Raw genomic sequence first — 57,671 nt, forward strand, 5'->3', positions numbered from 1 at the left:
AACCCCGTCCTCCCCACGCACGTGGGGGTGAGCCGCAGCGCACCTGGCGCTGCTACAAGATGCTGCCGTCCTCCCCACGCACGTGGGGGTGAGCCGTCCCGGCCCATTGCGCACGGGCCGGGACTCCAGTCCTCCCCACGCACGTGGGGGTGAGCCCTCCCCGCGCCACCGCTCGCCCCGGTCATCCCCGTCCTCCCCACGCACGTGGGGGTGAGCCGGAGCCTCGGCGGCGATCTCGGCGCCGGCCATAGTCCTCCCCACGCACGTGGGGGTGAGCCGAGGGACGCCGACAACGACGCCACCTTCATTCCGTCCTCCCCACGCACGTGGGGGTGAGCCGGTGTTCCAGATGCTGGAGCAGGCGCACCGCGAGTCCTCCCCCCGCACGTGGGGGTGAGCCGCGCCACGTGCAGCGGGCGTACTCGGCGTCGTGGTCCTCCCCACGCACGTGGGGGTGAGCCGGTGACGTCCATCAAGGGCGACACCCACGCCAAGTCCTCCCCACGCACGTGGGGGTGAGCCTCTCACACGCGAGATCGAGGTCTTGGACAAGATGTCCTCCCCACGCACGTGGGGGTGAGCTGGCCACCGCGTGCAGGTGATGGACTTCGCCAACGTCCTCCCCACGCACGTGGGGGTGAGCCGCCAGACGTTAACCCCGCAAACCGATATGACACGTCCTCCCCACGCACGTGGGGGTGAGCCGCTCGCCAACGCGGGCATGCCGCTGGCTCAGCGGTCCTCCCCACGCACGTGGGGGTGAGCCGGGCGTCGTGTCCGCGACCGGCGTTGCCGGGTCGTCCTCCCCACGCACGTGGGGGTGAGCCGATGCGGTTCGGTGGAGGGGACGTCGATAAGCCGTCCTCCCCACGCACGTGGGGGTGAGCCGCAGATCATGAACCTGAGCTCGGGCCAACAGACGTCCTCCCCACGCGCGTGGGGGTGAGCCGTTCGCCGACGCCGAGGACGCCCGGCTACGCCTGTCCTCCCCACGCACGTGGGGGTGAGCCAGCGATCCGTCCCCGCGCGCTGCGCAGCCAAACGCACGTGGGGGTGAGCCGAGGCGGAAGCCAGTCAGACCTACGCGTTGTTGGTCCTCCCCACGCACGTGGGGGTGAGCCGCTTTACCGCATCACGCACGTTGCCACCGACTAGTCCTCCCCACGCACGTGGGGGTGAGCCGCTTCCCGGCAACGCGCTACCTCTCTCCGCGGCGTCCTCCCCACGCACGTGGGGGTGAGCCGCCGCGGCCCGGATCCAGTCCGCTGCGGCGAGGGTCCTCCCCACGCACGTGGGGGTGAGCCGATGCAGGTTCCTCCCGCGCTCGCGCTGATCAGTCCTCCCCACGCACGTGGGGGTGAGCCGCGCACGCGGCCCCCGATCATGTTCGGATCAAAGTCCTCCCCACGCTTGTGGGGGTGAGCCGTCATCGGGTACCGAGCTATGGAACAGGTCGGCGTCCTCCCCACGCACGTGGGGGTGAGCCGAGGAGTGCGGCGCTCGTGGTGGCCAGGTCGGAGTCCTCCCCACGCACGTGGGGGTGAGCCGTACGCGAGGGCCTCCATCCCGGTGCGTGCTCTGTCCTCCCCACGCACGTGGGGGTGAGCCACCCCGATTCCACCGCGGGCATTGTCGACGACACGTGAAAAAAACTGGCTCTGGATCACTTTCCGTGCCAGGGCCACTGAGCGTCACCAGAACCGCGATCATGAACGGTCGTGGCTGACGATCTTCTCCATGACCTCTGGCTCCACCACATCGACGATGTCGCGCTCGACACCGTCACCACCACCGACAACCGCCTGACCATCCGCGCCACGACCACCAGCGCTCAGGCGGCCTGCCCCAGATGCGGGACCGTCTCAGCCCGGCTGCACAGTCACTACGTGCGCCGACTCGACGACCATGCCGTGAGCGGGCGGCGCGTCGTGATCGAGTTACGGGTGCGCCGGTTCCGCTGCGGCGAACCTCCCTGTTCACAGGCCACGTTCGTCGAGCAGATCGCAGGGCTGACGTTCCGGCACGGACGGCGCAGCGAGCATCTGCAAGCCTCACTGCGGCAGGTCGCGCTGATGCCGGCCGGCCGGGCCGGCTCCCGCCTTACCGAAGGCTTTGCCATCCCGGTCAGCCGATCGACGCTGCTGCGCCTGATACGCGCCCTGCCCGAAACGGCACCGGGACCACCGCGGGTGCTGGGGATCGACGAGTTCGCCCTGCGAAAGGGCCACGTCTACGGCACGATCCTGGTCGATGTCGAGACCCGCCGCCCGGTCGATCTGCTGCCCGACCGCACTGTCGAGACCGTGCGGTCCTGGCTGGCCGACCACCCCGGCGTCGAGGTGATCTGCCGCGACCGTTCAGCGTCCTATGCCGAAGCCGCTCGGCTCGGTGCTCCCGGCGCCATCCACGTCGCCGACCGGTTCCAGTGCGCCATGAGGCGCCTGGCTGTATCCCCAGCTCAGCTGGGAGGAACTGGAGGGAGGTTTCTGGGTTCGATGGCTTACCTGGATCCGAAAGGTGAAGGGGACAAGAGCATGCCATTGAAGCGGCGGCCGTGCTTAGGCGTTGGAGACGGCGCGTCGTGGAACCCGCGTGATATGGCGAAAGCTGGATTGCCTGAACCCCAATCCCCAGTGATGGAAGGTCGCATCCGTCGGAAATCGACGCCCGAAGCCGACGCCGTGCTCTGCTCTGGCTTTGTGGAATGGCCAGGGCAACCTCCGGGCGCGGGCGATGCCCAGTGAGGGCATTGAAGGGGATGAGTGGGACGCCTACGTCACGCTGTTGTACGGCCAGGACGAACATGGGATCGCCTACGGGACGCGAGTCCTATGGCGACGGAGGCCCCGTAGTAGTCGGCGGAGTCACGCCCGCCCGAGGAGTCCGGGAGAGCCGGAATCAGGGCGAAGGGGGCCAGGTGATCGGACACCTCAGAGCTGGGAGGTATGCGTAATGCAGAGTGCCGAAACGGTGCTGGGTGTCCTGCGTGAACGCGGCAGGCGCGGTCTGCCGTTGAACGAGTTATATCGGCAGTTGTTCAACCCGCAGTTGTATCTGCTGGCCTACGGGCGCATCTACGCCAACAAGGGGGCGATGACGCCCGGGGCCACCAGGGAGACCGTGGACGGGATGTCACTCCGTAAGATCGACGAGATCACCGAGGCGCTGCGCCATGAGCGGTATCGATGGAGCCCGGTCAAGCGGGTCCACATCCTGAAGAAGAACGGGAAGACCAGGCCGCTGGGCCTGCCCCCGTGGTCGGACAAACTGGTCGGCGAGGTGGTACGGCTGCTGTTGGACGCCTACTACGAGCCGACCTTCTCCGAACGGTCCCACGGTTTCCGTCCCGGCCGGGGGTGCCACACCGCACTACGTGAGGTGGCCAAGACCTGGACCGGGACGACCTGGTTCATCGAGGGAGACGTCGCCGACTGCTTTGGGAGCTTCGATCACAAGATCATGCTCTCGACGCTGGCGGAGAAGATCCACGATGGCCGGTTCCTGCGGCTGATGCGGAACATGCTGACGGCCGGATACCTGGAGGACTGGGTCTGGAACGCGACGCTCAGCGGGGTCCCGCAGGGCGGCGTCGTTTCGCCGATCTTGTCGAACATCTATCTGCACCGGCTGGACGACTTCGTCGAGACGGTCCTCATCCCGGAATACACCCGAGGGCGGATCCGCAAGCAGGACACCACCTACGCACGGGTGCGCGCCGCCCGAGATCGGGCACACCGGCGTGGTGACCGCGCTACTGCGCGGGAACTGCGTCGGCAGGTGCGTGGCATGCCCAGCGTGGATCCCCGAGATCCCGGCTACCGGCGGCTGCGCTACGTCCGGTACTGCGACGACACCCTGCTCGGGTTCACCGGACCCAAGGCCGAAGCTGAGGAGATCAAACAGCGCCTGGCGGCGTTTCTGCGCGACGAACTCGCGCTGGAACTGTCCCAGGACAAGACGCTGATCACGCACGCCCGCACCCAGGCGGCGCGTTTCCTCGGCTACGAGATCACCGTGCTTCACAACGACCGGAAGGTCACCGGCGGCAAGCGCAGCGCCAACGGCACTGTCAGCCTCCGGGTGCCAGGATCGGTGATCAAGGCCAGGAAACGCCTCTACACCACGCGCGGAAAACCCGCGCGCCGGCCGCGGCTGCTCAACGAGGACGACCACACCATCGTGAGCACTTACGGGGCCGAGTGGAGAGGCATCGCCCAGTACTACCTGCTGGCCGGGAACCTGCGTAGCCTGTTCCCGCTGCTCTGGGTCATGGAGACCTCGATGCTGATGAGCCTGGCCAACAAGCACCGCTCGTCGGTGACGAGGATGGCCCGCAAGTACGCGGCCGTCATCGATACCCCGCACGGGCCGCGCAAGTGCTTCGAGGCCAGGATCGAACGCACCGGCAGGAAGCCGCTGGTCGCACGGTTCGGAGGAATTCCGCTACGGCGCAACCTGGACACGGTCATCACCGACCGTGTTCTGGTCCCCGGCATCATTCGTCATAAGGAGCTGGTCACCCGGCTTCTGGCGAACCGGTGCGAGATCTGCAAGGACGACGACGGCATCACGATGCACCACGTCCGACGCCTCGCCGACCTCCACCGGCCGGGACGGCCGCAAACCGCGTGGGCGGAACTCATGGCCAGGCAACGGCGCAAGACCCTCGTGGTCTGCCGGAGCTGCCACGACACCATCCACAACGGGACATCGCCGCAGCTCACGCAGTATTCACTGGAGAGCCCGCCGCGGTGAAAGCCGCACATCGGGTTCGGGCCGGAGGCCACTGGAAAAGGACCCGCGCTCCGCGCGGGCACCTCGCCAGTGGCCTACCGGTGCCCTCTGGCACAGCCTGGGGCAAGCGGTGGAGAAGACGGTCATCGCCCACCGCCCCGCTCTGCGCGAGCCCGAACCCGACGCGGCCTTGGAGGAGGAGGCGTCATCATCGGAGCAGACCGTGGCCGACCAGATCATCGACATGCCGACGCCGCCCCTGGTGCCCGATGGGTTTCGCGACGTCTACGGTCGCGAGCGTCGGCTGGTCGTCCGGCATCGGGAGCGATACGCGGCAGTGCAGACGCTGCTCGCCGAAGGATGCTCGCGGGCGGAGATCGGCCGCCGCCTCGGCTTGGCGCCCGACACCGTCCGGCGCTTCGCCCGCGCCACCGGCATCGAACAGGTGCTGGCCAAGGCCACCAACCGGGCCGGCACCCTCGACCCGTTCAAGGCCTACCTCAATCAGCGCTGGCGCGAGGGGATCGAGAATGCCGCCGCCCTGCACGCCGAGCTTCAGATCCGAGGTTGGCAGGGTGACGTCCAAGTCGTCCGCCGATACCTCCGCCAGTTTCGTACCGCGGACGGTCGCGCCCGGAAGGCCGGGCCTTCACCGCGCACCGCGGCCCCGGCGGCGTCGCCTCCGCCGAAACCCCGCATGGTCGTCCGCTGGATCATGACTCAGCCCGACCGTTTGACCGGTGACGAAACCAAACTCCTGGCCCGGATCCTGGGCCGCAGCCCGGAACTGGCCGCCACCACCGCCCACGTCCGCGCCTTCGCCGTCATGATGTCCAAACGCCAAGGCCGGCACCTCGCCGAGTGGCTCAGCGGCGTTCGTGCCGATCCGCTCCCGCCCTGCATTCCTTCGCCTGCGGTCTGCAACGCGATCACGATGCCGTCCTGGCCGGTCTGACCCTCCCCTACAGCAGTGGCCCCGTCGAGGGACGAATCTGCAAGATCAAGCACCTCAAGCGGATCATGTTCGGTCGGGCAAACTTCGACCTGCTGAGGAAAATGTGCCTGCTGAACTGAACTTCGCGATCACCGTCCGTCACGGCATCCCGGAGATTGATCCAGAGCCCAAAAACGAGATCGTTCACAAGGACCTGCCCGCCGGAGGCCGCCCGATGCTGATCGCGGTCACCACACGCCGGCTGAAATGCGACAACGCCGCATGCCGCAGACGCACCTTCACCGAGCCGATCGACCCGCCGGCCGGGCGGCACGCCCGCACCACCGCACCGCTGCGGCGCATGCTGGAGCTGCTTTCCCTCGCCGTGGCCGGGCGGGCCGCCTCCCGGCTGGCCGGCATGCTCGGCATCCCCGTCTGCCGAGACACGCTCATCCGGCTCATCCGGGCGCTGCCCGACCCGGTCACCGAGCCGGTGACCGTGCTCGGGATCGACGAGTGGGCCAAGCGCAAGGGACACAGCCATGCCACCCTGCTGGTCGACATGGCCACCAGGCGGCCCATCGACGTGCTGGACGGCTGCGGCACCGCCACCGTCACCGCCTGGCTCCGCCGGCATCCCGGGATCGAGGTCATCTGCCGGGACAGGGCCGGCGCCTTCGCCGAGGCCGCAGGCGCCGGAGCACCGCAGGCAACCCAGGTGGCCGATCGGTGGCATTTGTGGAACAACCTGTGCCGGGCGGTGGAGAAGGTCGTCCGCGCTCACCGCGCCGACCTGCGCGAACCACTCAATCCGGGCGAGGTGGTCCGCCCTTTGCCGACCGGCGCTCCGCCCGCTGCGGCTCCGTCTGGAGAACCCGGCCCGATCACGGCAGCCCGGACCAGGGAACGCCATGCCGCCGTCCACGAACCGACCCGCCGGGGGATGACCGTCGCCGCCATCGCTCAGCGACTCGGCTTGGATCGCAAGACCATCCGCAAGTATCGTGACGCCGCCACGGCCGAAGAGCTCGTCAACGGCCGCCGCAGCCGCAGCCGCGCCTTCGAGCACTATGTCTCCTACCTGCACCGGCGCGTCGTTCACGACGGGGAGGCGAATGCCGCCCGGCTGTTCGCGGAGCTGCAGGCCCACGGGTTTGGCGGGAGCCGCCGCACCGTCCGCCGCTACCTGGAGCCGCTGCGTGCCGGACTGGCCGCGCGCGTGCCGCCGCCTCCACCGCCGCCGACCGTCCGCGAGGTCTCCACCTGGATCACCGGCCATCCGGAGCGGCTCGCGGAAGAGATCAAGGTCACCCTCAAGGCAATCCTGTCGCGCAGCGCCCGACTGGCTCGCCTTTCCGGACATGTGACCGGTTTCGCCCGCATGCTCACCGAACGCACCGGGGCAGCAGGCCTCAAGCCATGGTTGGCGGCTGTCCTCGCAGACGATATTCCCCAGCTGCACTCATTTGCCCGAGGCGTCGAGCGAGATCGGGACGCTGTCCTGAACGGCCTGACTCTGCCGCATTCCTCCGGCGCGGTCGAGGGCAACGTGACCAGGATCAAGGCCCTCAAACGCGCCCGCTACGGACGTGCCGGCTTCGACCTTCAACGCAAGGTCATCCTCTGCAGCCCTTTCTGACAGCACGGAGCGTGGCAGCGTCACAGGCTTTGCGCCAGAGCCACTTTTACATGGCCACGGACACGCCCGCTCTCGCTGGGTGACCTCAGGCAGTCAGACCAGGACTGGCTGCAGCAAGTACCAGCATGAGGGCTGTTCGTGAGCAGGACAACCTGGCGTACTGGCCTGCGACCAACTGGGATGCTGCGCACAGGCAGGAGACAGCGGTGTCCGTGTGTCCTGGCGCGACCAGATTGAGCCGAGCCTCTCATGCGCCCAGATTGTAAGCCCGGGGGCAAAGTGCCATCTACTGCCCCCGGGCAATGTCTACGGTGATCTGCTGTATTCGATATCGAACATTACGACGTGATATCCCCCTGGCCCGTTCTTGATCAGTCGCCAGTTTTCCAGCGGGAAGGAAGTGGTCGACATGGCGACAAGTCGAATATCCGGCGCGATTTCCAATTTGAGGTCGCCTGATTGGTCGACGGTTACACTAGTTACGATATTCTGACTCGAGAGGAGGGGGCGGATGTGCGAGACCTGATGATCGAACCAGTTTGCCCCTTGTCTATCCCACTCAAAATCCTCTTGGTTGAAGCTGGGATCCCAGTAAAACCATGAATCACCTCTCGGCTAATACATGTCATTAGAAGCGACTAGCGTTTCGGTTGAGCTGGCGAGTCGCCATGGGAATTGAATGTGAAGAGAAAATTCGTTGACAGCCCGCTGTTTTTCTAGGTGATTGGTTACAGAGACCTCGTCACCGAATCCAAGAAAAGCCATCGAGGCGGCGCGTCCTATATCTCGCCACACTAGGCCGATCAGTTCTGCGAAGCCTTCCGGTGGCGACTCGGCATCATACTCTGACATCTATGTCAATGTTCACCCTTCGCCGAACATCGACGACCGGTCAATTCCTAGATGTTGTCTCCGAGCAGATGATGGTGCTCCCGCAGAAAGCAGCTGCGGGAGCACCATTCCTGTTATCACGAAGTACCCCTCGGCTAGCGTGGTATTTTGTCCGTCCAAGTCGCGTCAAGATCTTTGGCGGTCACCATGAGAGTGCCCCCAGTAAACGCGAACTCGTGAGTCAAGCCGTAGCTGCTGGGGAGTACTTCGTCCAGCTGCATGCTCCCCATCTTTTTGAGAGAGTGATCAGCGTGATTGGTTTCTATTTGAAACTTCTGAACGTCGGCGTATTCGATCAGCAGCCCGCTTTCGTGTTTCCATTCGTTGGGTTCGAAGTAGATCTTCAGTGAGAGAGCCCCAGAAGCGTCCTGGAGCGACGTCCATCCGAAGGTCAGGTCCTTCACGCACTTGGTGCTGCCGAAATCGTAGTGTCCGGGAGCTGAGGCGTATTCTGCAGCACCGAGAGGCATTTGCGCGGCGAGCTGAGGCAAGATCTCTAGGTAGGGTTGGGGATCATGCATATACCCGAAGAGGTCTTGAAGTGGCTCTACTCGCACGTATTTCATTAACATCCACCAGTAATCATGGGGCGCATCCAGTTATCGCCCTTTCGTGCGCGGCAGGCGCATCAACTAGTGAACGGACCCCCGGGCGGAGCGTGCCGTCCAGGGGTCCTCCGCGCTCATGGCTGACATGCGTTCACCGGCCAGAACTGGAACAGGAACTCCTCCAATCCTTCCAAGGCCCCCTCGGCGTCCTCATCCTCGTCTTCGATATCCTCTGCGTCGAGATCACCGGCGAAAGAGTCCGGCTTCACGATGCGATGCCCCCGCACCAGCCATGAGGCTCCAGGAACCCTCAGATCCAGCAGCGGCCCGACATCTCCGTGATGGCTTACGGAACGTAGTCTGCCCGAACTGCTGGAGAATTCGACAGTGCGCATCTCCGCTTCGGGGCCGTCCTCGGCCGGAGCCTCGGCATCCCACAGTTCCAAAGTTATGCGCGCCGTGTGATGGTAGCCCGCACGGCTCCGTACGATCGCCATGTTCGGGGTAGCGACGAACCAGATCGCATTCTCGTCGGTGAGGGAGTACAACTTCTCCGGATCGAGCGCATCGGGCGATCGTGACGGTCCATCCACATCCAGTAGAGAAAAGGATCCAAATGCGATCCGAACCGTGTCCGCGATGCGCTCGATCAGATGTGGCATTTCAGCTTTCCATGTTGTGACGATCAATGAGGTTGAGATTATCCGAGATCGACCTCCCGGTCGCCCCTTTCTGCCCGCAACCCCGGCGCCGCACTCGAGTCCACTTTTCCACCTCCAATCCAGCCTGTTCTGATCTTCGTGCGGGGCGGCGGGGGAATCCCACGGCTTGGGACCGATCCCACCTGCAGAAGCAATCAGCTCCCCGGATCGAGGCGAGTCGCGGAGTGCGGGCCGACGGGACAACCTGGGGGAGCAGCGAATCCACAGATCTTGAAGAACAAGGAGAGGAAGCACACGGCCCTACGATGTTTCTTGGTCTGGCCGCCCAGAGATGTGCTGGCTGCCCCAGAGGCTTAGTACTCCAGCTGTAGATCGTTGCTGACCGCCTGAACTGGGGAAAACGAGGACGGCCACCGTTGATCATCCTTGTTTGTGAGGACAAAAGAAGATCAGGCGATGGCCGTCGGCCACAGCCTAGTACGCGCGCGATGGCGTGCGCTGACCGATGACCTGATGGGACGGATCGCCGGCCGCTTCGCACGGGTGGAGACCCGGCGGCGGCCCGCACCCTGGTGGAGGCCATGCGGGCCGAACTCCCCCGCAAGAACTGCTGGACCCTCGCCGGACATGCCGGCGACAGCTCCCCCGGCGGAATGCGGCACCCGCTGTCGCGGGCGAGCTGGGACACCGACGGCGTGCGCGACGACCTGCGGGACTTCGTCGTCGAGCATCTGGGAGAGGCGGTGCCGTGCTGGTGGTCGACGAGACAGGCGATGTGAAGAAGGGCACCGGCACGGTCGGGGTGCAGCGCCGGTACACCGGCACCGCCGGACGGATCGAGAACAGCGCCGCGCCGAGGCCGGCTGCTGCGATGAACAGCCCAATCACGCTGGCCAGCTGGTCGGCCTGGGCCAGTCCCACTTTCGCGAAGTACAGGCCCAGTCCCGTCAGAGCCGCCACCGCGACCCAGGTCCCGCCCCACAGCAGCACTTTCCCGCGCATGTCCGCATCATCGATCACCAGCAAGATCACACAACGCATTAGCTCGATAACACCCCGAATGGGGCGTGTGGCCCGCGCGCGCCGAGACGTGTCGCGGAGCAGAGGCGGGCGGCACAAGGGACGATGACCAGACCTGGCCACAGCGCCAGGAGCCGGGCTGAAAAGAAGCGGACCGTTGAGCTCCGTCGCCGGCCACGTTCGCGGACCACCTTTTGACGGCCATTCCGCTGGTCGGCGCGCTGTTACGGCATCGACCGCATCCGGGATGCTGATACGAGTGGAGTCCAGTTCGGCCCTTTCGACCAGCACCAGTCGATGGCCGTATCCCGGATCGGGCCCGGCCGTCGAGTGTTTCAGGTTGCGGTTGCGATCGCCTTTTGGAGGGCTTCTTGGACACTCTCGATGGCATTCTGCAGGCTGCGGGCATCGCCTCGGCGCATGCGATGAGGCTGCTTCCCTCAGGCGAGTTCGAGTTCGAAGCCGCGGTCGGCTGTCCGGGCGAAGCCGTGTGGGCACTTTGGCTTCCTACCGAGGGGACACGATGGGATCACATGCCCACATCTGACTGGGACTGAATGCCTACGCCTCACCCCCCCGTGTGTGGGGAAAAGTCACCAGAGCGAGACCGCCCGGCACCTGCATCGGCTCACCCCCACGTGTGTGGGGAGGACCGGGTGCCTTCTCAAGCTCCTTGGCCGGGGACGGCTCACCCCGACGTGCGTGGGGAGGACTCCTTGGCCCGGTCCACTCCGTCAGCCTGAGTCGGCGTCCAGAAACACGCCCGCCCCATGTGGCGGTTGACGGTGGGGTTGCGGTGATCAACCCGGTCGGCCGGAGCCTTTCTGCGTCATGGGGCGAACGCTGGATCTGCGATCAGGCTGTGATCAGCGGATCGATGTCCGAGGATGAGAGAGATCCCCTCCGCCGTGCGAGTGGAGGCGGCTTCCCCGGAAGCGGGGCCGGGGGCTCAGCCGTTGCGCAGGGCCCGGTATCCCAGCGTCGGTGAGAGGCGCATCAGGAACGGCAGGAGGCGTGCCTTGCCGATGTAGATCTCCGCGCGGTCCCGGCGGATGCCGTCGATTACCGCCTGCGCCGCCTGTGCCGGGCTGATCTTGCCCTGGCCCCGGCCACGCGTCATTTCGGTGTCGACGAGCGGGAGAACAGCGTCGATCACGCGGATGTGCGGCGCGCCGTCCTCACACTGGTAGCGCAGTGACCGGGTGAAGGTCCGGACCGCCGACTTGGCCGCGCAGTACACCGGTGCCGAGGCCTTGGGAACGATGGCCAGTCCGCTGGTGATGTTCACGATCGCGGCCGAGGAGTGGCTGCTGAGGTGGGGGAGCAGCCCGGTGGAGAGGGAGATGACGGCGTCCAGGTTGACCGCCAGCTCCCGCCGGAGCGCCGGTCGTGAGTCGCGCGCGTCGGCGGTGAGGAAATCGCAGAGGTTCTGCACTCCGGCGTTGTTGATGACGACCGAGAGTCCGGGGTGGCGGCCGGGCAGTTCGTCGCCGAAGGCGTCGACGGCGTCCGGGTCGGAGAGATCGACGGCCTCGGTGGACACCCGGTCACCGTACTCGAGCCGGAGGGCCGCGAGCGGGCCGGGCGCGCGGCCCACGGCCACCACATGCGCGCCGAGCCCGACCAGTAGCCGGGTCATCTCCCGGCCGATGCCGCGGGCTCCGCCGGTGACGAGCACTGTTGCGCCGGTGAGTTCCATGTGCTCCTTCTTTCCAATGGTTTATGGGTACGGGCCGCCCGCTCATCCGTGTCGGGCGCCTTGTCCAGGCCGGGCCGCTGGAACGCCAATCTGTAGGCTGCCGGGGTCATCGCGGTGCGGAGACCGAAGTGGCGGGTGAAGTGCGGCTGGTCCGCGTAACCGCAGGCGAATCCGATGACGCCGATGCTGTGGGCGCTCCGCAGGAGCAGTGCCGCGGCGGCCTCCGTGCGCAGGTCGCCGAGGAGTCCGCTGAAGCCGCCCGCGCCCGCCAGCCGCCGCTGGAGGCTCCGCGCCGGCAGGCCCAGTTCTGCGGCGAGACCGGGGAGGGTCCAGCGCCGGGCTAGATCGGCGCCGAGCAGTTCCCGGGTGCGCGCCACCGCGTCCGTACCGGATTCCGCCGTGCGCGGGTGTACGGGTGGTGCGGTGCCGGACCAGGTGAACCGCCAGAGCCCGCTGCCGTGACCGGGGGGTGCCGCCGTGACGGCGCCGTCGGCGAACACGGTGAGCGGCTCCCCGTGCCCGGCGCCGACGGTGACGTCCCGTGCGCCGGTCAGCGGGAGCAGCGCGGTTAATACGCCGAGAACCAGGGCGTCCTCGGCGGGTTCTGGCGGTTCCGAGGGCGGGCCCAGGTGCTCGGCGACGAGATGTCCCGTACCGGATTCCCGCACCACCACCCGGTGCCGTGAGTGGGTGAACCGCTCCAGCCGCTGCCACCGCGCGAACAGGTCCTCCGGGCCGGCCGCGCTCAGCAGCGCGGACACGGCCGGGTCGGACGGGTTGGCCGGTATCAGCGAGCCGGCCCGCAGCAGCGGCAGCAGCCCGTGATCTCGCGCCACATCCCTCAGGAACCGCCGCTTCGCCTCGAGCGGCAGCAGCGCCCCGCCGCTCCTCGGCGCGATGACCTGGATCCCCTCATCGGCCAGCGCCCGCTGCACCAGCGCCACCAGTCTGGCGCTCGCGAACTCGTCCATGCCCAGCGCCCCTTCTGTCGTCGCCGCGTCTTCCGGACACGTTAGGGCGGTTGGCAAGGGTGTGTCTTGAATGATCACGCCACCGCGTCGGCGGCCGGTGCCGGCGGTGCCCGTCGCCGGAGGATTCGAGCCGGGAGCACGGGACTGCGGACGGGGCGGTCCCGGAGCCCGCGCGAGCACCGGGCGTCCGCGTTCCGCTGGCGGCCGTGCCGCCCGCGCGGCGCGGCTGTCCGGCCGGGTCCGGTAGGCCTCAGCCCTCCGTGGAGAGGCAGAAGGGGTGGCCGGCGGGGTCCAGCAAGACCCTTCGCTGCTCGGGATGTGGCTGGACCGGGGGCTCCACCGCGCCCAGGGCCAGCATCCGTGCCTGAGCCGCCTCCAGGTCGTCGACTCCCAGCTCCATGTGCGCCTGCTTCCCCTGGGAAGGGTCCGGCCAGGTCGGAGGCCGGTAGCCGGCGACCCGGATGAAACCCAGTCCCGGTGAACCCTCCCGGCCGAGCAGGACGAAGTCGTCGCTGGAGTAGACGACGGGCAGGCCGAGAGCCTCGCCGTAGAAACGGGCCAGCTCGGCGGGGTCGGGGCAGTCGAAGTCGACCGACAGCAGACGGATCGCCGGTGCGATCGTGGTTTCAGTGCTCACGGGAGGGACATTAGGACGGCACCAGGACAGATCCGGTCCTGGTCATGAGGAACACTTCAGGGTGTGATCGGAACTTCTGCCCGCCTGCTGCGACTGGTCTCGCTGCTGTCCGCACGGCCGGCCTGGACCTGCGGCGAGCTGGCCGAGCGGATGGGGGTCACCGGGCGCACGGTGCGGCGGGACGTCGCCCGGCTGCGGGAGCTCGGCTACAACGTCGAGTCCGACCCCGGGCCCTGGGGCGGCTACCGCCTCGGCGGCGGCACCCGGGTGCCGCCGCTGGTCCTGGACGACGAGGAGGCGTTCGCCGTGGCCGTCGCACTCCGTGAGGCCGCGCTGAGCGGCGTCCTGGGCAGCGACCCGGCGGCGGTGTCGGCGCTGCTGAAGCTGCGGCAGGTCCTGCCGCCCCGGATCGCGGACCGGCTGGGTGAGATGGATGCCACCTTCGTGCACACGCCCAGGTCCGGGGGGCACCGGATCCGCTCCGGGCTGCTGCTGGAGCTGGCCGCCGCCTGCCGCCGCGGTGAGCGCGCCCGCCTGTCCTACCGCGATCACGCGGGGAAGGAGAGTGTTCGGGAGGTCGATCCGTACCGGCTGGTGCACACGGGTCTGCGCTGGTATTTCGTCGCCCGGGACGTGGCCCGGGACCAGTGGCGGACGTTCCGGGCCGATCGGGTGGTGCGGCTGCGGCCGGTCGGGCGGCCGGTCGAACTGGTCGACCCGCCCGATCCGGCCGTCCTGGTCTCCCGGGGCATCGCCGGCGTCGTGTACCCCCTCTACGGGAGAGTCCGGCTCCCGCACCCTATGGACCAGGCCCTCCGGCTGGTTCCGCCGACGATCGGCACCCATTACCCGGACGGGCCCGATGCCACCATCGTCGAGATCGGCGCCAACGACGCCGACGAGCTGGCCCGGTATCTCCTCGGTTTGGGCACCCCGTTGCGGGTCCTGTCCCCCGACGATGTCCGGGAGGCTCTGCTGCGCCGTACCCGGGAACTGTTCGAGGAGAATGGGGGCGACCGGTCCTCGCAGTAGGCATTGCGCCGAAGTTTCCTGCCACCATCGCCGCGCTGGGCTGTCGCCAGGCGAGGGGGCGGCGAGTACGGCGGGAGCCTGGGCCTGACCCGGCCCTCGGCGGCTACCTGGGCTCGCTGCTCCAGCACGCCGCGCTTGGCTGGCGCCGGGCGAGGAGCTGGCCGGCGGTGCGACTGGTGGTGCTGTCCCAGGCGGAGTTCGCCGAGGCGTTGCGCCAGGTGTCGCGGCTGGAGCCGCCGGCTGTGTCCACGCCACCCGCCCCCGGCCAATCAGGGGCGGGCCGAGCGCCGGGCGGGACCCGGCCGCTCCCTAAGAGCACGGCGATCCGTCCAAAGCAGGGGACGGGTCGCTACCGTTCCCCCGGGCAGTTCCGAGGGTCGATGCCCTTCCCGCTACCGGCCACGGTGACCCGGGTAGTGGTCTCCGGCGAGGTGGCGGCGGCCGTGCACGCGATCTGATCGAGGGCCAGTGGGGACAGTTCGCCGGCAGGAGTGGACGGGGTCACCACCAGGTGGCCGGCGGGCTTGACCGTCACCGAGAACGGGCCGGCTTCTGGCGGGACCTCGCTGGTGAATCCGTGCGCCTGTTCCATCACGCTGGGTCCTGCCGCCAGCGCCGCGAGCATGTCCGCCCGGAACCACGGCCGGCCACCGGTCGGCCGCGTCACCGCGCTGAGCCGGCCGTTCTTCAGCAGGTAAAGCGTGACCTTCGAGGTCGCCACGACGGCTCCGCTCGGCGGGTCGCCGCCCGTGATGACGACGCTGGGCCGTACGCCGCAGCCGGCCACGGCGACGAGCGACAGGAGGCCCGCAGCGAGGACGCGGCGGGCGAGCCCGGCCCTCACTCGGGGCCTTCGTCCGGATCGTGTGCCCGGCATGGCAGGCACAGTGTGAACACGGCGCCGCCGTCCGGGGCGTTGGTGACGGTGAGGTCGCCTTGGTGCAGGCGCGCGTTCTCCCGCGCGATGGCGAGGCCGAGGCCGCTGCCCTCGGACCTGGCCCTGGCCGCGCTGGCCTTGTAGAACCGGTCGAACACGTGCGGCAGCACCTCTTCCTTCACCCCCGGTCCGTGGTCGCGGACCTCGACAGTGATCCGATTCGGGCCGGAGGAAAGCACTACCGACACCGGGGGCTCGCCGTGCCGCAGGGCGTTGCCGACGAGGTTCGCGAGGATGACGTCCACTCGGCGCGGGTCCAGCCGTGCCGTCACCCCGGGGGGAAGGTCGGTGTGCACCGTGTCCGACCAGCCCCGGGTATGCAGGGTCGCGCGCACCAGCTCGGCCACGTCGAGCTCGTTCAGCACGAGGGCCGCGACACCGGAGTCGAACCTGCTGATCTCGATGAGGTCGTTCACCAGGCGGGTGAGGTTGAGCGTCTCCTGGCTGACCAGCCCGGCGGCCTTGCCGGCCTGCTCGGGCAGCCGGCCCGCCTCCTCGTCCAGGATGTCGGCGACCGCGGCGAGTGCGGCCAGCGGGGTGCGCAACTCGTGAGACACGTCGGCTACGAAGCGGCGGGCGTCGGCCTCCATCTCGCGGAGCTGCTGGACATGCCGTTCCAGCTCCGCGGCGGTGTTGTTGAAGGTGCGCGCCACGTCGGCCAGCTCGTCGGAGCCGCGGACCGAGATCCTGGCCCGCAGCTCGCCCTCGCCCAGCAGGCGTGCAGCCCGGCCCAGCTCGCGCACCGGGCGCAGCACGCCGCGGGTGGCCAGCAACGCCAGGACGACGGCGAACGCCAGGCTCGCCCCGCCGGTTCCCCAGGCGTATGCGGCGAGTTCGTCGATGCTCTTCTCTTCGGGACGCAGACTGCGTGCGACGTAGACCTCGATGCCGGACACCCGCGTCGCCTGGTCCCGCTCGGCGATCAGCAAGGGCGTGCCGATGATCAGGAAGGGCCCGCCCTGCCACATCACCCGCTGCCACGCGAGTTCGCCGCCGGCCACCTCCCGCCGCAACTCCGCTGGAATCATCCCGCGATCCAGGACCTGCATGTTCCCCGCCGGCCTCCCGCGCTCCGCCGCCAAAGGCCCTGGCGGCGGGCCCGGCGCCGGGGCGACCTGTGCGTACGCGCCGTGGTAGAGGACGACCCCGGAGCTGTTCCCGTCGGCCACAGCGCCGGCGATCCTGCCGAGCTCTTCCTGGTCCGGTGCCGCGCTCCGCAATGGATAGAGCGCCTGCAGGCGGCTTGTCAGCGTCAGCACCGCGGCATCCTGTGCCCGCTGCAGGATGGCTCTGCGGGCCTGGACGTACATCCCGCCGGCCACCGCCGCCGCGGTGACCACGCACAGCAGTGCGAACGCGAACAGCAGCCGGGCACGCAGCCCCAGGCTCGGCCGAGGTGTCACCGGCGGCTCACACCGGCCCGAAGCGGTATCCGAACCCGCGAACCGTCCGCACGCAGATGGGGACCGCCGGGTCGTCCTCGATCTCCACCGCGACCACCCGGTATCCATGCCGGGGCACGGCCGGGTCTTCCTCGATCAAGAACACTCGCGACACGCCGCCGAATCTCACCGCACGCCCCTGTACCTCGCCCGACGGTCAACCCTTCCACTGTCGGCCCGCAGTGTCCCCGATTCGTCCACGCCATGTCATGGTTGTGTGACCGTCGGGCCGGCGGTCGCACCGTCGAAGTCATTTCCTGATCTACAATGTAAAGGCGCTAGCGTGGCCAAACCACCCTGAAGGCCGTTCGTCAAGCCCCGATTCCCCCATCGATGCCGACCCCCTTAACGGGTTTCTGGTTGCTTTCCCACAAATCAAGCGCCGCAGCGTGCGCTGTCACCGACATGGCGCCATCGGCCGATAGACGAAAAGCTGAACACTGCCGCCGGCGGGGGGACGCGAAGGCGGCGCCGTTTTGTCGTCTAGAGGAAGGCCCGGTCGGGTGTTCAGTCGTGTCGCCATCGTCAACCGCGGTGAGGCCGCCATGCGGCTCATCCATGCTGTACGAGACATAGCCGCGGAGACCGGCACCCGGATCGAGACCGTCGCCCTGCACACCGACGTCGACCGCGCCGCCACTTTTGTCCGCGAAGCCGACCTCGCCTACGAGCTGGGGCCCGCGTCGGCTCGGCCGTACCTCGATCTCAAGGCGTTGAAGCGTGCGCTGCTGGAGACCGAGGCCGACGCCGCGTGGGTCGGCTGGGGCTTTGTCGCGGAGGATCCGGCGTTCGCGGAGTTGTGCGAGGAGATCGGGGTCACCTTTGTCGGGCCGGGCGCGGAGGCCATGCGCAAGCTCGGCGACAAGATCGGTTCCAAGCTGATCGCGGAAGAGGTCGGCGTGCCGGTCGCGCCGTGGAGCCGCGGCGCGGTCGAGACCCTGGACGCCGCGCTGGCGGCGGCGGCCCGGATCGGTTACCCGCTGATGCTGAAGGCGACCGCGGGCGGCGGCGGGCGCGGCATCCGCGTCGTGAAAGGCGCCGACGAGCTGGCCGACGCCTTCGAGCGCACCAGCCAAGAGGCCGCGCGGGCCTTCGGCAGCGGTGTCGTGTTCCTTGAGCGCATGGTCACCGGCGCCCGGCACGTCGAGGTCCAGGTGATCGCCGACGGCGCGGGCACCGCGTGGGCGCTCGGCGTGCGGGACTGCTCGGTGCAAAGACGCAACCAGAAGGTCATCGAGGAGTCGGCGTCCCCGGTGCTCGGCCCCGAGCAGGTGGCCGAGCTCAAGGCGTCGGCCGAGCGGCTGGCCCTCGCGGTCGGCTACCGCGGCGCGGCCACCGTGGAGTTCCTCTACCACCCCGTCGAGAAGATCTTCGCCTTTCTCGAGGTCAACACCCGCCTGCAGGTCGAGCACCCGATCACCGAGGCCACCACGGGGTTCGACCTCGTGAGGGCGCAGCTCCACGTGGCCGCCGGCGGCAGGCTCGTGGGCGAGCCGCCGGTCGAGCGCGGGCACGCCGTCGAGGCCAGGCTCAACGCCGAGGACCCCGACCGCGACTTCGCGCCTGCCCCGGGCCGCATCGTGCGGCTGGACCTGCCCGCCGGGCCCGGCATCCGGGTGGACACCGGGGTCGCCGAAGGCGACACCATCCCCGCCGACTTCGACTCCATGATCGCGAAGATCATCGCCTACGGCCGTGACCGCGACGAGGCGCTCGGCCGCCTGCGCCGCGCCATGGCGCAGACCATGGTGATCATCGAGGGCGGGGCGACGAACAAGAGCTTCGTGCTCGACCTGCTCGACCAGCCCGAGGTGATCGACGCCAGTGCGGACACCGGCTGGATCGACCGCGTCCGCGGCGAAGGCCGGCTCGTTCTTCACCGGCACTCGGGTGTCGCGCTGGCCGCCGCCGCCATCGAGGCATATGAGGAGGAGGAGCGGGCCGAGCGGCAGCGGCTGCTGTCGACGGCGTTTGGCGGGCGCCCGCAGGTGCGCCACGAGAGCGGCAGGCCCCTTGACCTCAAGCTGCGCGGCGCGAGCTACCGCGTGCGGGTCGCGCGGATCGGCCCGCACCGGTTCCGGGTCGGCGTCGAGGCGGGCGGCGAGGTCCGCACCGCCGACGTCAAGCTCGACCGCTTCGACCGGCACACCGGCCAGATCCTCGTCAACGGCACCCGCTACCGCCTGCTCACCGACACCCACGGGCCGATCCACCTGGTGGAGGTCGACGGCGTGACGCACCGGGTCGGCCGCGACGAGGGCGGCGTCGTCCGCTCGCCCGCGCCGGCACTGGTCGTCGCCACACCGGTGGCGGTCGGCGCCGAGGTCGAGGCGGGCGCGCCGGTCATGGTGCTGGAAAGCATGAAGATGGAGACTGTACTGCGGGCGCCGTTCAAGGCGCGTCTGAAGGAATGCGCCGTGTCCGTGGGCAGCCAGGTGGAGACCGGGGCCCCGCTGCTGCGCCTTGAGCCGCTCGCCGACGACGAGGGCGCCGCCGAGGCCACGTCGGCGACCGGGACCGCCGAGCTGGACCTGCCCGCCGCACCCGCGACCGTCCCCGTGCGGGAACGCACGACGCGCGGCCAGGAAGACCTTTACAGCCTGCTGCTGGGCTTCGACGTCGACCCGCACGACGACAGCCGGGTGCTCGACGACTACCTCGCGGCGCGCCGCGAGGCCATCGACGGCGGCCACCGGCCGCTGGCCGAGGAGTTCCCCCTCGTCGAGGCGTTCGCCGACCTCGCCGAGCTGAGCCGCAACCGGCCGGCGGGCGAGGACGGCGGCGTCGACAGCCACGTGCACAGCGCCCGCGAATACTTCCACACCTACCTGCAGAGCCTCGACGTCGAGCGCGCCGGGCTGCCGGAGGTGTTCCAGGCCAAGCTCGCCAAGGCGCTCGGGCACTACGGCGTCACCGGACTCGACCTCACCGCCGAGCTTGAGGCGGCGGTCTTCCGGATCTTCCTGGCCCAGCAGCGCGCGTCCGCCGACGCCGCGGTCGTCGCCACCCTCCTGCGCGCATGGCTGCGCGAGCCGCCGCCGGACGCCACGCTGCGTGAGCCCGTCGGTCTCACGATGGAGCGGCTGATCGCCGCGACTCAGATCCGCTTCCCCGTGGTCGCGGACCTCGCGCGCGGCGTGGTGTTCGCCTGGTTCGGCCAGCCGCTGCTGCGCCGCAACCGCGCCCGCGTCTACGCCAACGTCCGCAGGCACCTGCGCCACCTGGACGCCCACCCGGACTCGCCCGACCGCGCCGAGCGCATCGCCGAGATGGTGCGCAGCACCGAGCCGCTGGTGCGGCTGCTCGGCCGGCGGCTGCTCCGCGACGACCTGGACAACTCGATCATGCTGGAGGTCCTGACCCGGCGCTACTACGGCAACAAGGGCCTCACCGGCGTCCGCACCAGGGAAGAGGCGGACTGCACCTTCGTGGTCGCCGAGCGCGCCGACTCGTGCGTGGTCTCCTCCGCGGTGGGCTTCGACGCGCTGGGCTGCGCCCTGCGCGGCCTCGCCGAGCTGGCGAGCGGCGAGGAGGCCGTCGACGCCGACATCTACCTCGCCTGGGAGGGGCAGCCGGAGGACGCCGGCGCGATGGCCGCCGCGCTGCACGAGGTCGTCAGCGCGCACCCGCTGCCACCGCAGGTCCGCAGGCTCACCACCACCGTCGCGGGCAGCCGCGGCGCGGTGATGCACCACCACTTCACGTTCCGCCCGTCCGCCGACGGCATGGCCGAGGAGCGCCTGATCCGCGGCCTGCACCCCTACATCGCGCAGCGGATGCAGATGGAACGGCTCAGCAAGTTCGACCTCACCCGTCTGCCCTCGGCGGACGAGGAGGTCTACCTGTTCCAGTGCGTGGCGCGGGAGAACCCGTCCGACGAGCGCCTCGTCGCGTTCACCCAGGTGCGCGACCTGACCGAGCTGCGTGAGCACGACGGCAGGCTCGTCGCCCTGCCGACCGCCGAGGACGCCGTCGCCGCGTGTCTCGACTCGATCCGCCGGGCCCAGTCGCGGAAGCCGTCGAGGACACGCCTCAACACCAACCGGATCGTGATCTACGTCTGGCCGCCGAGCGACATCACACGCGCCGAGCTGGAGACGCTCGCCGGGCGTGTGCTGCCGACGACCGCGGGCACCGGGCTGGACGAGATCCTCTTCATCGCACGCCAGCGCGACGGGAAGACCGGCAAACTGACCAAGGTCGCCGTGCGCATCGCCTACGACGCCACCGGCGGCACCGAACTCACCATCGGCGCGCCCTCCGACGAGCCGATCGAGCCGCTCGACGACTACCGGCAGAAGGTGCTCCGCGCGAGCAGCCGCAACACCGTCTATCCATACGAGCTGACCGCCCTGCTCGGCCACTTCGCCGAATACGACCTCGACGAGAACCACACGCTGGTGCCGGTCGACCGGCCGAAGGGCCGCAATACCGCGGCCCTCGTCGCGGGCGTCGTCACCACGCCGACCCGGCGTCACCCGCAGGGCGTCACCCGCGTCGTGCTGCTCGGTGACCCGACCAAGTCGCTCGGTGCGCTGTCGGAGCCGGAGTGCCGCCGCGTGATCGCCGCGCTGGACCTGGCCGAGCGGATGGGGGTGCCGCTGGAGTGGTACGCGTTGTCGGCCGGCGCCCGCATCTCCATGGAATCCGGTACGGAGAACATGGACTGGGTGGCCGCGGCGCTTAAGCGGATCGTCGAGTTCACCCAGGACGGCGGCGAGATCAACGTCGTGGTGGCGGGCATCACCGTCGGGGCTCAGCCGTACTGGAACGCCGAGGCGACGATGCTCATGCACACCAAGGGCATCCTGGTGATGACCCCCGACTCGGCGATGGTGCTCACCGGCAAGCAGTCGCTCGACTTCTCCGGCGGCGTGTCGGCCGAGGACAACTTCGGCATCGGCGGCTACGACCGGGTCATGGGCCCGAACGGGCAGGCGCACTACTGGGCGCCCAACCTCACCGCCGCCCGCGACGTGGTGATGTCCTACTACGACCACACCTACATCGCGCCCGGCGAGACGGCGCCGCGCCGGGCGCCCACGAGCGACCCCGTCGACCGCGACATCTCCGGCTACCCGCATGTCGTGGCGGGCAGCGACTTCACCACGGTCGGCGAGATCTTCTCCGCCGAGGCCAACCCGGACCGCAAGAAGCCCTTCGACATCCGGACCGTGATGCGGGCGCTGTCCGACCAGGACCACCCGGTGCTTGAGCGCTGGGCGGGCATGGCCGACGCCGAGACCACCGTGGTGCAGGACGTGCATCTCGGCGGCATCCCGGTGTGCCTGCTCGGCATCGAGTCGCGTGCGGTGCCGCGGCGCGGCTTCCCGCCCACCGACGGCCCCGACACCTACACCGCGGGCACCCTGTTCCCGCGCTCGTCGAAGAAGGCCGCACGCGCCATCAACGCGGCCAGCGGCAACCGGCCGCTGGTGGTCGTGGCGAACCTGTCGGGCTTCGACGGCTCACCCGAGTCGATGCGCAGTCTGCAGCTCGAATACGGCGCGGAGATCGGCCGCGCGGTCGTGAACTTCCGCGGCCCCATCGTGTTCTGCGTGATCTCGCGCTACCACGGCGGCGCGTTCGTGGTCTTCTCCAAGGCGCTGAACCCGAACATGACCGTGCTCGCCCTGGAAGGCTCGTTCGCGTCGGTGCTCGGCGGCGCCCCCGCCGCCGCGGTGGTGTTCTCGGGCGAGGTCAACCGCCGCACCGCCGCGGACCCGCGCGTGCGTGACCTGGAGGCCCGCGTCGCCGCCGCCGCGGGCGCCGACCGCGCCACACTGACCGCCGAACTCGACGAGCTCCGCTCGTCGGTCCGGGCGGAGAAGCTGGGCGAGGTCGCGGCCGAGTTCGACCGGGTGCACAACATCCACCGGGCGGTGGAGGTCGGCTCGGTCGACGCGGTCATCCGCGCGGCGGAGATGCGCCCGCGGATCATCGAGGCGATCGAGGCGCGCCTGCGCTGATCCGGCGCCTAGTTTGGGGTTCGTGCTGGTGTAGCGGCACGAACCCGGACATGCCCTGTACGGCGAACGCCGCCCCAGCCTTGACCGGCGCGGGGCGGCGTTCCGCCATGCCCACGTTGAGATGGATCTCAGCCTCCGGCCTCGGTCAGACGGGAGCCGCCCCTCGCCGCCGGCGGCGGTGGCCGACACGTGGCCGCCGCGCCCGTCGGCGCCGGCGGGCGAGCCGCCTCCGCTGGAAACAGCCGCCGGCGGCGAGGTGTGCGATGTCGGCGGCGTGCTCCACGGCCTTCTGGAGATGGTCGTCGAAGTAGGCGACGGCGAGCTCGGGGGGGCGAAGGGCCGGCAGCCGCCGTCCCTCGAATGAGGGATCGTCGTCCCTGACGTCAGCGATGCGGAAGATGGCTCCGCGGCGTGAGGCTCCCGCCGGGGGCGGCTGCCTAGGCTGCCCGCCATGAAAGCAGCGATCGAAGTGGCCGGGCCCGTCGGCCGGCCCGCCCTCGGAACCCCGAGTTCCTCCCCGGAATCACACCGGGCGACGGCTTCCCCGGAGGCCGCGTCGTGATACGCGAGGAATGGGCCAGGTTCGGGACGAGCCGAGGCCGGGTGATCGGCATGGCGGTCGCGGCGCTGATCCCGTTGCTGCTGGGGCTGACACTCGCCGTCACCGCCCACGCCACCTGCGGAAGGTCCGGCGGCGGGCATGACACCCTCGAGGAGGTCTGCCCGCCGCCCCTCCTCGGACCCGGCGGACAAGCTGTGGAGGACAAGTTCTACTTCGTCCATCAATCGCTGCGGGGCGACGGAAGCATCACCACCCGGGTGAACTCGATGACGGGACGGATCAAGGAGCCTCCGCCACCCGGCACAGGAGGCGGGCCGCCGCCCGTCCCAGGGCTTGTGCCGTGGGCGAAGGCCGGGGTCATGGTCAAGGACGGCATTAAGCAGGGTGCACAGTACGCGGCGGTCATGCTGACCGCCGAGCACGGCGTGCGGATGCAGCACAACTTCACCGAGGACACCGCGGGCTCGGCCGGGGGCGGCCCGCGGTGGCTGCGGCTGACCCGTGCCGGTGACACGCTGACCGGGTTCGAGTCGCCCGACGGTAAGCAGTGGACCGAGGTGGGGAGGGCACGACTCGATGGACTGCCGGAAACGGTGGAGATCGGGCTGTTCGCCGCATCGCCCGGCGCGCTGACGATGAACGGCGGAGCGACCGAGTCGCGATTCTCCGCGGCCACCGCCGTCTTCGACCAGGTCAGCCCGCAGCGCGGCACCTGGAAGAGCGACGACATCGGCGTCTCGATGGAACCCGACGGCGTGACACCGCACCACCCGGGAGGTTTCACCCGCTCGGGGGACAGGTTCATCGTGACGGGGGTCGGCGACATCGCCCCCAGCACGGAGGGCCAGCCCATCGAGAGGACGCTCGTCGGCGGGTTCGCGGGACTGATCCCGATGATCGTCGTGGCGGTCACGTTCGCGACCGCCGGGCACAGGCGCGGCCCGATTGGGCGGCCCGGCGCCGGGTTGGCGGCCAAGTCGGTGGTGATCGGCACGCTGGCCTTCCTCGCCGGAGTGATCCCCGCCGCCGTCGTGGTGCCGATGAGCTTGACCATGCTGCCACCCAAGGGCGTTCATCCACTGCCCGCAGAGCTGCCGGCATATCTGCAGGTGATCGTCGGGACCGGCCTGTTGTTCGCCGCCGTCGCGGTGCTGTCCCTGGCACTGGGCGCACTGATCGGGCGCGGCGTCGCGGCGATCGCCGCGGCCGTGACGGTGGTGTTCGTGCCCTACGGCCTGGCGCTCGCGGGCTTGGGGGAGTGGCTGCTGACGTTCACCCCCGCGGCGGGTTTCGCGATCCAGCAGAGCCTACGCGAGTACGCGCACGTGCAGGGGTTCTACCTCCCGATGACGGGCTACTTCCCACTGTCACCGTGGGCCGGTTTCGGGGTGCTGTGCGCGTATGCCGCCCTTGCCCACTGGGCGGCCGGCGGCCGGAGAAACCCGACGTGAGCGATCACGCGCCCCGGCCCGCCGCCTCCCGAGGCGGCGGGCCGGGGTGGGGCTAATCGCGGGTCATGTCGTCGCGCGGTCCGCCGTACACCGGGTTCTTGTCGAAGCGCTTTTCGGTGACGAGGAGGCGGATGCACGTGGGGTCGTCGACGTGCACCGGCGTACGGCATAAGCCGTGAGCCGGCCAAATGTATCCCGATAGACGGCCTCGAACCTGGCCGCTAGTTCGTCATTCACGGGCGATCCCCATGCCCGGCTCTCCTCGGTCGGCGAAATACTTGGACAACCCTCCCTATGTGCGGATCGGCTTCATCATTTCGCCGTGAACCCAGAAAAAGAGTGAGCGCCTCCCGGCCGGGCGAAGTCGCGGCCGGAAGGCGCCGGTGGTGTGACGCCGACGGTTTTGTTGTGGGTTAGCTCTGCGGAACCTCGTAGGGGATGATCTCGGCCAAGGCGGAGGCGCCGCCCATGCCGTAGTCCGCGCGAAGTCTCACATATCTCGCCCGGACACCGTTCATGTCGACGTCGTTCGGCGCCGTCATGCGCGGCCACTCGACCCGCTTGACGTCGGTGAAGTCGGTGCCGTCCTCACTGACCTGGACCACGCCCTTGAGGATCGTGCCGTTCATGTTGACCCGCAGCTTGGGCTGGAAGCGGACCGCGGACAGCTGCCGCACCCGCCCGAGGTCGACGGTGATGGTGTGCGGCTGCGGGGCGATCACGGGGTAGTCGGAGTGGTAGTCGGTCTGCAGGTTGCCGTCGACGGCGTTCTTCGGGTCGCCGACGCCGGGCTTGAAGGTGGAGGCGGTCGCGCTGAGCTCGGCCGGCGGGACGCGCGTGCCGGCCGGGGGAGCGGGCCAGACGCCGGGGGCGTTCTCCGGCGTCTCGGCGACGACCGGCCGCTGCTGGCCGGTGCCGCTGCCGCGGATCAGGATGTCGGAGACGACCGCCCCGTGGTCGGAGTAGAACGGGAACGCCGGGTCCAGCGAGATGCCCTGGTGCCGGGGCAGGCGGCGGACATCCGTGCGGGAGCCGAGCACTTCGACGTCCCGGCCGCGGGTGAAGATGTAGTCGATGCGGGCGGGCACGGCGCCATAACCGCTGACCGGGCTCCAGCTCCGGCCGGGGTAGCGCGCGGCGTCGGGGTTGGCGTAACGGAAGGCGTCGGTGAAGCCGTTGTCGGTGAACAACTTGGTCAGCGGCCACTCCAGCACCAGCCCGCCGTGCCCGCGGGCGTTCGCGAACTGCTGGGTCCAGTCCAGGTGCGACCACGCGTTGAGGTCGCCGCCCAGGAGCACCGGGGCGTCGTCGTTGCCGATGTAGGCGGGCAGCGCCTTCTCGAACAGCGTCCGGCCCATGGCCATGCGCCGCTCGTAGTCGCCCGCCACGATCTGCTCGTTGGTCTTGGTCCGGGGGAACCCGTGGATGTTCTCGACGGCGGCGGCGTGGGTGTCACCGTAGGCGTAGCTCAGGTGCCACATCCACATGCTGAAGGCGTGCACGTGCTTGCCGTCCGGCAGGCGCAGCTTCGCGCCGCCGAAGTTGAACGAGCTCAGATCGGGCTCGGCCGTACGCGGATAGACCTTCTCGACCTTCAGCTTGGTGTAAAGCCACAGGTTGTCGCCGTTGGCGCTGTAGTCCGGCTGCTGGGTGATCTGCACACCGGTGTAGCGGTCGTTCGCGGGCCGCCCGGCGTTGAGCCCGTCGAGGACCTTGGTGCCGGAGCCGTATCCCTCGACGACGAAAAGCACGTCGGGCTCGACCTCGTTGAGATACTCGATCGCCTGGGTGAGGTTCTCCCCCGTGGGGGTGGTGTCCTGGCGGTTGAGCGTGGCGCCGACCCAGAGGTTCCACGCCATCAGGCGCAGGGGGGTGCCGGCCTGGTTCTCCGGCAGGGACGCCGCGGCGAGCTCGATCGTCGCGTCCTGCTTCGGCAGGGTGAAGGGTCGGGTTTCCGCCTTCTTGTGCGGGGTGTAAAGGGTGTCCCGCGCCCAGACGTCACCCCCCTGCCTCACCGTGACCTTCATCTCGTTGACGTGGCCGCGGGCCCGGTTGGTGATCACCTCTACCGTGCAGTCGCGGTCGGCGGCACCCTTCATCCGCAGGGGCACGGTGGCCTCCCGGCGGTCCGGCGTCATGAGCTTCGTCCGGGCCACCGGCCGCCCGCCGCACTTCAAGTTCAGCGCGTACGGCACAGCCGGCGCGTCCTTCAACGAGAAGGTGACGTTCCCCGTGGGCACGCTCCCAGCCGCGGACGCGGGCATGAGCGCGAGCGCCGGGGCGGGCAACGCGATGAGGGCCGCGACGGTGGCGAGCCGGCGGGACCACAAGCGGGATAACGGGCGCCGCCCAGCCGGCCGCGCATCAACATCTTTCACTGGCATTCCCTTCAAATCGTGGACAGGGTGTTCGACCGCAGCGGAGCCGCCGCGGTTCGCCTCAGGCGACGCTCGAATCGACGGGCGAAGGCCCCTCGATCGCGTCGTGGCCCCTCCCGATGTCGTGCGGGCCCGCGTTCCTCCCCCCGGCGCCGACGTCCATCCCGTGGAGGGCGAAGCGGCCGTGGGCCAGGTTGGCCGCGGTGACGATCAGCCTGACCCGCTCCGTCGTCACGGGGGCGGGCAGCGTGATCGTCCTGGACTCCACCGTGGCGGTGTCGGAGTCCCAGGTGAGGGTGACGCCGGATCTCCGGGTCACCCAGGCAGAGCCGTCCCACGTCTGGATGTCGAGCCCGGTGACGCCCTGGTCCCTGCCGTGTGAGACCGACAGCGTGACCGAGCCGACCGGGCGCGCCGCGGGGAAGCACACGGTCACGTCGCCCGGGAACGTGACACCCCTGGCGCTGGCCCACGACGTCCCGCTCCACCCGTCGGCGATGTGGTGCAGGGTGCCTTTGCTCGTGCCGTACGACGAGGTGACGACCGGTGCCGGCGGTGAGCCGCCGCCGGCCGCCCGGACACCGCGGATCGTGAGGCCGCCCGCGACGACGCGCACCTTCCCGGTGGTGACGGGGTGCGGCAGGCGCACGGTCCGATATTCCACGGTCCCGGTGTCCGACGCGAAGTCCAGCCGGGCGCCGCTCACCGCGGTCGTCCAGCCCGTGCTCTCCCAGATCTGCACGTCCACCGGGGGCGCGCCCCGCCCGTACGGCACGGCCAGCTCGACGGAGTCGACCACCTGGGCGGCACGGAGGTCGAGGATCTCGCCGTCCCAGGTGGCGGCGGCGGCCGACTGCACCGCGCCGAGATCGGGCGCGGCGCCGGGCAGCGGGGCGCCGAAGTGGTCGCGCCCGCCGTCCCCGAGCACGGTGCGCCCGGCGGCGAGGGCGGGCGAACCCGCCCCGAGGCCATATCCGTGCCGCCCGCTCCCCGGCGCGGTGAGGCACGGGTCGCCGATGACCGCGGCCAGGTCCTCCGGCACAGGACCGCCGTGGTAGAGGTTGCCGGAGTATTCGGCGTCCCTCGCGTGATATGGCGCGGCCAGCGGGTTGACGAAGACGTTGTTGCGGAACGCGATGCCCGTGTGGTTGAGCCCGTCCTGGTGGACCATGCCGAGCAGCGGCTCGTCCACCGTGCTCTTGGTCGCGTAGACGGTGTTGTTGTAGATGTCGGCGCGTGCGGTGTTGGCGACGATGAACATGAAGACGTAGCCGCGGTCGTTCTCGCTGATGTTGTAGCGCACCACCGACTCGGTGGGCGCGTCGTGGGCCGAGCAGGTCATGAAGAACCCGCCGCCGTTGTCGTGGCTGTAGTTGTACTGCACGAGGCTGCCGTGCACCGACTCGTCGGCGTCGAAGGCCGAGGAGTCCTGCATCGGGCCGTTGTAGTGCGTCTGCGCGACCTCGTTGTGCTGCACGACGATGTCGTCCACGCCGGACCACCAGACGGCGGCGTTGCGGTGCTGCATCGAGGTGCGCAGCACCGTGTTGTGCTCGATGAGCACGTTCCTGGCCTGGTTGGGGTTGATGCCGCCGTTGCCGATGTCCTCGACCCGGTTGCCGCGGATCACCAGCCCCTCGGTCGGCGTGAACGGCCGGAACTCGCCGGCGGGGATGCCGAGCTCCTCCCACAGGGCGTTCCAGCCCTCCCGCTGCATCCACGTGCTCCACGTCACGATCCCGTAGGACGGCACGCGGGCGACGTGGTTGTTCTCGATGAGCAGGTCGCGGAAATACGTCGGTACGGCGCAGCCGCGCACGTTGACCAGGATCCCGCCGTAGCCGATGTTCACGTGGGTGCCGGTGGGCCCGTCGACGTCGTGCACCGTGAGGTTGCGCAGGACGATGCCGGGCAGCTCGCCGGAGTCCCGCGCGGTGACGTTGACGCCGTTGCGGTAGGCGCCGCAGGCACCGGTGTTGGTGACGTCGAGCCCGTCGAGCACCACGTGTTTGAGGTCGGCGAGCAACACGGCCGACGTCACCCGCCCCGCGCCGTCGATCCTCGCCCGCCCGGCGTCGCCGTACGACGTGAAGGTGATCGGTGCGCCCGCCGCGCCGGACGCCGTGGGGGCGAGCTGCCCGGTCCAGGTGCCGCCCGCCTTGAAGGCGACCGTGTCGCCGGGCAGGAAGCCGGTGGCGTTGACCTTGGCCAGGGTCCGCCACGCGGTCGCGGGGGAGGTGCCGGCGGCGGAGTCGTCGCCCGCCGGGTCGACGTAGTAGGTCATCGCACCCACCAGGCCGCGGTTTCGGCGGGGATCTCACCGGCCCGCACCGGCCCGCTGGCCAGGGTCGGCTCGCCTGGCAGGGGAGCGGGCACGGCGGCGTCCGTGCAGTTGACGACGCAGGTGAAGCCGTCTCCCCGGGTGAAGGCGAGCACCCCCGGCGGGGCGTCGAGCCAGCGCAACTCCGGCTCCCCGGCGAGCGCCTTCCGGCGCAGGCCAAGAGCCCCCCGGTAGAGGTGCCAGGTGGAGCCGGGGTCGGCGGTCACCCGTTCGACGGTGTGCTCCGCGAAGGACGGCGGCTGCGGTAGCCAGAGGTCGGGGGAGGTGGAGAACCCGTACGGCGGAGCCTCGCCCGACCAGGGCAGCGGCACCCGGCAGCCGTCCCGGCCCCGGCGCTCCCCATCGGTGCGGCGGTGGATCGGGTCGGTGAGCCGGTTGAGCGGCAGGTCGACGACCTCCGGCAGGCCGAGTTCCTCGCCCTGGTAGATGTAGGTGGAGCCGGGCAGCGCCAGCACCAGGAGCGCCCCGGCGCGGGCGCGAGCCGTACCCCGCTCGAAATCCCCTGCGGAAAGGCCCGGCGCGCCGCCCCCGAAGCGGGTGGCGACCCGCACCCGGTCGTGGTTGCCGAGCACCCAGGTCACCGTCGAGCCGGTGGCGGCGGCGTTGGCCAGGCCACGGTCGACGACGGCGCGGAACGCGGCGCCGTCCCACGGGGCGTCCAGGAAGCCGAAGTAGAACCCCTGGTGCATCTCGCCCGGCCGCACATAGTCGCCCAGGTGGTTCTGCGCGATGCCGGTGAGCTCCCCGATGAGGGGCCTGTCGACGCCGTCGCGCGCGGCGTAGGTGTCGCAGATGCGGCGCCAGGACCGGTAGACGTCGTGGACCTCCGGCCGGTTCCAGGCCAGCTCGTTGGCGGCGTCGCCGACGCGCTCCTCCTCCGCCGGGTCCTCGGCGTCGGGCAGGGCGGGATGTTTGAACAGCCCCTGCGCGGCGTCGACGCGGAACCCGTCCACGCCCCGGTCCAGCCAGAAGCGCAGCACGTCCTCGAAGAGGGCGGGCACGTCCGGATGGCGCCAGTTCAGATCGGGCTGCTCAGGTGTGAACAGGTGCAGATACCACTGCCCGTCTGCCGTGCGCTCCCAGGCCGGGCCGCCGAACATCGACCGCCAGTTGTTGGGCGGCTCTTCTCCGTGCCCCTCGGCGAAGTGGAAGCGGCGGCGGGCCGCGCTCCCCGGCCCCGCAAGCAGCGCCTCCAGGAACAGCGGATGCTCGATCGAGCAGTGGTTGGGCACGACGTCGACGATGATCCGGATGCCCAGCGCGTGCGCCTCCGCCACCAGCGCGTCGAAGTCATCGAGCGTCCCGTATTCAGGATTTATCCCGCAAAAGTCAGAGATGTCGTAACCGTGGTCGTGTTGTGGTGACGGGTAGAAGGGGTTGAGCCACAACCCGTCCACCCCGAGCTCCTTCAGGTACGGCAGAGCCGCCCGCACCCCGGGCAGGTCGCCGACCCCGTCCCCGCCGGAGTCGCGGAAGCTGCGGACGTAGACCTGGTAGATGACGGCGTCCCGCCACCACTCGTCGATCACGATGACCTATCCCTTCGTGGCGCCGGCGGTCAGGCCCGCGACGATGCGTCGTTGGAAGATGAGGACGAGCACGATCAGCGGCAGGGTCACTACGACCGAGGCCGCCATCTGCGAGGGGAACGGCGACTGGTGGGTGATCTCGCCGGTGAAGTTGGCGATCGCCACCGGCGCGGTGAACATCTCCTGCCGGTTGGTCATGGTCAGGGCGATGATGAACTCGTTCCACGCGGTGATGAACACGAGGATCGCGGTCGTGAACACCGCGGGGGCCAGCAGCGGCAGCAGCACCTTGCGGGTGGCCTGCCGCCGGGTGCAGCCGTCGACCAGCGCGGCCTCCTCCAGGTCCCAGGGGAGCTGCCGGAAGAACCCGGTGAGCGTCCACACGGCCAGGGGGAGCGCCAGGCTGATGTTGGGCAGCACCAGGGCCTGGTAGGTGTCGATCCAGCCGAGCCCGGTGAAGATGGTGAACAGCGGGGCGAGGATCGAGACCATCGGGAACATCGAGGTCGCCAGGGTCGCGGCCAGGACCAGGTTGCGTCCCCTGAAGGTCAGCCGGGCAAGTGCATATGCGCAGGTCAGGCCGATGATCAGGGCCAGGACGGTGGTGATGCCGGCCACGGCGAGACTGTTGGTGAGCGCCCGCAGGAAGCTGTTCTGAGCCGAGAAGGCCGCCTCGTAGTTGGCCGTGCTGGGCGCGGACGGGATCAGGGAGTTACCGGTCAGGACCTCGGGTTCGGTGGTGAAGCTCGTGCGCACCATCCACACGAACGGGCCGAGGCACCAGGCCGTGATCACGACGACGGTGACGGCGCGCAGTGCCGTACGGATCTTCATGAACGCCTTCCCCCGGCCTTGCGCGCCGAGCGGGTGCCGAGCGCGTCGGCGCCCAGCAGCCGCACGAACAGGTAGGCCACCACGGCGACGTAGAGGAGCGTGAGCAGCGCCACCGCCGAGCCGGACCCGGTGTCGGCCTGCTGGACGGCGTATTTGTAGCCGAGCATCGACAGGGTGACGAGGTCCTCGTTGTCGGCGCTGCCGGCGAACAGGAAGGGCAGGTCGAACACGCGCAGCGCGTCGAGCATGCGCATGAGTACGGCCACCAGCAGCGCGCCGTGGATCATGGGCAGCGTCACCCGGCGGAACCGCTGCCAGGCGCCTGCCCCGTCGACGCGGGCCGCCTCGTAGAGCTCTCGGGGGATGACCTGGAGCCCGGCCAGGATCAGCAGGGCCATGAAAGGCGCCGTCTTCCACACGTCGGCCACGACGACGGCGAGCCGCGACGCCCACGCCTCGGCCCCCCAGACGATGTCGGTGCCGAGCACGGCGTTGGCGACGCCGTGCGGGGTGAAGATCCACTTCCAGAGCAGGGCGGCCATCGCGGTCGGGACCGCCCACGGCACCAGCACAGCCGCCCGCAGCAGGCCCCTGCCGCGCACGACGTGGTGCATGGCCATCGCCATGCCGAGGCCGATAGCCAGCTCCAGGGTCACCGACACGACGGTGAACAGGGTGGTGTTGCCGAGGGCGATCCAGAACTGCCCGGACAGGGGGCCGACGAGGAAGTCGGTGAAGTTGGCGATCCCCCGGAAGACGACGTCGAGGTCGGCGTTCTCGCCGTACATCGACAGGCGCACCGCCTGGAACAGCGGGAAGACGACCACGACGCCGAGGGTGAGGAGGGTGGGGAGAACCAGCGGGACCGCGGTTCTCCCCTGACGCGGATCGACCATGATCAGTTGGTGAACAGGGGGGTCAGCGCCGCCTGCAGGTCCTTGGCGGCCTGCTCGGGGGTCTTCTCCCCCTGCTGCACCGCGACGCCCGCCGCCTGTACGGCGGCCGACACCTCCTGGTATTGCGCGGCGGCGGGCCGGGAGACGCCCTTGTCGAGGGCCGCCTTCAAGGTCGCGAGGTAGGGGATCTCGGCCTTGAGCCCGGGGTCGTCGTAGACCGCCGCCAGGACGGGGGCGTGCGCGCCGACCTGGAGGTTCTTGATCTGGTTCTCCTTGGCGGTGAAGAACTTGAGGAAGTCGAGCGCGGTCGCCTTGTTCTTGGCGAAGGCGGACACGGCGAGGTTCTGGCCGCCCAGCGCGGCCGACCCGGGACCGCTCAGCCCGGGGATGGGGACGACGCCGAACTTGCCAGCGACCTCGTTGCCGTCGCCCTTCTTGTCGGCCAGGGGATACATGTAGGGCCAGTTGCGCTGGAAGAGCAGCTTGCCGCTCTGGAAGCGGGCGCGGCCGATCTCCTCGTCGTAGGTGAGTCCCTCCTTGGCGATCCAGCCCTTCGTGAAGGCGTCCGCCAGGAAGGTCAGCCCCTTGACCGCCTCGGGGGTGTCGGCGGTCGGTCTGCCGTCGGTGAGGATCGCCCCGCCGGCCGAGGCGACGACCTCGGTCACGTTGACGGTCAGGCCCTCAGAGCGCTTGTGCTGGCCCGCGTAGCAGTCGACCTTCTCGGCCTTGGCCACCTTCTCGCACGCCGCGCCGAGCTCCTCCCAGGTCGTGGGGGGTTCGACGCCGTGCTTTTCCAGCAGGTCCTTGCGGTAGAAGAGGAGTCCGGTGTCGGTCTTCCACGGCACGCCGTACAACTTGCCGTCGAACGTCGCGGTCGACAGCGGGGCCGGCAGGAAGGCCGCCCGGTCGAGCGCCTCCTCGGGCAGCGGCACGATGTAGCCGCGCTTGGCGAACTCACCGGTCAGGATCACGTCCATGCTGATCACCGAGAAGGTGTCGCTCTTGGCCTCGGCGGCCTGGGCCACCTTCGCGCGGAATTGGTCGGTCTCGAACGTCGGCTCCTGGAAGTCGACCTTCTCCTGCGGATGGGCGGCGTTCCAGGCGTCCACGATGGCGCGCACGCTGCCGGAGGGATCCTTGCCCGCCACGAACGTGATCGGGCCGCGGCCCTCCAGCTTCGCCTCCGCCGCCTGCGCGGCCTTGCTCTTGGCGGACTCCGGTGCGCCGCACGCGGCCGCCGCGGCGAGCACGGCCAACGCGAGGACCGCGGCCGATGGACCCTTCATCTCTGCCTCTCTTTGGTGTGGGGGGTTGTCGTCTCCAGGGGGGCCGACAGGACGCAGGCCGCCGCGCCGCGGGCCCACCCCCGGTCGTCCAGGTCGTCGGGGATCAGCGGGACCGAGCCCGCGCTTCCGGCTTTGGCGCGCCGGAGCTCGGCCCTGACGGCGTCCGCGACCAGAGGCCACCAGCGCACACCCTCACCGGAGACGATCAGTACGGCAGGGTCGACGAGGTTGACCGCCGTCTGCAGGACCCGTCCGAGACGGGTTCCCGCCCGCTCGAAGAGCGCGCGGGCGCGAGGCTCGGACGCCGCTTTGTCCAGCAGGTCCTCGAAGTCCGTCGCCAGTCCCGCCCGGGCGGCCTCCGCCGCGAGCGCCGGCTCCGAGACGTAGGCCTCCAGGCAGCCGCGTGCTCCGCACCCGCACTCGGGCCCGCCGGCGTCCACGGTGACGTGGCCGAGTTCCCCGGCGGCGCCGCGTGCCCCGCGCTGCACCGCTCCTGCCGCTATCACGGCGGAGCCCAGGCCCGAGCCGAGCGTGAGGATCATGAAGTGGTCGTGCTGCCTGGCCGGGCCGTACAGCGCGTGGGCCAGGGCGAGTGCCATGACGTCGTTGTCGATGCGCACGCGGGTGCCGAGCCGGTCGGAGAGCTCGGCGGCGACGTCTAGATCGTTCCAACCCAGGCGCGGCGCGCCGACCACCCGGCCCCGCCTGGCGTCGACGATGCCGCTGATCCCGATCCCGACTCCCAGCAGCCCGGAGCGGTCACCCGTCCACGCGGTCAGCACCTCGGCGAGGGCGTCCAGCGGGCGCGGGCCGCGTGAGTCGTAGGCGTGCTCCATCTCGCCGGTGACCTCACCGCGATAGTTGACCCGGACCCCGACGACCCGGTGCGCCATGAGCTTCACGCCGATTGCGTGCACGCTGGACGCGGAGGGTCCGAACAGCTCGCGTGGCCGGCCGGTGGTCTGCTCGCTGTCCACCACCTCCACCAGCCCGCCGTCGACGAGTTCCCGGACGACGGTGGTGATCGTGGCGGGGGACAGCCCCAGCGCCTTTGCGATGTCGAGCCGGGCCGCGGGGCCCTGCCGTACGACGTAGTCGAGCACCATGGAGCGGTTGTCAGACCGCATTCGTTTCAGAGATCCGCGCATCAGCCCTCTTCAGAGGCATCATTCAAAGTTTGAATGAAGTGACGTTAGCACGGCATGTGGCATTCGTGAAGATCTGTGGGCTTCGACTGTTTCGGTCAAGTCATGCTTGCGACTCGAGCTTCATGATCGACATAACGGGTAGGAAAAAACCTATATATAGTGAACATCGCCCATTCCACGTCCGTCCCCCCATCCCGCTCCGGCAGCGTGCCCGCAACCTGATGGACTCCAGCGCCGTGCGTCGCCTCGACGAGGTCCTGGCCGGGCTCTAAGCCCGCTGACCTGCCCCGGCGCAGCTGCTCCTCCACTTTCCCCTCAAACCAAAGGAATGCCTTCATGTCTGATATCGCCGATCGCTACGCTCTCCTCGCCGAGGACTTCCTGGCCCGGATCCGGGCCACCCCGGGCCACCTGTGGGACGCCGGCAGCCCTTGCCGCGGCTGGACGGCCTGCGACGTGGTCGCGCACGTCGTCAACGGCCATCGCGGCATCCTCGCCTTCGTTCACGGGACCCCGCCGGCCGCCGCGCACGGCGTCGGCGTCTCCTCCATGGCCGACGCGCCTGCCGTCGAGCCCGGTGCCGACCTGGTCGCCGCGTTCCCCGCCTGCCGCGACGACATGACGGCCATGCTCCGCGACCCCGGCCTGGCCTCGGGGCAGCTGCCAGGCGGCCCGCTCGGGCCGGTCCCGGTCGAGCGGGCCGTCGACGTCGTCGGCGCCCTGGAACTGCTGGGACACACCTGGGACCTGGCCCGCGCCACCGGAGGCGACGAAGCCCTCGCCCCCGAGGCCGTCTCCCGGACCCATCGGGCTCCTCCCTTACCACGCGGAACTACTGGCCACAGGTGCGTTCGATGAGAGCGTGCCGGCGCCAGGCGGCGCCGGTGCCCAGCTCTCGTTCCTGTGCTTCATCGGCCGCCGCCCCTGACCTGCCGGTTGTGCTCAGGGCGTCGGACCGGTCCCTGTGGTGCCTGCGGCGCGGGTGTAGCGGGCGGCCAGGTCGGTGAACGCCGTGGCCAGCCGGGGTGGGCCGAGGACTTCGATCTCGGTGTCGAAGCGGCCGATGGCGGCGGCGAGGCCGGTCCACGACCAGGAGCCGAGAGTGAGCCGGCAGCGGCGGGGGCCGAGTTCCACGACGACGCCGTCCTCCGCGAAGGGGGCGACCTCGGCGGCCGGGAGGTGGAGAACGACTTCGCCTTGGCAGGGCCAGTAGGCGGTGGTGCCGTCGTTGCCGCGGAATCGGCCGGTGACGAAGGCGGTGACGTCACCGCCGGGGAGTTCGCGCGGGCTGAAGCGGGGGCCGGTGGGGGAGCGGGGCCTGATGCGTTCGGCGCGGAAGGTGCGCCAGTCCTCGCGGTCGAGGTCCCAGGCCACGAGATACCAGCGATCACGCCAGGTGACCAGATGGTGGGGGTGTACGCGGCGGACGTCGCCGCGTGAGGTGCTCGGGGCCGGTGTGTAGTCGAAGCGCAACTCCTCGCGGCCGTGGATGACGCGGCTCAGCTCCACCAGGATCCGACGGTCGACCCGAGGGGCGTCGGGAGCCGCGGGCGGTGGAACGGCGGTGACGCGCAGCAGGTCGATGCGGTGTCGCAGGCGGGGCGGCATGACCTGGCGCAGGGTGGCCAGGGCGCGAGCGGCGTCTTCGGCGACGGTGGTGCCGGTGGCCGCGGTCTGCAAGGCGACGGCCAAGGCGACGGCTTGGCCGTCGTCGAACAGCATGGGCGGCATGTGAGCGCCGGCCTCCAGGCGGTAGCCGCCGTCCGGCCCTTTGACGGTTGTGATGGGATAGCCGAGTTCGCGCAGGCGGTCGATATCGCGGCGCACGGTGCGTGTGGCGATGCCGAGACGGTCGGCGAGATCCTTGCCGGACCAGTCACGCTGCGTTTGCAGCAGCGAGAGCAGCGAGAGCAGCCTGGAGGACGTTTTCTGCATGACACCCATTCTTCCCGCAGTAGAGGACACAACCTGTCCTCTATGTAGGGCAGGGTGGCATACGAGCCATCAGGGAGGCACCGCATCGCTCCCGGTCACGGCAACCGTCGGCGGGCCTGCCCGACCGGCGGCGTATTCGTCACGCGAAGCAAGGAGCACGTCATGTCTGTCACGACCACCACTCACCTGAACTTCCGGGGCGCCGCACGTGAGGCGCTGGACTTCTATCAGTCCGTCTTCGGTGGGCGTACTGTCGCCGTTACCTACAAGGACGCAGGCGCTGTGCAGAACGAGAGCGAGGCGGACTGGGTGATGTGGGGCGAGGTCGCAGGCGACAACGGCTTCCACGTCATGGCTTACGACGTGCCCTCGAATCTGCCCTGGAACCAGGGCGAGAACCCGTTCTTCGTCTCCGTGCGCGGTGACGACACCGAGGAGATCACCGCTCTGTGGGGCAGGCTCGCCGAAGGCTCGACCGTTGTGCGTGCGCTGGAGCCCGCACAGTGGGCACCGCTGTACGGCATGCTGACCGACCGCTTCGGCGTCACCTGGGTCCTGGACATCGCCGCGCCGTACAACGCCTGAACCCAACCGGCCCGACGTGAACCGCGCCGACGCCCGCCCCAAGAACGAACCGTAGCTGGAGAACTCCGTGACCGTCCTCGACAGCCGCGCCCTCAACCGCGCCACCCTCGCCCGCCAGCACCTGCTCGCGCGCAGCGACACAGCCGTGCCCGAGGCGGTGGCCCACCTGTGCGGCCTGCAGGCGCAAGAGCCCCAGGAACCGTTCATCGGGCTGTGGTCACGTCTATCCGGCTTCAAGCCCCGGCAACTGGACGACGCGCTGACCGATCGCACCGTGGTGCGCACCCACCTGATGCGCCGTACGGTGCACCTGGTCACCTCCGGCGACGCGCTCGCCTGGCGAGCCCGCCACGACACCATGCTGCGCCGGCGAGTGCTGGGCACCTACCGTCGCGAGCTGGCCGGCATCGACTTGGACGAGGTCGCCGCCGCAGGCCGTACGGTCATGGCCGACCAGCGGCCCCGCACCATGAGGGAGCTCGTGCAAGCCGTCGAAGCACGCTGGCCCGGCCCACCGCACCGGGCCCTCGGCGAGCTGCTCGTCGCGGCCCTCATCCCCATGGCTCAGCTCCCGCCCCGCGGCCTGTGGCAACAGCGTGCCTGCGTGCGCAACCTGCCGTTGGCCACCTGGCTGCGACGGGACATCGACCCGCTGCCCGCCGGGGACGGCGATCCCGTCGGGCGGGAGCTGCTACGGCGCTACCTCGCCGCCTACGGGCCCGCCGCCGGCGTGGACCTACGCGCCTGGTGCGGCCTCGCCGGTCTTCCCGCCGCAGTCAAGGCCGCTCGGGACGAACTCGTCGTCTTCCGCGACGAACGCGGCCGCGAACTGCTCGATCTGCCCGACGCACCCCGCCCCCACCCCGACACCCCGGCCCCCGTCCGGTTTCTCCCGGCCTTCGACAACGCCGTCCTCGGCTACCACGACCGCAGCCGCATCATCGACGACCCTCACCTGGGGCTGTCCGTCGCGGGCCACCGCGTGGTCCTGGTCGACGGACGCGTCACCGCCACCTGGAGCGTGCGCGGCGACCACCTGCGCATCAGCCCCCTCCGCCCCCTCACCGCCCAGGAACAAGAAGCCGTCCACGCCGAAGCACAGGACCTGATCACCTTTCTGGACGAAGGCATCGACCACATCCGACTCGACACCGAAAGCTGACGATCACGCGCCGAGGCTCCCGACTCGGTAGGACCAGCTGCGAAACGTGAACGGCGTCACGGTCGGCGGCGCCGTCCGCGGGGGCGTTGGCTTCCAAGCGGATGAGCCTCAGCGTGCCGAAGCAGCCAACCGGCAGGCACAGATCCGGGGTTGAGGAATCCAGAAACAGTCGCTGGCGATGAGTTGCCGAATCGGCGGAGGGCGGCGTTGGGGCCGGTACGTCCTCCCGGCGGCTAGCGCGGGGCGATCGGGGTCAGCGCAGGAGTGCGGGACTCGATCGCCTCGGCGGCGTCCAGGCACAGGTCCTCGCGGAAGCGCGGCCCGATGATCTGGACGCCCTGAGGCAGCCCCTCGGCCACGCCTGTGGGGACGGCCACCGCCGGAAGCCCCAGGAGGTTGACGGTCCACGCCATGCGCAGGGACGCCGGCCACCGAGCGAGCCGGTCGGCGTCGAGGTCGGATCCCACGGGGAAGGCCGGGCCGGTGCAGATCGGCGCGAGGACGAGCGGAGCCTGGCTCATCCACGCCATCCAGGCACGCGCGATCGCGGCGCGTTCCATCATGGGATCGAAGGCCGCCCGCCCGGCCGCCCGGTTCCAATGCGGCTCGTACTCCGCCCAGAAACGGACGAACTCCTTGGAAGCCACCGACTCGACCGGCGGCTGCACTTCGTGCACCCGGCCGTAGGCGGACAAGAGCTGCGTGTAGATCTCTCCGGCCCGCACCAGGGCAGGGGCCCGGCCCTCCGTCACGACGTACCCCGCGTCGGAGAGCCGCTCCGCCGCCTGGCGCAGGGCGGCCGCGACCCCGGGGTCCAGATCGGGGCCGTCCGGGTCGGTGGCGAGCCAGACCCGCACAGGCGCGGGAACCGGGGGACCGTGCAGGGGCACCGGCGCGTGCCAGGGATCCCCGCCGTGATCCGCGCACATGTGGGTGAAGGCCAGGCGCAGGTCCCTTACGCTCCGGGCGATCGGCCCGTGCACGGCCAGCAGCTGGAACCCGAACGGCGCCGGCTGCGGCGGACCGTCAGTGCCGGCCGGCAGGCCGACCTGGGCCACGCGCCCCAGCGACGGCTTCAACGCGGCGACGCCGCAGCACTGGGCGGGCCAGCGCAGCGAGCCGCCCCCGTCGTTGCCCAGCCCCAGCGCCGCCATACCGGTCGCCACGGCCACGGCGTCGCCGCCGCTGGAGCCGCCTGGCGTGTGCGCGGCCGACCAGGGGTTACGGGTGGCACCGCGCAACTCGTTGCCGGTGTGCCAGCGCATGCCGAACTCGGGCATGTTGGTCCGCCCGATCGGGATGGCCCCGGCCACGCGCAGCTCGGCGATGTGCGGCGCGTCCGCGGCGGCGACCGCGTCGCGCAGCGGGACGATGCCCAGTGTCGTGGCCGATCCCGCGACGTCGATGTTCTCCTTCACAGTCACCGGAACCCCGCACAGCGGGCCGACCGGCACGCCGGAGCCCAGCGCCCGGTCGGCCGCGTCCGCCGCCCGCAGCGCCTGCTCGGCGAGGACGGCGGTGACCGCGTTCACCCAGGGGTTGACCTCGGCGATCCGCCGCAGGTGCGCCTCGACCACCTCGCGGCTCGACACAGTACGAGCCTGGATCTGCCGCACCATCTCCCAGGCGGACATTTCCCAAATTTCCGACATTGCGCCCCTTCTTTGCTTGCCGTGCCGAGGAATCTAGGGGGCATCGTCACAAAATTGCAGTCTTGTGTTCACAGCCTGTGTCAGCCGCCCAAATGTCGAGACGCCAATCCAGATCGTGGACGCCTGTTTCGCGGGTCACGCGCGATTCGAGGACCCCGCAGGCACGGTGACGAACAGCCCGGCGGCCTCAGCCGTCCTGGCGGAAGATGATTGCGACACCCCGCGCGGCAGCGCCGGGCACGAACACCTCCGCGGGGCCGGTTCGGACGACCGGGACGTCGTTGTCGCGCAGGAGCCTTTCAGTGATGGAAAGGTCGCGTACGGCTACCGCATAGGCGACAAACGCCGGCAGGATCGCCGGGCGCTCACCGGGCAGCAGGCCGGCGAGCGCCGATGCGGCCACGACGGTGACGTTCGCCCGGTCGAAACGCGTCACCCGCCCATGTCGCGCTTGACCGAAATAGCTTTCGTAGCGGCGCTCCAACTCGGGCAACGCCGTGTCGGCCACGCACAACACGCATTCGACCAGCCCGGTCGCACCGTTGGGGTGGTCGGTCTGCTGCTGGTCCTGGGACGAGACCGCTTCCCGCCTCTCATCGAGGCGCTGGCCGCCCAGCCGCCAGGCGCTCCGACCACAGTGCTACACGGCGCGTTCCGCGAGGCGTTCGCCGCTCTGTCCGCCAAAGAGATCGCCGCGGGGCACGAGCGGGAAGTGTTCGCGGCTACCGTGCCCGAGCTGCTGGTGGCAAACCTGCGGAGAAGTCCGGACCTGATCGGCGAGGTCTGCGCCATCGTGGCGGACAGGGCTGGATGCGCTGAGGACGACCCGCGGATCCGGAACGCGGTCGGCGCCGTCCTCGGCGTGGTGGCCATGGTCTGGGCGCAGTGGGCGCGGAATTCCCGCCTGGACGGTCCGGCCGAGATCGACAAGGCGCTGGCCCACCTGGAGTCGGGTCTGAGCCTGTAAACCCGTACGGCAAGGGCCTGGCCTGGCCACCGTACGCAGGGAGTTCCGCGGCCCGGCCGGGCTGCTGGGGGCAGGTCGACTGGTCCGCCTTCGACCTCGCGCGGGCCACACGACATTGGCCCGCCGGGTCTCCTCTTCAGTTCCAGGTCGGACATGTCGAGAACGAAGCGGTAGCGGACGTCGTTCCGCCGGAGGCGGTCGAGTGCCGTGCCCACCTGTGACGAGGGCAGCACTTCGACGTCGGCGGCGATGCCGTGGCCGGCGCAGAACCGGAGCATCTCGGCCGTCGCGGGGCGACCTCCACTGCCAGCGGAGCTGAGCTTCTTGCGCCCCACGAGCAGGTCCATGGCCTCAGCGGTGAGCGTGCCCAGGTATCCGAGGAGGCTGAGCGTGCCGTCCATCGCCGCCAGTTTCAGATACGGGGCGAGATCGTGGGGTGCGGAGATGGTGTCGATGACCAGGTCGAAGCTGTTGCGTGCTGCGGCCATCCGCTGAGTGTCGGTGGAGGCGAGGCCCGTGATGTTGATCTACTTTGTAAAGGCGGTGGGCGGTTTCAAGATCAACCAAATGTCGCCTTTCCTCATTCATCGACCACAGGAAAACGTCTAGGCAGAGGCGAGCGGCTTTCTGACGAGCAGGCAGCCGTGCAGGAAGCGTTGGCCTTCGGCGGGTTCGCGGACGAGTCTGGCGGTTTCGGCGAGGCCGGCGTCGTGGAGGAGCCGCGAGAGGAGGTCGGGCGGCCAGCGGTAGGCGAGTGACACCTTGTGGTCGAAGGGCCGTGGCTCGAGACTGCCCTGGTCGTCGGCGAAGAACGCGAGGAGGGCGTGGCCGCCCGGCGTGAGGGTGCGGTGGAACTCGCCGAGGATGGTGGGGACGAGCGCCGGGGGCGTGTGGATGACGGAGTAGTACGCGAGGATGCCGGCGAGGCTGCCGTCCGGGATGTCGAGGGCGGTCATGGAGCCGACGTCGAAGCGCAGGCCGGGGTGGTCCTGCCGGGCGATGGCCACCATCTCGGGCGACAGGTCGATGCCGAAGGCCGTCACGCCGAGGGTCCGCAGGTGCGCGGTCACTATGCCGGGCCCGCAGCCGAGGTCGGCGACCGTTCCGGCGTCGCGCACGAGTTCGGCGAAGGCCGCCAGCATGGCGCGGTCGAAGGGGAGGTGGTCGAGCGCGTCGCGTGCGAAGTCCGTGTAGAGGGCTGCGACCGCGTCGTAGGCGGACCGGGTCTCCTGGAGGTGGGGTGAGGTGGGCATGGGTGAGGACGATAGCGGAACTTTCACCGCGAAGAGATCGTGATGCCGCGCCTGCCGAAGAACGTGTCGAACAGGTCGATGGGGAGGGCGGTCCGGCGGCTGCCGGGGGTGTGGCCGGAGGGGTTGGCGAAGTGCAGGGTGCCGTTGTCGTGGCCGGTGACGAGCACGAGGTGGCCGCCGCGGCCGGGGGCGGGGAGGTCGGGACGGCGGATCTCGCGGTGGACCGAGGCGAGGACGAGGTGTCCTTCGGCGAGGAGCCGGGGGATGTCGGTGACGGCGAGGTGGCGGTGGACGTCGGCCTGGAGGCCGTGCTCGGCGCGCACGTAGCCGGTGAAGGGGGCGTAGATGAGGCCCTTGATGTGCCCGTCGGCGTGTTCGACGTAGCCGCCGTAGTCGCGGCAGCCGCGCAGGAGGTCGAGGAGGGGCGGGGTGTGGCCGCGGAGGTGGTGGAGCACCATCTGGAGGCAGGCCATGCCGCAGGCGTGCCCGCACCAGCGGCCGTATTCGCCGCGGTCGCGGGCGCCGGAGGTGTGCCAGAGGGGGTCGCCGGCGGCGTCGGCTCCGCCGTACACGATGGCGTCGATGAGGTCGTGGCTCATGAACTGCGTGTGGAGGGGGACGTCGTCGTGGACGACCCGCGTGGGATCGGTCGTCGCGCCGGGTGCGCAGGCTTGGCATCCCACGGGTGTGTGTCCCTCCTTACCGCCTTGATCTGAGGGTCATGCTACGAGATCGTGCCGCGGCCGGCGGGGTGGCGGGCGTCAGGGGCCGGGGTCGGGCTGGGCGGCGAGGAGTTCGTCGCCGTGGTCGAGGGCCCATTGGCCGAGGGCGGCCATGGGGCCGTCGACGAGGCTTCTGCCGAGGGGGGTCAGGGCGTATTCGACGGCGGGGGGCGATTGGGGGTGGCGTTCGATGAGGCCGTTGGTGAGGAGGCGGCGGAGCGCTTCGGTGAGGGATTTGTCGCTCACGCCGCCGATGGCGGCCCGTAGTTGGTGGCGGCGGTGCGGGCCGGTGGACAGGGCGGCGAGCACGACGGGGTCCCAGGTGTGGGTGAACAGGTCGGTGGCGGCGCGCAGGCGGCAGTCGGCGACCGGGGTGTCGTGGCTCATCGGGTCCATTGTCGGGGATTGCATGCCTACCGATTGGTGCGTAGCGGTTTTTCTACGCTGGCCGACGTGAGTCCACGAGTGAGGAGGAACGCGATGCGTATCGGTGTGCTGGGGACGGGTGTCCTGGCGGAGGCTCTCGGGTCGGCGTGGGTGCGGGCCGGGCACGAGGTGGTGGTCGGCGGCAGGTCGCGGGAGAAGGCGGCGGCTCTGGCGGGCCGGTTGGGGGGTACGGCGAGTGCGGCCGGGCTGCGTGAGGCGGTGGCCGGGTGTGATGCGGTGCTGCTGGCGGTGAGCTGGGACGGCGTGGAGGAGGTGCTGGAGGTCGCCGGGAGCGGCCTGGCGGGGGTGCCGTTGATCGACCCGACCAACGCGGTGGAGCACGGGGTGGGCGTGCTGCTGACCGGGCCCGGTGGATCGGGGGCGCAGCGGATCGCCGCGCTGGCTCCGGGGGCGCATGTGGTGAAGGCGTTCAACATGTTCCCCTCGGCGCGGTGGGCCGGCGGGGGTGGTCCGGCGACGGTGGTGATGTGCGGGGACGACGAGGGGGCGCTGCGGGTCGTGGGCGGGCTGGTGCGTGACGCGGGTGGTGTGCCCGCCGTGCTGGGGCCGCTGGCGCGGAGCCGTCAGGTGGAGGAGGCGGCGGGGTTCGTCATAGGGCTGGCGTTCGCGGGGGTGGATCCCCGGTCGGCGGTTCCCGGCCTCGGGGCGTGACCCTGCTGGAGGGCCTGCTTAGATGACGCGGTTGGCCAGGGTGATGCGGCGGGGGGCGGGGAGGTACAGGTAGGCGCGTCTGCCGTTCTCGGTTACGGGGGTCAGGGGGAGGCGGGCGTGCCGGGAGTGGAGGGCCTCGGCGAAGAGGATTGCGCCGAGGGCGGTGGCGGGGCGGGCGGCCATGGCGGTGAGGAGTGCGGCGGCGTCGCAGAGTTGTGCGGCGTGGCGGGCCGGAGGTCCGGTGGTGTGGTCGGCGGCGAGGCGGAGGCGCACGGGGGTGCGGCCCATGTTGACGACGCTGAGGACGGCGGCGAGGGTGTCGAGGAAGGGGCCGGTGTCGGTGTCCGGGGCGACGGCGGCGTAGCCGTGTCTCCAGTCGGCGGCGAGGCCTGCGGTGCCGGCGGCGACGTCGAGGATGTGGGCGAGCATGGCCTGGAGCCGGGGGCGGTCGCCTGGGTGGCTTGTGCCGTATTGCTCGATGGCGGCGCTGATCACCAGCATGGTGGTGTTCCTCCTGGTCGCGGGGGTGTGCCGCATTGATTGTGCGGAGGTTTCACCAGGGGTCGGCCGGATTTTTACGGCTTGTCGCGGCCTGGTGGGAGGTCGGCGCGGCGCAGCAGGCCGGGGAGGTCGGTGATCACGATCCGGCGGGGGCCGGTGCGGTGGACGAGGCCGTGGGCGGTGAAGTCGCGCAAGGCTTTGTGCACGGTGCTTTCCTTGGCGCCGATGAGGCCGCCGAGTTCGATCTGGGTGAGGGGGACGCCGAGTTCGGTGCCCTCGGGGCCGGGGGTGCCGTGGCGTGCGGCGAGGGTCAGCAGCAGGCGGGCGAGGCACACGTCGCCGGGGTAGCCGGAGAACTCCAGGCGGCGCTGGTTGGCCCAGCGCAGGCGGTCGCCGCCGAAGGTGGCGAGTGCGAGCGCGGCGGCCGGGCGGGTGCGCAGGTAGGCGAGGAAGGCGTCGCCTTTGATGAGCCGGGCGACGGTGGCGCCGCAGGTGACGACGGTGGCCGAGCGGGCGGCGCCGTCGACGGCGGCCATGTCGCCGACGACGTCGCCGCGCACGCGCACGGCGAGTAGGGCGGTGGTGCCGTTCTCGTTGGCGGCGGTCACCTTGGTGAGGCCGCGCATGAGGACGAAGACGAGGTCTGAGCGGTCGCCTTGTTCGATGAGGGTGTGCCCGGCGGGGTAGTCGCGGAGGGTGCCGAGGGTGAGGAGGTCGCGGCGGGCCTGGTCGGGCAGTCGCGCGAGGAATGTCCCGGTCGGCCAGGGGGGCGGTGGCACGGATCCTCCCGCGGGAGCGAGACGGCATGCTGTCGGCATGTGAATGCTATCCGCGGGAGGCGGGGTGTGTTCAGGCTGAGTTCAGGAGGGGGTTCGGGCGGTGTGGACGGTGTTGGCGGACAGGTAGAAGGCGTCCGGCCGGGTGAGGATGGATGTACGGCTGTCGCCGTCGAGGAGGTCGCCGAGGACGGCGTGGTCTGCGGGGTCGAGCCGGTCGGCGAGGACCTCGTGGAGGCGGGTGACGTGGGCGTGGAGGTGTTCGCGGGCGGCGGGGGGGAGGGGGGCGGGCAGGTCGGTCAGGAAGGTGCGGGTGCCGGTGGGGGTGAGGCCGGCTTCGGTCAGCATGGCGGGCCAGTCTTCGTGGGCTTGTGCCGTATCGGGGGTCTGGTCGCGCATGGCGGTGAACCAGTCTTCGAGGGCGGCGTCGATGCGGGCTTGGAGGCCGGGGCGGCCCTGGCCGATGTCGCGGGGGAGGAAGCGGAAGGGGAGGCCGCGTTCGGCGACGGCGAGCACGCCGCCGGGGCGTAGGCGGGCGGCGAGGCCGTTGAGCGCGGCCTGCTGGTCGCCGAGGTGGTGGACGACGTTGCTGGTCCAGATGAGGTCGGCGGTGCCGAGGGTGTCGAACTGCTCGGGCAGGTCGGCCTGGAGGGTGGTGAGGCGGTCGGCGAGTCCGTGTTCGGCGGCGCGGCGGCGGGCGCGGTCGAGGAGGCCGTGGCCCTGGTCGACGGCGACGACGTCGGCGTGGGGGAAGTGGCCGGCGAGGCGGCAGGCGAAGACGCCGGGTCCGCTGCCGACGTCGAGGATGCGGGTGGCCTTGCCGTCGGTGAGGTCGTGGAGCCAGCGTGCGGCCTGGTCGTGGTAGGAGGCGTGGAGTCCGGCCTCGCGTTCGAGGTGTGCGCCGAGTGCCTCCCAGTCGGGTTCGGTGTCGTGATGGTGGTGGTGTTTGCTCACGTGGGGGTGTCCTTCCCGGGGTGTCCGGTGTTCAGGGTGCGCCGGTGGGGGCCGTGGTGGCAAATTCGGTTGCCGCTTCGGCAAGCGGGGTCAGCGGTGTTGCCCGGTGGGGCGGACGACGATGTCGTTGACGTCGACGTCCTCGGGCTGGGCGAGGGCGTAAAGGACCGCTGTGGCCACGGCGTCCGGTGGCAGGGCGGGGTCGTGTTCGCGTCCCGGGGTTCTGCCGCCCGTTTCGACGAGGCCGGGGTGCACGGCGGTGACGCGCACGCCCGAGCCGGTGGCGGCGGCGCGGAGTGCGGCGGCGAGGCCGGTGACGGCCCATTTGGTGGCTGAGTAGAGGCTTCCGGGCACGGTGACCAGGCCGGCGACCGAGCCGGTGATGACGAGGTGGCCGCGGGTGGCGGCCAGATGGGGCCAGAGGGTGTGGGCGGTGACGGCTGTGCCGTACACGTTGGTGAGGACCATGTCGCGCCACTCGCCGGGCACGCCGGGTGTGGTGAGGAGCGGGGCGGCGGTGAAGGCGCCGGCGTTGACGAAGGCGGCGTCGAGGCGCCCGTAGGCGGAGGCGGCGCGCACGGCCATGGCCCGGACCTGGGCGGCGTCGGTGATGTCGCAGGTCAGGGGGGTGGCGTGGGCGGGTCCGCCGAGGTCGTCCGCGAGGGTTCGCAGGCGTGTGGTGTCTCGGGAGGTCAGGACGAGGCGATAGCCGCGGGCGGATGCGAGGCGCGCGGTGGCCGCGCCGATGCCGCCGGTGGCGCCGGTGATGAGGAGAACCGGTGTGTGCACGGGAGTCCATCCTCCCACGGGGGTGTTCCCGCTTTGAGGCTTTGATCGTGCCGGTCCGCTTCAGCGCGTCGGGCGTGTGGCCCGGGCTTTCTCCGACGTGCACGGGCGGTCTGTCGGATGGGTGTGAGGCCCGGCGCGGACGTGCTTCGCGGGGTGGGTGTGTGGGCCAATGTTCGGCCAAGGACGGCGGGTGGTGGCGTGGTGGCGGCGGGTGGTGATGGACGCTCGGAGGGGACGACCATGTGACCTCGGGGAGCGCCGATGCCTAGACTGCCGTGGCGCGCGGGCCTTGCGCTCGTGGCTCTTGCCGCACTCTCTTGCTGCGGGCAGGAGCCGACCGGCCGGGCGGGGCTCGCGGAGTGGGTGGAGTGCCCGGTGACGGGTCAGCCTACGCGGGAGTGCAGCACTGTGAGTGTGCCGGTGGACTACGCCAATCCTTCGGGGCCCCGGCTTGAGATGGCGATGTCGAGGCTGCCGGCGCCCGATCGGGCGCGCAGGATCGGGGTGCTGGTCTACAACCCGGGGGGGCCGGAGGCACAGGGCGTCTATGTGCCGGCGGCGTTGTGGCCGCGGCAGCTCACCGATGCCTTCGACATCATCGGGTTCGACCCGCGCGGTGTGGGGCAGAGCAACCGTGTCGACTGCGGCACTCCGCAGGGGGCGGTGGTGGAGCTGGCCAAGTTGCCGAGCCTGACCGCCATTCCCGACGTCAACGCGGTCGACTCCTCGGCTCGCGCCTTTGTGACCGAGTGTGAGCAGCGGCTCGGCCCGCTCGCGGGGCAGCTCGGCAGCCTGGCGGTGGCGCACGATGTGGACGCGATCCGCCGTGCTCTGGGGGAGAAGCAGTTGTCGTTGTGGATGCACTCGTACGGGTCGATCATCGGTGAGGCATATCTCGCGACTTATCCGGATCGGGTGCGGGCGGCGCTGTTCACGGGGGCGGTGGACACCGCGACGAGCGGTGTCGACTACACGTTGCAGGCGGAGCGGCCGATGCCGCAGCCCCCGGGGGGCGACTCGCTGGCCAATGTGTTCACGACGACGCTGCGGCAGAGCCTGGCGGGGTTCGCACCGTGGTGCCGGGAGCACGCCGAGGAGTGTCCCATCAGTGAGGATCCCGTGGGACAGGCGAAGGCCGCGGCACGGTTGCGGCAGCAGCCCGCGCCGGGGGAGGAACCGGCATATCGGACGGTTTTGGATGCGGCGTTCGCCGTGTCGCTGGATCCTCCGCATTGGCCGGAGTTCGGGACGGCGGTCGCGCAGGCCGGCACAGGGGACCCGACCGGGTTGAAGCGGCTGGCGACCGGCGGGGTGCCGGCCGACATCGCGGCGCTGCTGTCGTCGCGGCCGAGTACGGCGCTGCTGCTCGGGGCCTATTGCACGGACTTCGCGTGGGCCAAGAGTGTGCTCGGGGTGTTGAACGACTATCGCAGTGCCGGAGCGCGGGAGAGCCACACGCCGCAGACGGCGTCCACGTTCGTGTCGTGCGGGGCGTGGCCGCGGCCCGCCCCGCCGCTGGGGCCGCTGCGCAACCCTGGGCGGGTGCGGCCGCTGATCGTGAACGGAGACGAGGACCACTTCACGCCGCTTTCGGGTGCGAGGGCGGTGGCGTCGCGGTTCAACGCCTCCCTGCTGGTGGTGAAGGCCAACAGCGGGCAGGTGGTCGGCGCCGGTGTGCCGTGTGCCGATGCCGCGGCGACGGTCTATCTCGTCAACGGCCGTCATCCGCAGCGGACCGAGTGCGGGGCGTGACGGTGTCCCCGGGGTCCGCGGGCGTCGTCGCCCACCTGCGCGGCGGGCGGGCGGCGGCCAAGGTCGCGGTCACGGTGCGCGGCCCGGAGTGATGGGCGGTCCGGTTTTGCGGGCTGTGCCGTACGGCCGCTCCCGCCCCCGTGGTGGGGCGGCTGTCATTTTTTGGGGTTGTTTAACCTGCTGTTTCCTGCGGGATGCCGTGTGCAGGCGTTTTACCTGTGGCAGGGGCCGTGCCCCGTACGATCCTGCTATCGGGGGGCCGCGTCCAGGGGAGAGGGCAGTCCCGCAGATGTCATCGGGGGAAGACGATGAACCACGCACGCCAGGCCATGGACAGGTACATCAGCGGCTTTTGCGCCCACGACATGGACATGGTGCTGAGCGCCTTCAGCCCCACCGCGGTGGGCATCAGCCCTGAGGGGCCCGCCGAGGGGCACGAGGAGTTCGCCTCCCACATCGCGCTGTTCTGGCAGTCGTTTCCCGACGCCCACATGGCGTCGTGGGAGTCGGTGGACGCCGGCGACACGACCGTGGACGAGGTGTCGATCACCGGCACCCACACCGGGGACCCCTGGCTGGTCGCGGGGGTCGACGTCCCTCCGACGGGCCGCGCCGTGCAGCTCCGCGGCTGCTATGTGTGCACGGCCGAGTATGGATACATCGTGAGCCTGCGCCTCTACTACGACCAGCTCGAACTGCTGGCCCAGCTCGGCCGCCTGTCCGACACGGTGTGAACAGGTGTGAACCTCTATGGGGGGATGGCGGAAGCCGGGTTACCCGGCTCCCGCCGGTGCGGGGCGTCGCCGTATCAGTGCTCCCGGACGTCCCGGACCTCCCGGGTCTTCCGGGCCTTCCGCTCACTGCCCATGAAGACCGCGGCCAGGCCGAGCGCCAGGATGACGATGCCTGTTGCCACGTTGTTCCAGATCATCGCTGCCGGGGCGATGTGCGGGTTCATGACCCAATGGGAGACGATCGTCCAGAGTCCGATCAGCGGAACGACCCATGCGATGCCGTGCGTGCGGCCATAGGCCGTGGCGAACGCGAGGGCCAGGAAGGCCAGCGCGATTCCGGTGACCAGGTTGTTCACGGTCGGCGTCGTGAATCCGGTGAAGCCGACGATCCACGGCGAGACCGCGAGATAGAGCCCGGCTAGGAAGGTGAGACCTGCGACCACCTTGGCGGTCGGAGTCTCGGCAACGAGCTCGTACTTCGCTCGCATCTCCGCTATGTCGGGGTGTGTGCTCATGGTGTGACCGGTCATGGTCTCCACCACCTTCCTCATTGTGCGTTATGCGCCTTGAGGTTGTTCGCGGAGCGAGGCGTCTTGAATAGGGAACCGTGTTGTTCCTTCTCTCACCTCACCGATATATCATACTGTGATAATATCATGTGAGAAGGAGTTGGTTCCATTGGAGTCGTTGCCGCCCAGACATCTCAGCGACCACGAATACACCAGGTTGCTCGGGTTCCGGGCGGGGCTGCGCCGGTTTCTACGGTGGAGTGAGGAGCGCGCCGCCGAAGTGGGCCTGACGGCCACCCAGCATCAGCTGCTGCTGGCCATCCGCGGGCACGCCGACCCTCAGGGCCCGACCATCAAGGAGCTCGCGGCATACCTGTGCATCCGGCACCACAGCACCGTGCAACTGGTCGACCGGGTGGAGCAACTGGGCCTGGTCGTCCGCAAACGCGGCGAAGGCAAGGACCGCCGTGTCGTGCGCCTCAGGCTCACAGAGCACGGCGAGGACAAACTGTCGCTTCTGAGCGCCCCTCATCTGGAGGAGCTCCACAGGCTGGCTTTGGTCGCCGGTCTGTCCGAACCCGTCGCAGCCACCGCCGAGACCCCATAAGAGGCAGCCCCCGCCTCTCGGCTCTCCGCCCTCTTGGGCCACTCACGCCCTGAGAGGGCGCTTTCGGCTGCCTGTGGACGGGAATCCCGTGCCTCTCCACGGGAGTGGGCGCGTGAATCCGGCGCCCGCAGTGCGGGATGAGAAAAGGGGGGGAGAGTTTTACCCTCCACGGCCGTGGCCTCCGGATTCCCCGCCCGCACGCGAGGTGGCACGGCTGACCGGGGGACGCTTGACCCTCCAGCGACTGGAGGCTTTACCCTGGTGGGCAATCCTCTGGCCGGGCAGGGGCGTCGCCGTCGGCGCGGCCTCCCGTCGCGACGTGTGAGGAGGGGGAGAAGATTGATGCGGATCCGCAGGCGATCTCGCGGAGCGCATCGATCGGCGCCAAGCAGACCGGCTCTCCCACCCGGAGGAGAAGGACTCATGACACGCTGCCCCGAATGCGGAGCCCCCGCGCTGCCGTACACGTGTGAGGAGCTCTTCCACGCCGTGCTCGCGCTTGACCACTCCAGGCTCGCGCCGTGGGGGCCGCTGCACGGGGTGACGGTCGCCTGCTTCCTGCTCCAGCATCCGAGCCGCCTGCCTGCCGGCCCCGACCGGACCAGGACCTGGGCGATCCTGCACGCCTACCTCGACGAGGGCCTCCCCGCGGTCGCCAGGCTCACCGCACGTGCCCGCCGCGCCAACTCCCACCGCAACCGCACCGGAGTGCTGCCCGGCGCCGCGGCCATGCCCCCCGCTCCGGAGGCGCCGGCGTATGGCGTCACCATCGCCGACGTCGCCCGCGACGGGACCTTCCCCGCCGACGGCTTCCCCGAGCGGGTCACCGCCTGGGCCAGAGCCACCGCCGACGCCTGGGCCCCTCGCTGAAGATCGGCGCCGAGCTGCGGATCAGGGGGCGCCTCCGGGTGGGCAGGCGGTTTCGTGGGGTCTGCCGTCCTCGACTCTCGCGACCGGGTCGCCGGCGAGGTGCCGCAGCGTGCTGCGCAGTGAAGTGCGGGCCGAGGTGGTGAGGTCTGCCAGGAGGCGGTCCTCGATCGCCTGGACGTCGCCGCGGGCGGCTTTGAGTGCGCGGCCGCCCTCGGGGGTGGCCTCGACGATGCGGGCCCGGCGGTCGGCGGGGTCGGGGCGGCGGCGCACCAGGCCGGCGTCCTCCAGCTCGTCGAGGATGAGGACGAGTTTGCTCTTGTCGACCGACACGGCCTGGGCTAGGGCGAGCTGGGTGCGGGCGGGGGCCTCGACGATCGCCAGCAGGACGGTGTAGCCCCACAAGGTCATGCCGTGCTCGCGCACGGCGGCGGTCTCCGCCGTGGCCAGGCCCTGCTTCAGCCGTGCGAACAGCCAGTGCAGGTCCTCATGCAGCCGGCTGCCGGGCGAGCCTTCGGGAGCGGGAGAGACGGCCATGACCACATGGTAGCAAGCTTAGATGTTCTTGACTTGAAATCGTCTTGGACTATATTGATTTCAAATCCAGATCATCTCAGATGTTAGGCAATCGTGTGACTCATCTCCTTCACCTGGACGCCAGCGGACGAAGGGAGTCGTTCTCCCGCAGGCTCGGCGAAGCCTTCGTGACCGGCTGGCGCACCACCCACCCCGGCGGGACCTACACCTACCGCGACCTGGTGGCGGACCCGGTAGCCCCCGTCGACGAGGACCGCGTCCACCTCGCCACCCGGTCGTCCGTGCACGGGGTGCGCGACATCGAGGCCATGGACAAGGCGGCGGCCGGATCCCCCGGGCCGGCCAGGAGCTGGGCGGCCACCCGCCCGCTGGTCGAGCAGCTCCTCGCCGCGGACGTCCTGCTCCTCGGCGCGCCGATGTACAACTACTCGGTGCCCGCCGCGCTCAAGGCGTGGATCGACCGCGTGACCCTGCCCTGGCTGCCGCTCCAGGGCAAGTCGGCCGTGGTGCTGAGCGCCCGCGGCGGAGGCTACGGGCCGGGCACGCCCCGCGAGCGGTACGACTTCCAGGAGCCCTACCTGCGCGCCTACTTCTCCGCGCTCGGACTGCACGACGTCGAGTTCGTCCACGCCGAACTCACCCACGCCACGGTCATGCCGTTCCTCGCGGATTTCCGCGGGCAGCACGAGGCCTCCCACGCCGCGGCGCTCGACCGGGTGCACGCTCTGGCGGCCCGAGACGCCGTCCGGCCGGTGAACCTCCACCCGACCAGCGAAGACAGGAGGACGCCATGAACACCGATCTCAACGGCCGGGTGGTCCTGGTCACCGGAGCCTCGACCGGGATCGGCGCCGCGACCGCCCGCGCCTACGGCAGGGAAGGCGCCCGCGTCGCGATCACCTACCGCGGCAACCCCCACGGCGCGGCGAAGGTCGCCGCCGGCATCGAGGCGAGTCGGCCGCAAACAGTGGGGGGCCCGCAGGTCAAGCCAGTTGCTTGTAGTAAAAGCTGCAATCCCTCAACACCCCGCCCGGATCGGCGGCATAGGCAGGAACCACCCCGTACCGCGTCCACCCGGCTGCGCCGTACAGGCGGTCGGCCACGCTGCCGGTCTCGGTGTCCAGCAGGAGCAGCGACACCCCGCCCTCCGCCGCGGCCCGCTCCGCCGTGGACAGCAGCGCCCGGCCCAGCCCCCGCCCCCGGGCGGCGCGGTGGACCATCAGCTTGACGATCTCGCCCCGGTGCCTGCCGTTGGGCTTGGGGCTCAGCGTGAGCCCGACGACGCCGGTGACGCGGTGCCCGTCGTGGGAGGCCCACACCAGTAGGGTGCCGGCGGCGACCGCAGCCTCCTGGCCTCGCCACCAGGCCGCCGCCTCCTTCCGGCCGAACGGCGCCACGAACCCCAGCGAAGCCCCTCCCTCGACCGCGTCGGCGAACAGGTCGGCCAGTCCGCCGACGCTCGCGCGGAATTCGTGCGGGTGCAGGCGGGTGATGGTGTGCACGGGCGGATGCTCCTTACAAAGGCTAGGGCAGGACGATCAGTACGGCGTAGCGCACACGGCCGGGGCCGGGGCAGTGGAACCTCGTGCTGCCCCACAGGTGGAACCGCAGGCAGTCGCCGGGCCCGACCGGGTGCACCTCGTCGTCCACGGTGATCTCCAGGGCGCCCTCCAGCACCCAGATGTGCTGCTCCAGGCCGGGCAGCGGCGGTGCGTCGTAGGAGATCTCCGCCCCCGGCCGCAGGACGCCCTCGATGATCTCGCCGCGCAGTCCGGGGCGCGGCGGGGAGACCGAGCGGCGGGTGAAGCCGGACGCCTCGTCGCGCCAGACGAGCTGCCGGTCGGCGCGGACGAGCTGGGGCGGCTCGGCCTCGACCTCGGCGAGCAGTTGCGACATGGTGCGCCCGTAGGCGGTGCACAGTTTCCCGAGCAGGCCCGCCGTCGGGCTGATCTCGCCGCGCTCCAGGCGCGACAGGGTGGAGCGGCTCACGCCGGTCCGGCGGGCGAGCTCGTCGAGCGGCCAGCCGTGGTCGGTGCGCAGGAGCGCCAGCCGGCGGGCGAGCCGCGCCTCCACTTCATCATGTCCCATATCCGGGAGGATATCCCATATATGGGAGGCAGAATATGGCGGGGCCGAGCACGCGTCCCACTTCCGGTTGTAGACCCGACATCCCATTTGCCGGCAGTGGAAAGCCGTGACGTCTGCGGCGGCGTTCCCGAGGGGCCGGGATCTGGAAGAGTGCCTGCCATGGCGAACGCGAGTGGACAGGTGCGTGTCGGTGTTCTCGGGCCTCTGACGCTGGAGACCGCCGCAGGCCCGGTGCGGGTGGGGGGTGCGCGGCTGCGGGTGCTGCTGGCCAGGCTGGTGCTGGACGCCGGGCGGCCGGTACGGCAGAGCACCCTGGCCGAGGCGCTGTGGGGTGAGGCGGCGCCCGGCGGCCACCTGCACGCGCTGCAGTCGCTCGTGTCCCGGTTGCGGGGCGTCCTGGGCGATCCCGGGCTGGTCGTCTCGGGCCCGGCCGGATACCGGCTGGCGGTCGGGCCGGAGGCGGTCGACGCCGTCCGGTTCGAGCGGCTGGCCCGCGAGGGACGGCTCGCGCTCGCGCGGTCGCGGCCCGCCGAGGCCGCCGCCGCCTTGCGCGAGGCGCTCGGGTTGTGGCGCGGCCCGGCTCTGGCGGATGTGCGTGAGGCGCCGTTCGCCGCCGCCGAGGCCGAGCGGCTGGAGCGTGCCCGGCTGGCCGCCCTGGAGGACCGGGTCGAGGCCGATCTCGCGCTGGGCGCCGGTCCGGACCTGGTCGCCGAGCTGGAGTCGCTGGCCGCCGCGCACCCGCTGCGCGAGCGGCTGCACGCGCAGCTGATCCGGGCGCTGGCGGCGAACGGCGGCGGCGCCGAGGCGCTCGCCGCCTACCAGCGGATCCGCGGCCTGCTGGCGGACTCCTTCGGAAGCGACCCCGGGCCGCATCTCCAGGAGGCCCACCTGGCGGTGCTGCGCGGCGAGCCGGCCCGGCCCCGCCGGCCGCTGGGCAACCTGGAGGTTCCGCTCACCAGCTTCGTGGGCCGCGACGGCGACGTGCGCCGCGTGGTGGATCTGCTGGGCCGGGTGCGCCTGGTCACCCTGGTCGGCGCCGGGGGTTCGGGCAAGACCCGGCTGGCGGGCACCGTCGGCCGCCTGCTCACGCCGCCCGGCGGGGTGTGGTTCGTCCCGCTGGCCCCGGCCGGCGCAGGCGATGTGCCGCGCGTGGTGCTGGACGTGCTGCGGGCGCGTGACCGGGGCGCGCCGCGGCGGCCCGTAGCCCCGGAGGCGGTCGCGGAGCACCTGGCCGAGACGGTCGGGGACGACGAGCTGGTGCTGGTGCTGGACAACTGCGAGCACGTGATCGAGGCGGCCGCGGCCCTCGCCGGGTTCCTGCTCGGCCGCTGCCCGGGGCTGCGGGTGCTGGCGACGAGCCGGGAGGCGCTGCGGATCGACGGCGAGACCCTGCACCCGGTGCCTCCCCTGGAGCTGCCAGGACCGGGGGCGGACGCCGAGGGGGTCCGCGCCTGCGCGGCTGTCCGGCTGTTTCACGACCGGGCCGCCGCCGTGCGGCCGGGCTTCGCGCCGGAGGGCGGGGCGCTGGCGGCGGTGGCCGAGATCTGCCGTCGCCTGGACGGCCTGCCGCTGGCGATCGAGCTGGCCGCCGCGCAGATGCGCGCCCTGCCGGTCGAGGCGGTCGCGGCGCGGCTCGGCGATCGTTTCCGGCTGCTCACCGGCGGCAGCCGTACGGCACTGCCGAGGCATCGCACGCTGAGTGCCGCGGTGGCCTGGAGCTGGGATCTGCTCGGCGCGGGGGAGCGGGTGCTGCTGGAGCGGCTGGCGGTGGTGCCCGGCTGTTTCGCCGAGGACGCGGCGCGGGCGGTCGGCGGTGGGGGCGAGGTGCGGGAGTTGCTGACGGCGCTGGCCGACAAGTCGCTGCTGCACCCGGTGGAGGCGGCCGATCCGGCCGAGCCGCGTTTTCGCATGCTGGAGACCGTGCGGGAGTACGGCCTGGCGCGGCTGGCCGGGCGCGGCGAGGCCGGCGTCGCGCGCGGGCGGCACGCGAGGTTCCTGCTTGAGCTGGCCGAGGCGGCGGACCCGGGTCTGCGCACGTCGGATCAGCTGCGCTGGCTGGCCCGCCTGTCGGTGGAGCGGGACAACCTGTCGGCCGCGATCCGCTGGGCGGTCGAGTGCGGCGACGCCGGCCTGGCGGTCCGGTTCGGTGTGGCGATGTGCTGGTACTGGTTCCTGCGCGACCATCCGCCCGAGTCGCTGGACCTGCTCGGCCGGGTGCTTGCGGTTCCCGGCCCGGCGGAGCACCGCCCGGTGGTGGTGGTCGCGCACGCGCTCGCCACCGTGGAGACGTTGAGCGGGCCGGAGGAGGCGGAGGCTGCGTTCGGCCGGATCGCGGTGGCGCTGGAGTGTGCCGTTCCCGGTGGCCATCCGATTCTGGAGGTGGGGCGGATGGCTCTCGCCGTACGGTCGGGACGCGACGCGGCCGCGGCGGGCGGGCCGGCGGATCCGTGGGGCCGGTCGCTGGCGCTGCTGGTCCGGGGTGTGCTGGCTTTGAACACCGGGCACGCGGCCGAGGCGGTGCGCCTGCTGTCGCGGGCGCGCAGCGGCTTTGAGGAGCTCGGCGAGCGGTGGGGGCTGGCGATCGCGCTGAGCACCCTGAACTCGGCGTTGCGGCGGTCCGGCGACACGGCCGGCGCGCCCGAG

Annotated in this window: 49 protein-coding genes, 2 pseudogenes and 2 CRISPR repeat arrays (1 of these 53 running past the window's edge); of the genes and pseudogenes, 21 read left to right on the plus strand and 30 right to left on the minus strand. The window is 70.5% G+C overall.

All coding sequences use genetic code 11. The features are described from left to right. Positions 1-6: 6 nt before the first annotated feature. Positions 7-1,012: a CRISPR direct-repeat array (repeat unit 29 nt; unit sequence GTCCTCCCCACGCACGTGGGGGTGAGCCG). A gap of 81 nt (positions 1,013-1,093) precedes the next feature. Then, a CRISPR array of direct repeats spans positions 1,094-1,609; the repeat unit is 29 nt; unit sequence GTCCTCCCCACGCACGTGGGGGTGAGCCG. A 109-nt stretch (positions 1,610-1,718) separates the two neighbouring features. From Ssi02_RS30885 to Ssi02_RS30905, 4 genes are all read left to right on the plus strand, one after another. Then, entirely contained in the window at positions 1,719-2,744 is a 1,026-nt protein-coding gene (locus Ssi02_RS30885) for an ISL3 family transposase (RefSeq protein ID WP_204031103.1), read from the plus strand. A gap of 208 nt (positions 2,745-2,952) precedes the next feature. Beyond that, positions 2,953-4,755, plus strand: coding sequence for a reverse transcriptase/maturase family protein (locus Ssi02_RS30890; protein ID WP_204031104.1), 1,803 nt, complete (start codon positions 2,953-2,955; stop codon positions 4,753-4,755). A gap of 109 nt (positions 4,756-4,864) precedes the next feature. Continuing rightward, positions 4,865-5,689 (plus strand): hypothetical protein, encoded by an 825-nt coding sequence (locus Ssi02_RS30895; protein ID WP_204031105.1) that lies wholly within the window; start codon positions 4,865-4,867, stop codon positions 5,687-5,689. A 103-nt stretch (positions 5,690-5,792) separates the two neighbouring features. Further along, complete coding sequence (locus Ssi02_RS30905; protein WP_204031107.1) at positions 5,793-7,307, plus strand: ISL3 family transposase; 1,515 nt, start codon at positions 5,793-5,795, stop codon at positions 7,305-7,307. Between the two features lie 986 nt (positions 7,308-8,293). On the opposite strand, the gene Ssi02_RS30910 is transcribed toward Ssi02_RS30905, so the two are convergent. Next, a complete protein-coding gene (locus Ssi02_RS30910; RefSeq protein ID WP_204031108.1) occupies positions 8,294-8,764 on the minus strand; it encodes a hypothetical protein in 471 nt (156 codons plus the stop codon). A gap of 116 nt (positions 8,765-8,880) precedes the next feature. Next, a complete protein-coding gene (locus Ssi02_RS30915; protein WP_204031109.1) occupies positions 8,881-9,408 on the minus strand; it encodes a hypothetical protein in 528 nt (175 codons plus the stop codon). 456 nt (positions 9,409-9,864) lie between these two features. On the opposite strand from Ssi02_RS30915, the pseudogene Ssi02_RS39000 reads away from it, so the two are divergent. Further along, positions 9,865-10,537 (plus strand): annotated as a pseudogene (locus Ssi02_RS39000) (transposase). An 840-nt stretch (positions 10,538-11,377) separates the two neighbouring features. Here Ssi02_RS39000 and Ssi02_RS30930 read toward each other — a convergent pair. The 3 genes from Ssi02_RS30930 to Ssi02_RS30940 form a co-directional block, all read right to left on the minus strand. Next, entirely contained in the window at positions 11,378-12,127 is a 750-nt protein-coding gene (locus Ssi02_RS30930) for an SDR family oxidoreductase (protein WP_204031112.1), read from the minus strand. Next, positions 12,064-13,098, minus strand: coding sequence for a helix-turn-helix transcriptional regulator (locus Ssi02_RS30935; RefSeq protein WP_204031113.1), 1,035 nt, complete (start codon positions 13,096-13,098; stop codon positions 12,064-12,066). The genes Ssi02_RS30930 and Ssi02_RS30935 overlap by 64 nt, the downstream gene beginning before the upstream one ends. 250 nt (positions 13,099-13,348) lie before the next feature. Next, entirely contained in the window at positions 13,349-13,735 is a 387-nt protein-coding gene (locus tag Ssi02_RS30940; RefSeq protein WP_204031114.1) for a VOC family protein, read from the minus strand. A gap of 63 nt (positions 13,736-13,798) precedes the next feature. On the opposite strand from Ssi02_RS30940, the gene Ssi02_RS30945 reads away from it, so the two are divergent. After that, positions 13,799-14,767, plus strand: coding sequence for a helix-turn-helix transcriptional regulator (locus Ssi02_RS30945; protein ID WP_204031115.1), 969 nt, complete (start codon positions 13,799-13,801; stop codon positions 14,765-14,767). Positions 14,768-14,870: 103 nt separating this feature from the next. On the opposite strand, the gene Ssi02_RS30950 is transcribed toward Ssi02_RS30945, so the two are convergent. From Ssi02_RS30950 to Ssi02_RS30965, 4 genes are all read right to left on the minus strand, one after another. After that, entirely contained in the window at positions 14,871-15,017 is a 147-nt protein-coding gene (locus Ssi02_RS30950) for a hypothetical protein (RefSeq protein WP_204031116.1), read from the minus strand. 99 nt (positions 15,018-15,116) lie between these two features. Then, positions 15,117-15,611 (minus strand): hypothetical protein, encoded by a 495-nt coding sequence (locus Ssi02_RS30955; protein WP_204031117.1) that lies wholly within the window; start codon positions 15,609-15,611, stop codon positions 15,117-15,119. After that, positions 15,608-17,107, minus strand: a complete 1,500-nt coding sequence (locus Ssi02_RS30960; protein WP_204031118.1) for an ATP-binding protein — start codon at positions 17,105-17,107, stop codon at positions 15,608-15,610. The genes Ssi02_RS30955 and Ssi02_RS30960 overlap by 4 nt, the downstream gene beginning before the upstream one ends. Before the next feature lie 7 nt (positions 17,108-17,114). Continuing rightward, complete coding sequence (locus Ssi02_RS30965; protein WP_204031119.1) at positions 17,115-17,261, minus strand: helix-turn-helix domain-containing protein; 147 nt, start codon at positions 17,259-17,261, stop codon at positions 17,115-17,117. 388 nt (positions 17,262-17,649) lie between these two features. On the opposite strand from Ssi02_RS30965, the gene Ssi02_RS30970 reads away from it, so the two are divergent. From Ssi02_RS30970 to Ssi02_RS30980, 3 genes are all read left to right on the plus strand, one after another. Next, a complete protein-coding gene (locus Ssi02_RS30970) occupies positions 17,650-23,115 on the plus strand; it encodes an ATP-binding protein (protein WP_204031120.1) in 5,466 nt (1,821 codons plus the stop codon). A 178-nt stretch (positions 23,116-23,293) separates the two neighbouring features. Then, positions 23,294-23,479: a hypothetical protein gene (locus Ssi02_RS30975; protein WP_204031121.1), complete on the plus strand. Its 186-nt coding sequence runs from the start codon at positions 23,294-23,296 to the stop codon at positions 23,477-23,479. Positions 23,480-23,673: 194 nt separating this feature from the next. After that, positions 23,674-25,128: a DUF1349 domain-containing protein gene (locus tag Ssi02_RS30980; protein ID WP_204031122.1), complete on the plus strand. Its 1,455-nt coding sequence runs from the start codon at positions 23,674-23,676 to the stop codon at positions 25,126-25,128. A 413-nt stretch (positions 25,129-25,541) separates the two neighbouring features. On the opposite strand, the gene Ssi02_RS30985 is transcribed toward Ssi02_RS30980, so the two are convergent. From Ssi02_RS30985 to Ssi02_RS31015, 7 genes are all read right to left on the minus strand, one after another. After that, positions 25,542-27,506 carry a discoidin domain-containing protein gene (locus Ssi02_RS30985; protein ID WP_204031123.1) on the minus strand — a complete coding sequence of 655 codons (1,965 nt, stop codon included), beginning with the start codon at positions 27,504-27,506 and terminating at the stop codon, positions 25,542-25,544. A gap of 61 nt (positions 27,507-27,567) precedes the next feature. Beyond that, a complete protein-coding gene (locus tag Ssi02_RS30990; RefSeq protein WP_204031124.1) occupies positions 27,568-29,790 on the minus strand; it encodes a discoidin domain-containing protein in 2,223 nt (740 codons plus the stop codon). Further along, positions 29,787-31,376, minus strand: a complete 1,590-nt coding sequence (locus Ssi02_RS30995) for a glycoside hydrolase family 13 protein (RefSeq protein WP_204031125.1) — start codon at positions 31,374-31,376, stop codon at positions 29,787-29,789. The genes Ssi02_RS30990 and Ssi02_RS30995 overlap by 4 nt, the downstream gene beginning before the upstream one ends. Before the next feature lie 6 nt (positions 31,377-31,382). Continuing rightward, the gene (locus Ssi02_RS31000; protein ID WP_204031126.1) at positions 31,383-32,210 is read right to left on the minus strand and encodes a carbohydrate ABC transporter permease; all 828 of its coding nucleotides are present in this window, start codon (positions 32,208-32,210) and stop codon (positions 31,383-31,385) included. After that, on the minus strand, positions 32,207-33,106 hold the full coding sequence (locus tag Ssi02_RS31005) for a carbohydrate ABC transporter permease (RefSeq protein WP_204031127.1): 900 nt from the start codon (positions 33,104-33,106) through the stop codon (positions 32,207-32,209). The genes Ssi02_RS31000 and Ssi02_RS31005 overlap by 4 nt, the downstream gene beginning before the upstream one ends. A gap of 2 nt (positions 33,107-33,108) precedes the next feature. After that, positions 33,109-34,392 (minus strand): ABC transporter substrate-binding protein, encoded by a 1,284-nt coding sequence (locus tag Ssi02_RS31010; protein WP_204031128.1) that lies wholly within the window; start codon positions 34,390-34,392, stop codon positions 33,109-33,111. Next, the gene (locus Ssi02_RS31015) at positions 34,389-35,519 is read right to left on the minus strand and encodes an ROK family transcriptional regulator (RefSeq protein ID WP_204031129.1); all 1,131 of its coding nucleotides are present in this window, start codon (positions 35,517-35,519) and stop codon (positions 34,389-34,391) included. Before Ssi02_RS31015 ends, Ssi02_RS31010 begins: the two co-directional genes overlap by 4 nt. A gap of 357 nt (positions 35,520-35,876) precedes the next feature. On the opposite strand from Ssi02_RS31015, the gene Ssi02_RS31020 reads away from it, so the two are divergent. Beyond that, positions 35,877-36,398 (plus strand): maleylpyruvate isomerase family mycothiol-dependent enzyme, encoded by a 522-nt coding sequence (locus tag Ssi02_RS31020; RefSeq protein WP_204031130.1) that lies wholly within the window; start codon positions 35,877-35,879, stop codon positions 36,396-36,398. An 84-nt stretch (positions 36,399-36,482) separates the two neighbouring features. Here Ssi02_RS31020 and Ssi02_RS31025 read toward each other — a convergent pair whose 3' ends face one another. Next, positions 36,483-37,475, minus strand: coding sequence for a helix-turn-helix transcriptional regulator (locus Ssi02_RS31025; RefSeq protein WP_204031131.1), 993 nt, complete (start codon positions 37,473-37,475; stop codon positions 36,483-36,485). Between the two features lie 162 nt (positions 37,476-37,637). Between Ssi02_RS31025 and Ssi02_RS31030 the strand changes: the two genes are divergently transcribed. Then, the gene (locus Ssi02_RS31030; protein ID WP_204031132.1) at positions 37,638-38,060 is read left to right on the plus strand and encodes a VOC family protein; all 423 of its coding nucleotides are present in this window, start codon (positions 37,638-37,640) and stop codon (positions 38,058-38,060) included. 67 nt (positions 38,061-38,127) lie between these two features. After that, entirely contained in the window at positions 38,128-39,222 is a 1,095-nt protein-coding gene (locus Ssi02_RS31035; protein WP_204031133.1) for a winged helix DNA-binding domain-containing protein, read from the plus strand. Positions 39,223-39,455: 233 nt separating this feature from the next. Here the strand turns inward: Ssi02_RS31035 and Ssi02_RS31040 are convergent, their stop codons facing one another. Both Ssi02_RS31040 and Ssi02_RS31045 read right to left on the minus strand, forming a co-directional pair. Next, entirely contained in the window at positions 39,456-40,874 is a 1,419-nt protein-coding gene (locus Ssi02_RS31040; RefSeq protein WP_204031134.1) for an amidase, read from the minus strand. Between the two features lie 187 nt (positions 40,875-41,061). Further along, the gene (locus tag Ssi02_RS31045) at positions 41,062-41,310 is read right to left on the minus strand and encodes a hypothetical protein (RefSeq protein ID WP_204031135.1); all 249 of its coding nucleotides are present in this window, start codon (positions 41,308-41,310) and stop codon (positions 41,062-41,064) included. A 15-nt stretch (positions 41,311-41,325) separates the two neighbouring features. On the opposite strand from Ssi02_RS31045, the gene Ssi02_RS31050 reads away from it, so the two are divergent. Beyond that, complete coding sequence (locus Ssi02_RS31050; protein ID WP_204031136.1) at positions 41,326-41,841, plus strand: acyl-CoA-like ligand-binding transcription factor; 516 nt, start codon at positions 41,326-41,328, stop codon at positions 41,839-41,841. A gap of 605 nt (positions 41,842-42,446) precedes the next feature. Here the strand turns inward: Ssi02_RS31050 and Ssi02_RS31055 are convergent. The 3 genes from Ssi02_RS31055 to Ssi02_RS31065 form a co-directional block, all read right to left on the minus strand. Then, complete coding sequence (locus Ssi02_RS31055) at positions 42,447-43,094, minus strand: class I SAM-dependent methyltransferase (protein ID WP_204031137.1); 648 nt, start codon at positions 43,092-43,094, stop codon at positions 42,447-42,449. 23 nt (positions 43,095-43,117) lie between these two features. After that, positions 43,118-43,777: a cysteine peptidase family C39 domain-containing protein gene (locus tag Ssi02_RS31060; RefSeq protein ID WP_239130133.1), complete on the minus strand. Its 660-nt coding sequence runs from the start codon at positions 43,775-43,777 to the stop codon at positions 43,118-43,120. Positions 43,778-43,855: 78 nt separating this feature from the next. Further along, positions 43,856-44,203 carry a winged helix-turn-helix transcriptional regulator gene (locus tag Ssi02_RS31065; protein WP_239130135.1) on the minus strand — a complete coding sequence of 116 codons (348 nt, stop codon included), beginning with the start codon at positions 44,201-44,203 and terminating at the stop codon, positions 43,856-43,858. A gap of 93 nt (positions 44,204-44,296) precedes the next feature. Between Ssi02_RS31065 and Ssi02_RS31070 the strand changes: the two genes are divergently transcribed. Next, the gene (locus Ssi02_RS31070; protein WP_204031138.1) at positions 44,297-44,914 is read left to right on the plus strand and encodes an NADPH-dependent F420 reductase; all 618 of its coding nucleotides are present in this window, start codon (positions 44,297-44,299) and stop codon (positions 44,912-44,914) included. Between the two features lie 18 nt (positions 44,915-44,932). Here Ssi02_RS31070 and Ssi02_RS31075 read toward each other — a convergent pair whose 3' ends face one another. From Ssi02_RS31075 to Ssi02_RS31090, 4 genes are all read right to left on the minus strand, one after another. Further along, the gene (locus tag Ssi02_RS31075; RefSeq protein WP_204031139.1) at positions 44,933-45,415 is read right to left on the minus strand and encodes a hypothetical protein; all 483 of its coding nucleotides are present in this window, start codon (positions 45,413-45,415) and stop codon (positions 44,933-44,935) included. 74 nt (positions 45,416-45,489) lie between these two features. After that, positions 45,490-46,194 (minus strand): Crp/Fnr family transcriptional regulator, encoded by a 705-nt coding sequence (locus Ssi02_RS31080; protein WP_239130137.1) that lies wholly within the window; start codon positions 46,192-46,194, stop codon positions 45,490-45,492. An 81-nt stretch (positions 46,195-46,275) separates the two neighbouring features. Next, on the minus strand, positions 46,276-47,145 hold the full coding sequence (locus Ssi02_RS31085; RefSeq protein ID WP_204031141.1) for a class I SAM-dependent methyltransferase: 870 nt from the start codon (positions 47,143-47,145) through the stop codon (positions 46,276-46,278). Positions 47,146-47,235: 90 nt separating this feature from the next. Further along, positions 47,236-47,934 (minus strand): SDR family oxidoreductase, encoded by a 699-nt coding sequence (locus tag Ssi02_RS31090; RefSeq protein WP_239130138.1) that lies wholly within the window; start codon positions 47,932-47,934, stop codon positions 47,236-47,238. A gap of 408 nt (positions 47,935-48,342) precedes the next feature. Here Ssi02_RS31090 and Ssi02_RS31095 point away from each other — a divergent pair, with 408 nt between their 5' ends. Then, positions 48,343-49,686, plus strand: coding sequence for an alpha/beta fold hydrolase (locus Ssi02_RS31095; protein ID WP_204031143.1), 1,344 nt, complete (start codon positions 48,343-48,345; stop codon positions 49,684-49,686). 308 nt (positions 49,687-49,994) lie between these two features. Further along, positions 49,995-50,420: an ester cyclase gene (locus Ssi02_RS31100; RefSeq protein ID WP_204031144.1), complete on the plus strand. Its 426-nt coding sequence runs from the start codon at positions 49,995-49,997 to the stop codon at positions 50,418-50,420. 74 nt (positions 50,421-50,494) lie between these two features. Here Ssi02_RS31100 and Ssi02_RS31105 read toward each other — a convergent pair whose 3' ends face one another. Further along, positions 50,495-50,950, minus strand: coding sequence for an SPW repeat protein (locus Ssi02_RS31105; RefSeq protein WP_204031145.1), 456 nt, complete (start codon positions 50,948-50,950; stop codon positions 50,495-50,497). A gap of 148 nt (positions 50,951-51,098) precedes the next feature. On the opposite strand from Ssi02_RS31105, the gene Ssi02_RS31110 reads away from it, so the two are divergent. Together Ssi02_RS31110 and Ssi02_RS31115 are read left to right on the plus strand one after the other, a co-directional pair. Beyond that, on the plus strand, positions 51,099-51,536 hold the full coding sequence (locus Ssi02_RS31110) for a MarR family winged helix-turn-helix transcriptional regulator (protein ID WP_204031146.1): 438 nt from the start codon (positions 51,099-51,101) through the stop codon (positions 51,534-51,536). A 423-nt stretch (positions 51,537-51,959) separates the two neighbouring features. Next, positions 51,960-52,406, plus strand: a complete 447-nt coding sequence (locus tag Ssi02_RS31115; protein WP_204031147.1) for a DUF5946 family protein — start codon at positions 51,960-51,962, stop codon at positions 52,404-52,406. Between the two features lie 21 nt (positions 52,407-52,427). On the opposite strand, the gene Ssi02_RS31120 is transcribed toward Ssi02_RS31115, so the two are convergent. Further along, positions 52,428-52,940, minus strand: coding sequence for a MarR family winged helix-turn-helix transcriptional regulator (locus tag Ssi02_RS31120; RefSeq protein WP_204031148.1), 513 nt, complete (start codon positions 52,938-52,940; stop codon positions 52,428-52,430). A 95-nt stretch (positions 52,941-53,035) separates the two neighbouring features. Here Ssi02_RS31120 and Ssi02_RS31125 point away from each other — a divergent pair, with 95 nt between their 5' ends. Continuing rightward, positions 53,036-53,734 carry an FMN-dependent NADH-azoreductase gene (locus Ssi02_RS31125; protein WP_204031149.1) on the plus strand — a complete coding sequence of 233 codons (699 nt, stop codon included), beginning with the start codon at positions 53,036-53,038 and terminating at the stop codon, positions 53,732-53,734. Next, positions 53,731-53,886, plus strand: a pseudogene (locus tag Ssi02_RS39005) (SDR family NAD(P)-dependent oxidoreductase); the annotation flags it as partial. The gene Ssi02_RS31125 and the pseudogene Ssi02_RS39005, both read left to right, overlap by 4 nt. Before the next feature lie 37 nt (positions 53,887-53,923). On the opposite strand, the gene Ssi02_RS31135 reads toward Ssi02_RS39005, so the two are convergent. Then, positions 53,924-54,442 (minus strand): GNAT family N-acetyltransferase, encoded by a 519-nt coding sequence (locus tag Ssi02_RS31135; RefSeq protein ID WP_204031150.1) that lies wholly within the window; start codon positions 54,440-54,442, stop codon positions 53,924-53,926. A gap of 22 nt (positions 54,443-54,464) precedes the next feature. After that, positions 54,465-55,028 carry a helix-turn-helix domain-containing protein gene (locus Ssi02_RS31140; protein WP_204031151.1) on the minus strand — a complete coding sequence of 188 codons (564 nt, stop codon included), beginning with the start codon at positions 55,026-55,028 and terminating at the stop codon, positions 54,465-54,467. A gap of 159 nt (positions 55,029-55,187) precedes the next feature. Here Ssi02_RS31140 and Ssi02_RS31145 point away from each other — a divergent pair, with 159 nt between their 5' ends. Further along, on the plus strand, positions 55,188-57,671 hold the 5' portion of the coding sequence (locus Ssi02_RS31145) for an AfsR/SARP family transcriptional regulator (RefSeq protein ID WP_204031152.1). Its footprint extends 693 nt past the window's final position; 2,484 of the gene's 3,177 nt are visible here — the first part of the coding sequence; the start codon lies at positions 55,188-55,190; its stop codon lies beyond the right edge, outside the window.

The sequence above is a fragment of the Sinosporangium siamense genome (assembly GCF_016863435.1).
Lineage (GTDB): Bacteria > Actinomycetota > Actinomycetes > Streptosporangiales > Streptosporangiaceae > Sinosporangium > Sinosporangium siamense.

Bases quoted from the DNA above. Each gene is read 5' to 3' on its own strand.
- Ssi02_RS31075 (WP_204031139.1), bottom strand. From the start codon at position 45,415: ATGCTGGTGATCAGCGCCGCCATCGAGCAATACGGCACAAGCCACCCA.
- Ssi02_RS30915 (WP_204031109.1), bottom strand. From the start codon at position 9,408: ATGCCACATCTGATCGAGCGCATCGCGGACACGGTTCGGATCGCATTT.
- Ssi02_RS31040 (WP_204031134.1), bottom strand. From the start codon at position 40,874: ATGTCGGAAATTTGGGAAATGTCCGCCTGGGAGATGGTGCGGCAGATC.
- Ssi02_RS31105 (WP_204031145.1), bottom strand. From the start codon at position 50,950: ATGACCGGTCACACCATGAGCACACACCCCGACATAGCGGAGATGCGA.
- Ssi02_RS30890 (WP_204031104.1), top strand. From the start codon at position 2,953: ATGCAGAGTGCCGAAACGGTGCTGGGTGTCCTGCGTGAACGCGGCAGG.
- Ssi02_RS30930 (WP_204031112.1), bottom strand. From the start codon at position 12,127: ATGGAACTCACCGGCGCAACAGTGCTCGTCACCGGCGGAGCCCGCGGC.
- Ssi02_RS31015 (WP_204031129.1), bottom strand. From the start codon at position 35,519: ATGCGGTCTGACAACCGCTCCATGGTGCTCGACTACGTCGTACGGCAG.
- Ssi02_RS31055 (WP_204031137.1), bottom strand. From the start codon at position 43,094: ATGCCCACCTCACCCCACCTCCAGGAGACCCGGTCCGCCTACGACGCG.
- Ssi02_RS31030 (WP_204031132.1), top strand. From the start codon at position 37,638: ATGTCTGTCACGACCACCACTCACCTGAACTTCCGGGGCGCCGCACGT.
- Ssi02_RS31065 (WP_239130135.1), bottom strand. From the start codon at position 44,203: ATGAGCCACGACACCCCGGTCGCCGACTGCCGCCTGCGCGCCGCCACC.
- Ssi02_RS30935 (WP_204031113.1), bottom strand. From the start codon at position 13,098: ATGGACGAGTTCGCGAGCGCCAGACTGGTGGCGCTGGTGCAGCGGGCG.
- Ssi02_RS31140 (WP_204031151.1), bottom strand. From the start codon at position 55,028: ATGGGACATGATGAAGTGGAGGCGCGGCTCGCCCGCCGGCTGGCGCTC.
- Ssi02_RS31070 (WP_204031138.1), top strand. From the start codon at position 44,297: ATGCGTATCGGTGTGCTGGGGACGGGTGTCCTGGCGGAGGCTCTCGGG.
- Ssi02_RS30990 (WP_204031124.1), bottom strand. From the start codon at position 29,790: ATGACCTACTACGTCGACCCGGCGGGCGACGACTCCGCCGCCGGCACC.
- Ssi02_RS31025 (WP_204031131.1), bottom strand. From the start codon at position 37,475: ATGCAGAAAACGTCCTCCAGGCTGCTCTCGCTGCTCTCGCTGCTGCAA.
- Ssi02_RS31120 (WP_204031148.1), bottom strand. From the start codon at position 52,940: ATGGCCGTCTCTCCCGCTCCCGAAGGCTCGCCCGGCAGCCGGCTGCAT.
- Ssi02_RS31100 (WP_204031144.1), top strand. From the start codon at position 49,995: ATGAACCACGCACGCCAGGCCATGGACAGGTACATCAGCGGCTTTTGC.
- Ssi02_RS31005 (WP_204031127.1), bottom strand. From the start codon at position 33,106: ATGGTCGATCCGCGTCAGGGGAGAACCGCGGTCCCGCTGGTTCTCCCC.
- Ssi02_RS31010 (WP_204031128.1), bottom strand. From the start codon at position 34,392: ATGAAGGGTCCATCGGCCGCGGTCCTCGCGTTGGCCGTGCTCGCCGCG.
- Ssi02_RS30910 (WP_204031108.1), bottom strand. From the start codon at position 8,764: ATGAAATACGTGCGAGTAGAGCCACTTCAAGACCTCTTCGGGTATATG.
- Ssi02_RS31020 (WP_204031130.1), top strand. From the start codon at position 35,877: ATGTCTGATATCGCCGATCGCTACGCTCTCCTCGCCGAGGACTTCCTG.
- Ssi02_RS31115 (WP_204031147.1), top strand. From the start codon at position 51,960: ATGACACGCTGCCCCGAATGCGGAGCCCCCGCGCTGCCGTACACGTGT.
- Ssi02_RS31000 (WP_204031126.1), bottom strand. From the start codon at position 32,210: ATGAAGATCCGTACGGCACTGCGCGCCGTCACCGTCGTCGTGATCACG.